This window comes from Pseudotamlana agarivorans (assembly GCF_018860245.1).
Classification (GTDB): domain Bacteria; phylum Bacteroidota; class Bacteroidia; order Flavobacteriales; family Flavobacteriaceae; genus Pseudotamlana; species Pseudotamlana agarivorans_A.
In genome coordinates this window covers 1-57,671 of sequence record NZ_JAHKPD010000008.1, presented here as the reverse complement: position 1 = coordinate 57,671, position 57,671 = coordinate 1, and the positions used below count along the sequence as shown (strand labels likewise).

55 protein-coding genes and 1 pseudogene (1 of these 56 running past the window's edge) are annotated in these 57,671 nt (G+C 34.0%); 39 read left to right on the top strand and 17 right to left on the bottom strand.

The features are described from left to right. From KO493_RS02970 to KO493_RS02945, 6 genes are all read right to left on the bottom strand, one after another. Positions 1-2,349: the 5' portion of a glycoside hydrolase family 31 protein gene (locus tag KO493_RS02970; protein ID WP_216066461.1), read on the bottom strand. The gene continues 57 nt to the left of window position 1, outside the view; 2,349 of the gene's 2,406 nt are visible here — the first part of the coding sequence; its start codon is at positions 2,347-2,349; the stop codon falls past the left edge of the window. A 195-nt stretch (positions 2,350-2,544) separates the two neighbouring features. Beyond that, positions 2,545-3,510: a tRNA dihydrouridine synthase gene (locus KO493_RS02965; protein ID WP_216066801.1), complete on the bottom strand. Its 966-nt coding sequence runs from the start codon at positions 3,508-3,510 to the stop codon at positions 2,545-2,547. Between the two features lie 100 nt (positions 3,511-3,610). Next, a complete protein-coding gene (locus tag KO493_RS02960; RefSeq protein WP_216066460.1) occupies positions 3,611-4,027 on the bottom strand; it encodes a DUF3995 domain-containing protein in 417 nt (138 codons plus the stop codon). Positions 4,028-4,030: 3 nt separating this feature from the next. Then, positions 4,031-4,342 (bottom strand): helix-turn-helix domain-containing protein, encoded by a 312-nt coding sequence (locus tag KO493_RS02955; protein WP_216066800.1) that lies wholly within the window; start codon positions 4,340-4,342, stop codon positions 4,031-4,033. 59 nt (positions 4,343-4,401) lie between these two features. Further along, positions 4,402-4,782, bottom strand: coding sequence for a DUF2200 domain-containing protein (locus tag KO493_RS02950; protein ID WP_216066459.1), 381 nt, complete (start codon positions 4,780-4,782; stop codon positions 4,402-4,404). Positions 4,783-4,917: 135 nt separating this feature from the next. Beyond that, entirely contained in the window at positions 4,918-5,823 is a 906-nt protein-coding gene (locus KO493_RS02945; protein WP_216066458.1) for a polysaccharide lyase family 7 protein, read from the bottom strand. A 271-nt stretch (positions 5,824-6,094) separates the two neighbouring features. On the opposite strand from KO493_RS02945, the gene KO493_RS02940 reads away from it, so the two are divergent. After that, entirely contained in the window at positions 6,095-6,484 is a 390-nt protein-coding gene (locus tag KO493_RS02940; RefSeq protein WP_216066457.1) for a hypothetical protein, read from the top strand. Positions 6,485-6,531: 47 nt separating this feature from the next. On the opposite strand, the gene KO493_RS02935 is transcribed toward KO493_RS02940, so the two are convergent. The 6 genes from KO493_RS02935 to lepA all read right to left on the bottom strand — a co-directional run bounded on the left by KO493_RS02935 (position 6,532) and on the right by lepA (position 14,571). Beyond that, positions 6,532-7,047 carry a GNAT family N-acetyltransferase gene (locus KO493_RS02935; RefSeq protein WP_216066456.1) on the bottom strand — a complete coding sequence of 172 codons (516 nt, stop codon included), beginning with the start codon at positions 7,045-7,047 and terminating at the stop codon, positions 6,532-6,534. A 24-nt stretch (positions 7,048-7,071) separates the two neighbouring features. Beyond that, entirely contained in the window at positions 7,072-7,527 is a 456-nt protein-coding gene (locus KO493_RS02930) for a GNAT family N-acetyltransferase (protein ID WP_216066455.1), read from the bottom strand. Positions 7,528-7,574: 47 nt separating this feature from the next. Beyond that, entirely contained in the window at positions 7,575-9,482 is a 1,908-nt protein-coding gene (gene glgB / locus KO493_RS02925) for a 1,4-alpha-glucan branching protein GlgB (RefSeq protein ID WP_216066454.1), read from the bottom strand. Positions 9,483-9,485: 3 nt separating this feature from the next. Continuing rightward, a complete protein-coding gene (locus tag KO493_RS02920) occupies positions 9,486-10,751 on the bottom strand; it encodes a glucose-1-phosphate adenylyltransferase (protein WP_216066453.1) in 1,266 nt (421 codons plus the stop codon). Positions 10,752-10,753: 2 nt separating this feature from the next. After that, on the bottom strand, positions 10,754-12,166 hold the full coding sequence (locus KO493_RS02915) for a glycogen synthase (RefSeq protein WP_216066452.1): 1,413 nt from the start codon (positions 12,164-12,166) through the stop codon (positions 10,754-10,756). A gap of 608 nt (positions 12,167-12,774) precedes the next feature. Further along, positions 12,775-14,571: a translation elongation factor 4 gene (gene lepA / locus KO493_RS02910; RefSeq protein ID WP_216066451.1), complete on the bottom strand. Its 1,797-nt coding sequence runs from the start codon at positions 14,569-14,571 to the stop codon at positions 12,775-12,777. 57 nt (positions 14,572-14,628) lie between these two features. On the opposite strand from lepA, the gene KO493_RS15990 reads away from it, so the two are divergent. The 7 genes from KO493_RS15990 (at position 14,629) to KO493_RS02880 (ending at position 23,198) form a co-directional block, all read left to right on the top strand. Beyond that, entirely contained in the window at positions 14,629-14,754 is a 126-nt protein-coding gene (locus KO493_RS15990) for a hypothetical protein (RefSeq protein ID WP_289846505.1), read from the top strand. A 139-nt stretch (positions 14,755-14,893) separates the two neighbouring features. Then, positions 14,894-17,332, top strand: a complete 2,439-nt coding sequence (locus KO493_RS02905; RefSeq protein ID WP_216066450.1) for a TonB-dependent receptor — start codon at positions 14,894-14,896, stop codon at positions 17,330-17,332. Between the two features lie 84 nt (positions 17,333-17,416). Next, positions 17,417-17,656, top strand: coding sequence for a PLD nuclease N-terminal domain-containing protein (locus tag KO493_RS02900; RefSeq protein WP_216066449.1), 240 nt, complete (start codon positions 17,417-17,419; stop codon positions 17,654-17,656). 243 nt (positions 17,657-17,899) lie between these two features. Further along, positions 17,900-18,895 (top strand): tRNA dihydrouridine synthase DusB, encoded by a 996-nt coding sequence (gene dusB / locus KO493_RS02895; RefSeq protein WP_216066448.1) that lies wholly within the window; start codon positions 17,900-17,902, stop codon positions 18,893-18,895. A gap of 290 nt (positions 18,896-19,185) precedes the next feature. Continuing rightward, on the top strand, positions 19,186-20,373 hold the full coding sequence (locus tag KO493_RS02890; protein ID WP_216066447.1) for a phosphoglycerate kinase: 1,188 nt from the start codon (positions 19,186-19,188) through the stop codon (positions 20,371-20,373). A 79-nt stretch (positions 20,374-20,452) separates the two neighbouring features. Further along, positions 20,453-22,033 (top strand): lytic transglycosylase domain-containing protein, encoded by a 1,581-nt coding sequence (locus KO493_RS02885; RefSeq protein WP_216066446.1) that lies wholly within the window; start codon positions 20,453-20,455, stop codon positions 22,031-22,033. Between the two features lie 184 nt (positions 22,034-22,217). After that, positions 22,218-23,198: a DUF4837 family protein gene (locus tag KO493_RS02880; RefSeq protein WP_216066445.1), complete on the top strand. Its 981-nt coding sequence runs from the start codon at positions 22,218-22,220 to the stop codon at positions 23,196-23,198. Positions 23,199-23,453: 255 nt separating this feature from the next. On the opposite strand, the gene tatA is transcribed toward KO493_RS02880, so the two are convergent. Next, positions 23,454-23,639 (bottom strand): twin-arginine translocase TatA/TatE family subunit, encoded by a 186-nt coding sequence (gene tatA, locus KO493_RS02875; RefSeq protein WP_216066444.1) that lies wholly within the window; start codon positions 23,637-23,639, stop codon positions 23,454-23,456. 168 nt (positions 23,640-23,807) lie between these two features. On the opposite strand from tatA, the gene KO493_RS02870 reads away from it, so the two are divergent. From KO493_RS02870 to KO493_RS02755, 24 genes are all read left to right on the top strand, one after another. Further along, on the top strand, positions 23,808-24,677 hold the full coding sequence (locus KO493_RS02870; RefSeq protein ID WP_216066443.1) for a M23 family metallopeptidase: 870 nt from the start codon (positions 23,808-23,810) through the stop codon (positions 24,675-24,677). Next, positions 24,678-26,165, top strand: a complete 1,488-nt coding sequence (locus tag KO493_RS02865) for a GH3 auxin-responsive promoter family protein (protein WP_216066442.1) — start codon at positions 24,678-24,680, stop codon at positions 26,163-26,165. A 45-nt stretch (positions 26,166-26,210) separates the two neighbouring features. Beyond that, positions 26,211-27,899: a DUF6909 family protein gene (locus tag KO493_RS02860; protein ID WP_216066441.1), complete on the top strand. Its 1,689-nt coding sequence runs from the start codon at positions 26,211-26,213 to the stop codon at positions 27,897-27,899. Between the two features lie 5 nt (positions 27,900-27,904). After that, the gene (locus KO493_RS02855) at positions 27,905-28,975 is read left to right on the top strand and encodes a hypothetical protein (protein ID WP_216066440.1); all 1,071 of its coding nucleotides are present in this window, start codon (positions 27,905-27,907) and stop codon (positions 28,973-28,975) included. Between the two features lie 77 nt (positions 28,976-29,052). Continuing rightward, positions 29,053-30,096 carry a dTDP-glucose 4,6-dehydratase gene (gene rfbB / locus KO493_RS02850; protein ID WP_216066439.1) on the top strand — a complete coding sequence of 348 codons (1,044 nt, stop codon included), beginning with the start codon at positions 29,053-29,055 and terminating at the stop codon, positions 30,094-30,096. Positions 30,097-30,143: 47 nt separating this feature from the next. Beyond that, positions 30,144-30,506 (top strand): four helix bundle protein, encoded by a 363-nt coding sequence (locus tag KO493_RS02845; protein ID WP_216066438.1) that lies wholly within the window; start codon positions 30,144-30,146, stop codon positions 30,504-30,506. 89 nt (positions 30,507-30,595) lie between these two features. Next, positions 30,596-31,462, top strand: coding sequence for a glucose-1-phosphate thymidylyltransferase RfbA (gene rfbA / locus KO493_RS02840; RefSeq protein WP_216066437.1), 867 nt, complete (start codon positions 30,596-30,598; stop codon positions 31,460-31,462). Beyond that, positions 31,463-32,008 carry a dTDP-4-dehydrorhamnose 3,5-epimerase gene (gene rfbC / locus KO493_RS02835; protein WP_216066436.1) on the top strand — a complete coding sequence of 182 codons (546 nt, stop codon included), beginning with the start codon at positions 31,463-31,465 and terminating at the stop codon, positions 32,006-32,008. Beyond that, entirely contained in the window at positions 32,005-32,862 is an 858-nt protein-coding gene (gene rfbD, locus KO493_RS02830; protein WP_216066435.1) for a dTDP-4-dehydrorhamnose reductase, read from the top strand. The genes rfbC and rfbD overlap by 4 nt, the downstream gene beginning before the upstream one ends. 201 nt (positions 32,863-33,063) lie before the next feature. Further along, positions 33,064-34,182, top strand: coding sequence for a GDP-mannose 4,6-dehydratase (gene gmd / locus KO493_RS02825; RefSeq protein WP_216066434.1), 1,119 nt, complete (start codon positions 33,064-33,066; stop codon positions 34,180-34,182). Between the two features lie 6 nt (positions 34,183-34,188). Beyond that, positions 34,189-35,235, top strand: coding sequence for a GDP-L-fucose synthase family protein (locus tag KO493_RS02820; protein ID WP_216066433.1), 1,047 nt, complete (start codon positions 34,189-34,191; stop codon positions 35,233-35,235). Between the two features lie 109 nt (positions 35,236-35,344). After that, positions 35,345-35,992 carry a hypothetical protein gene (locus KO493_RS02815; RefSeq protein WP_216066432.1) on the top strand — a complete coding sequence of 216 codons (648 nt, stop codon included), beginning with the start codon at positions 35,345-35,347 and terminating at the stop codon, positions 35,990-35,992. Continuing rightward, a complete protein-coding gene (locus KO493_RS02810; protein ID WP_216066431.1) occupies positions 35,992-36,879 on the top strand; it encodes an NAD-dependent epimerase/dehydratase family protein in 888 nt (295 codons plus the stop codon). The genes KO493_RS02815 and KO493_RS02810 overlap by 1 nt, the downstream gene beginning before the upstream one ends. Next, positions 36,876-37,538, top strand: coding sequence for a cytidylyltransferase domain-containing protein (locus tag KO493_RS02805; RefSeq protein ID WP_216066430.1), 663 nt, complete (start codon positions 36,876-36,878; stop codon positions 37,536-37,538). The genes KO493_RS02810 and KO493_RS02805 overlap by 4 nt, the downstream gene beginning before the upstream one ends. A 29-nt stretch (positions 37,539-37,567) precedes the next feature. Then, a complete protein-coding gene (locus tag KO493_RS02800; protein WP_216066429.1) occupies positions 37,568-38,812 on the top strand; it encodes a hypothetical protein in 1,245 nt (414 codons plus the stop codon). Continuing rightward, entirely contained in the window at positions 38,805-40,043 is a 1,239-nt protein-coding gene (locus tag KO493_RS02795) for a hypothetical protein (RefSeq protein WP_216066428.1), read from the top strand. The genes KO493_RS02800 and KO493_RS02795 overlap by 8 nt, the downstream gene beginning before the upstream one ends. Positions 40,044-40,714: 671 nt before the next feature. Continuing rightward, positions 40,715-41,311, top strand: coding sequence for a hypothetical protein (locus KO493_RS02790; protein ID WP_216066427.1), 597 nt, complete (start codon positions 40,715-40,717; stop codon positions 41,309-41,311). Between the two features lies 1 nt (position 41,312). Beyond that, positions 41,313-42,551 carry an O-antigen ligase family protein gene (locus KO493_RS02785; RefSeq protein WP_216066426.1) on the top strand — a complete coding sequence of 413 codons (1,239 nt, stop codon included), beginning with the start codon at positions 41,313-41,315 and terminating at the stop codon, positions 42,549-42,551. Beyond that, positions 42,544-43,632, top strand: coding sequence for a glycosyltransferase family 4 protein (locus KO493_RS02780; RefSeq protein WP_216066425.1), 1,089 nt, complete (start codon positions 42,544-42,546; stop codon positions 43,630-43,632). Before KO493_RS02785 ends, KO493_RS02780 begins: the two co-directional genes overlap by 8 nt. Beyond that, the gene (locus KO493_RS02775; RefSeq protein WP_216066424.1) at positions 43,629-44,192 is read left to right on the top strand and encodes a putative colanic acid biosynthesis acetyltransferase; all 564 of its coding nucleotides are present in this window, start codon (positions 43,629-43,631) and stop codon (positions 44,190-44,192) included. The genes KO493_RS02780 and KO493_RS02775 overlap by 4 nt, the downstream gene beginning before the upstream one ends. Next, positions 44,185-45,396, top strand: coding sequence for a WcaI family glycosyltransferase (locus KO493_RS02770; RefSeq protein ID WP_252723144.1), 1,212 nt, complete (start codon positions 44,185-44,187; stop codon positions 45,394-45,396). The genes KO493_RS02775 and KO493_RS02770 overlap by 8 nt, the downstream gene beginning before the upstream one ends. Positions 45,397-45,426: 30 nt before the next feature. Further along, complete coding sequence (locus tag KO493_RS02765) at positions 45,427-46,413, top strand: UDP-glucuronic acid decarboxylase family protein (protein WP_216066422.1); 987 nt, start codon at positions 45,427-45,429, stop codon at positions 46,411-46,413. Beyond that, a complete protein-coding gene (locus tag KO493_RS02760; protein ID WP_216066421.1) occupies positions 46,414-47,766 on the top strand; it encodes an undecaprenyl-phosphate glucose phosphotransferase in 1,353 nt (450 codons plus the stop codon). A gap of 13 nt (positions 47,767-47,779) precedes the next feature. Further along, complete coding sequence (locus KO493_RS02755) at positions 47,780-48,559, top strand: glycosyltransferase family 2 protein (protein ID WP_216066420.1); 780 nt, start codon at positions 47,780-47,782, stop codon at positions 48,557-48,559. On the opposite strand, the gene KO493_RS02750 is transcribed toward KO493_RS02755, so the two are convergent. Further along, positions 48,543-49,850: a phenylacetate--CoA ligase family protein gene (locus KO493_RS02750; RefSeq protein WP_216066419.1), complete on the bottom strand. Its 1,308-nt coding sequence runs from the start codon at positions 49,848-49,850 to the stop codon at positions 48,543-48,545. The genes KO493_RS02755 and KO493_RS02750 overlap by 17 nt on opposite strands. A 173-nt stretch (positions 49,851-50,023) precedes the next feature. Here KO493_RS02750 and purD point away from each other — a divergent pair, with 173 nt between their 5' ends. Next, a complete protein-coding gene (gene purD / locus KO493_RS02745) occupies positions 50,024-51,298 on the top strand; it encodes a phosphoribosylamine--glycine ligase (RefSeq protein ID WP_216066418.1) in 1,275 nt (424 codons plus the stop codon). Positions 51,299-51,313: 15 nt separating this feature from the next. On the opposite strand, the gene KO493_RS02740 is transcribed toward purD, so the two are convergent. Then, positions 51,314-51,541 carry a DUF6341 family protein gene (locus KO493_RS02740; protein WP_216066417.1) on the bottom strand — a complete coding sequence of 76 codons (228 nt, stop codon included), beginning with the start codon at positions 51,539-51,541 and terminating at the stop codon, positions 51,314-51,316. Between the two features lie 72 nt (positions 51,542-51,613). Between KO493_RS02740 and KO493_RS02735 the strand changes: the two genes are divergently transcribed. Further along, positions 51,614-52,540 carry a DUF6427 family protein gene (locus KO493_RS02735; RefSeq protein WP_216066416.1) on the top strand — a complete coding sequence of 309 codons (927 nt, stop codon included), beginning with the start codon at positions 51,614-51,616 and terminating at the stop codon, positions 52,538-52,540. Here KO493_RS02735 and upp read toward each other — a convergent pair. Beyond that, positions 52,529-53,188 (bottom strand): uracil phosphoribosyltransferase, encoded by a 660-nt coding sequence (upp, locus tag KO493_RS02730; protein WP_216066415.1) that lies wholly within the window; start codon positions 53,186-53,188, stop codon positions 52,529-52,531. The two genes, KO493_RS02735 and upp, sit on opposite strands and share 12 nt — an antisense overlap. A gap of 71 nt (positions 53,189-53,259) precedes the next feature. On the opposite strand from upp, the gene KO493_RS02725 reads away from it, so the two are divergent. Both KO493_RS02725 and KO493_RS02720 read left to right on the top strand, forming a co-directional pair. Then, a complete protein-coding gene (locus KO493_RS02725; protein ID WP_216066414.1) occupies positions 53,260-53,865 on the top strand; it encodes a DUF4254 domain-containing protein in 606 nt (201 codons plus the stop codon). A gap of 67 nt (positions 53,866-53,932) precedes the next feature. Continuing rightward, a complete protein-coding gene (locus KO493_RS02720) occupies positions 53,933-54,943 on the top strand; it encodes a glycosyltransferase family 9 protein (RefSeq protein WP_252723143.1) in 1,011 nt (336 codons plus the stop codon). Positions 54,944-55,122: 179 nt separating this feature from the next. Here KO493_RS02720 and KO493_RS02715 read toward each other — a convergent pair whose 3' ends face one another. Continuing rightward, positions 55,123-56,178 (bottom strand): ferredoxin--NADP reductase, encoded by a 1,056-nt coding sequence (locus KO493_RS02715; RefSeq protein ID WP_216066413.1) that lies wholly within the window; start codon positions 56,176-56,178, stop codon positions 55,123-55,125. Between the two features lie 115 nt (positions 56,179-56,293). Between KO493_RS02715 and KO493_RS02710 the strand changes: the two genes are divergently transcribed. The 3 genes and pseudogenes from KO493_RS02710 to KO493_RS02700 all read left to right on the top strand — a co-directional run. After that, positions 56,294-56,632, top strand: coding sequence for a PadR family transcriptional regulator (locus KO493_RS02710; protein ID WP_216066798.1), 339 nt, complete (start codon positions 56,294-56,296; stop codon positions 56,630-56,632). Beyond that, positions 56,633-57,289 (top strand): hypothetical protein, encoded by a 657-nt coding sequence (locus KO493_RS02705; RefSeq protein WP_216066412.1) that lies wholly within the window; start codon positions 56,633-56,635, stop codon positions 57,287-57,289. Beyond that, positions 57,286-57,671: pseudogene (locus KO493_RS02700) on the top strand (hypothetical protein); the annotation flags it as partial. The gene KO493_RS02705 and the pseudogene KO493_RS02700, both read left to right, overlap by 4 nt.

Below are 57,671 nucleotides of genomic sequence, written 5' to 3'. Positions count from 1 at the left end.
GCCTTTAAATCTCAATTCTTCGAAAGGAATAATGACATTATCAATTTCTATTTCCTTTATGGTAAATGGTAATCCGTGGAAATGAATTCTAAATGTTTTATAAGTGGTAATGAATTTTCCAGACTTATGTTGCTGAATGATAACTTCATTTTTCTTTCCTTGAAACTTAAAGTTTCTTAAGCTGTAACGGCCCTTAATATAATCGTAACCATCGGTAGCATCTTCATAAACTTCAGAGATTTCATTACCTTCTTTGTAATACACATCAAGGGTTAATTCTTCAACGGTTTTTTCGCCAACATACTGCTGGATCGGGTATTTAGGAATAATAGCACCTTCTTTTACAAAAATTGGCATACTATCTAAATCGGCATCCACCCAAATTTCTTGTCCGCCACTTACAACCTCATCCGTCCAAAAGTTAAACCACTTCCCAATCGGGATGTACATGCGTCTTCCTTTTAAATTTGGCCCTGTAATTGGGCAGGCTAATATTTGTTCACCAAAAACAAACTCATCGTTTCTATAGTGTGTTTGCGGATCTTTTTGATCGTAAAGCACTAATGACTTTAAGATTGGAATGCCTTCTTCAGCATACTTCCAAAAAGCGGTGTATAAGTAAGGAAGTAATTGATAACGTAGTTCAATAAATTTTCTAACCACATCGGTAATGGTTGTTCCAAAAGCCCATGGTTCTTGATCGCCGTGGTCTCCAGAAGAGTGCGTTCTACAAAACGGGTGGAAAATACCTAATTGTATCCAACGGGCGTATAGTTCGCCGTTAGGCTGTTCGGCAAAACCACCAATATCAGACCCTATAAAGGAGAAACCAGACATACACATGCGTTGTGCTTGTAAATTAGCAATGTTGAGGTGATCCCAAGTGGCTACGTTATCACCAGTCCAACTTGAGGTATAGCGTTGTGTTCCAGAATAAGCCGCTCTTGTAATTACAAAAGGTCTGTTCGGGTACGAGAATTTCTTTAAACCTTGGTAGGTTGCACGCGCCATTTGCATGCCGTAAACGTTATGTGCTTTTCTATGACTACAGTGGTTTCCGTCGTAATTATGACGTACATCATTAGGGAATGTTTTTCCTGGCACATCCATTACTGCTGGTTCGTTCATATCGTTCCAAACGCCGCGAACACCAATATCTTCTACAAGTTCTTTAAATAAATCTGCCCACCATTCTCTTACTTCTGGATTTGTGAAATCTGGGAAGTAACACTCGCCAGGCCAAACTTTACCTTTCATATAAGGCCCATCGGCACGTTTACAGAAGTAATCTTTTTCAAGGCCCTCTCTAAACACCGAATAATCCATGTCTATTTTAATACCAGGATCTATAATCACAATGGTTTTAAAGCCATCGTCTGCGAGTTCTTTCACCATACGTTTCGGATCTGGGAAATAGGCTTCACTCCATGTAAAGCATCGAAAGCCTTCCATGTAATCAATATCTAAATAAATCGCATCACAAGGTATTTGTAATTCTCTAAATTTTGCTGTGATTTCTTTGACGTTCGATTCCGGATAATAACTCCATTTACATTGGTGGTAACCTAATGCCCAAAGTGCTGGCATGGCGTGTGGTTTTCCTGTTAAATCGGTGTAGTTCACTACAACATCACCCATATCTGGCCCGTAAATGAAATAATAATTCATTTCACCACCATGTGCCCAAAAGCTGGTAATGTTTCTACGTTCGTTACAAAAATCGAAGTACGATCTAAAGGTATTATCGAAAAATATACCGTAAGATTTTTTATTGTGTAAAGCCGTGTAAAACGGAATGGTTTTATAAATAGGATCGGTATCGCGGCCGTAAGCATACGAATCGGTTACCCAGTTCTCAAAACGTTTTCCTTTTAGGTTATTATCTACAGGTTTATCGCCTAAACCATAATAACTTTCTCCTGGCTGCGCGGTTTTCGACATCTTTACAACATCGCCACCAAACTCATAACTCTCTTCCCAGTGGAAACCAAGCTCATCTTCACAAATTAAAGATTTATCTACGGCATCGTAAATAGAGGTACGTAAATCTAATTTTGAAATGTTACAAATAAGTTTTGAAGTGGTAATTATATAATTGTGGTCGTCTTCGGTAACTTCAAGGTGATTATAGCCTCTACTGGCGTATTTTGTAATGGCATAAGAGAAATCGTTGTCAAAAATGCCTGTAGTTGTAAATCTGAACCGGAGAATACTATCTCTTCTAACGGTGACTTCTAAAATCACACCGTTTGCAGTAGTAAAAGATAAAACGTTGAGATTCTTTTCGTATTTAACTATTTTGGAAGGAAAAAGATTTCCTTTATATTCTAATTCGGTATTTAAAATCATATGTGGTAGTTATTAGAATTCATTAACGAATTTAATAAAATTAAGTCTGTATTCATATCGGTTATCATTAAAAAACAAATGTAAATGTTATGTAATGAACAAATAATGAAGGGCTTAATTCACTAATTCCTAAAAGAAGATAAAATGAGAGAATTAGGCTACCGTAATTGTTTCAAAAACAGAATAATTAAATTTTTAATAAGTCTGCTGCATCTTCATCTCTGTATTTATAATTTGCTTAACCGCTTGTTTGTATTTAATTGGGTTAGAGGCTTTTTTTATGGCTTTATATGTTTTTTGCGGATTTGAAGTGGTTTGTGCGAAGTATTCCCAAAAGCCAAGCATTTTCATTTTAATAGGTGTTGGTCCAGATAAATAAGCATCGTATTGCTCGTAAATAGTATCGTGAAATTCTGAAAAAATAGCCCAACGGTTTTCGGGATAAACAGTGGTATTATTTTTTATCATGCTAGGCAAAAAGGGATCGGCAATTAAGCCACGGCCAATCATAAAGTGATCGATTTGTGGAAAGCGGTCTTCAATAGCATTAAATGCTGAAACACTAGTGATATCACCGTTATAATACAGTTTGTGCTTGGTGCTACTAATGCATTTTTCAAAAGCATCTAAATCAACAGCACCTTTGTAAAGTTGTTTCCCAATTCTGGCGTGAATGGCCACATTTTTAAGAGGATAAGCATCTAAAATAGGGAAGGTGTCTAGAATTTCTTGAGCATTTTCATAGCCCATACGCATTTTCATAGAAACCAAAATATCAGTGTCGTTATGGGCTTTGTGAAGGACTTCGTTTATTCTATTGGGCTGACAAATAAGTCCAGAACCCATACCCGATTTGGTGACCATAGGGTAGGGACAACCCAAATTCCAGTTGAGTTCTTTGTAGCCTAAACTTTGCACGTACTTCGCAACATAAACAAACTCGTCGGGATCGTTAGTGATGACCTGAGGAATCACCTCCAAGGTGGTATTGTTTTCAGGCAACAAATCGTTTTGATAAGACTGCTTAATTTTTAACTTACCGTTTAGCCTAATGTAAGGCGCGTAAAAGGTATCAATGCCACCAAAATAATGGTTAAACGCATTACGAAATCTGAAATCGGTAAAACCTTGTAAAGGTGATGAAAGTAGGGTTGCAGCCATGTTGTTAATTCGAGCTGCAAAAATAAAGCTAATCTGTAGAAATACCATTTCACCAGTACAGCGTTTTTTGTTTTTTATTTAAATGTTTACGTGGTTGAGGTTACGAGAGCTGAATAATAATTCCTGAAATGGCAATAAACAAACATAAAGGGGAAAAGATTTTGGTGTCTGCTTTAGCGAATTGTGTTTGCTTTACTTTTTTAAAGAAGCCTACATATTTAAATTCACCAATAGCACGAATGATGAATATTATTGGAATAATCCACCCGCCATAGGTGAATACCCATTCCGGTAAAACAAAATCTAGCAACCCTGCTTTGAGGCTATAAAAAAGCGCAAAAGCTGTTAAGCCCAAACCTACAATGGCGCTATCGTATTTTTTAGGCTTTAACATGAGTTCACCGTTTTCGTTGGTTGGTAAGGAAGCATGTAACCCGAATTGGCCTCCAATGACCCAGTTGAAGTGAATTAATCCTAGTGTTATAAAGATAAGGCTTAGTATTGTTGGTAAAAACATGGTTTATGCAATATTAAATTCTGATTCATCCATTTCTACGCTAAATCGTACGTTCGTTTTTAATGCACTAAATACTTTTAAAATCGTTTCAATAGTGACGTTTTTAGTGTTTCTTTCTAATTTAGAGATTTGAGATTTTTGCACTCCAACTAAATCTCCGAGTTGTTCTTGGGTTAGTTTTCGTTCCTTGCGAACAGTCTTTATCATATCACCAAGCACTTCCATTCTTAATTCAAATTCATATTTGTCTCTTTCAGGCGTACCAACTAATCCAATATCCTTGTCCTTCATTTGGTCAAGTGTCATTCTTTTCATTTTCATAGTATTTCAATTAAGAGTTTTAGATAGAAAGAATTAAAATAGTACATTATACTTTACTTTTCAGTAGCAGAGCCCCTCAAAATTTTTTCCATTTTTCGGCCTTTAGCCAGTTCATCAACTAGTTTGTCTAAATATCGGGCTTGTTGTGTTAAAGGGGTGGTAATATCTTCAATGCGATAGCCACAAATCACGCCCGTTATGAGGTGAGCATTTTTGTTTAAGGTCGCTTGTTCAAAAAAGGTTTTAAAGCTGACTTTCTCTTGAATAAGGTTTTCAAGTTGTTCTGGGGTAAAACCCGTTAGCCATGTTATAACTTGGTTTAATTCGGCTTTTGTTCGCCCTTTTTTCTCAACTTTCGTGATGTAATCCGGATAAACAGAAGCAAAAGTAAGTTTGGCTACGCGTGCGTCGTGTTCTGGAGTAGTTGTTGACATGATATAAATTTACAAAAAAATCCAATTTTAAACTTTTCTAGAAAGTGTAAAATTGGATTTGTGTTGTTTCCTGATGAAAACCTGAATCAAGTGCAGCTTGACGAGATATTTTCTTCCAAAGTTGTTTAAAGCGACTTAATCGGTGTGATCTGTTACCACTTCGTGCAATACCACTTGCGCGGCTTTTTCATAATCATCATGCCACCCAAAATAATTACCAGTTTTGAAATAGTTTTCATGCACATAGCCATTCCCTACATAATTGTAAATTTCTGTATAGTCTATGTTTAAACCTTTGGCTTCGCAAACTAGGGCGCAATACATTTTGCCGTTTTCAATTTTAATTTTGAAGGTGAATTTTTCATGATCTACACGTCCGAAATCTAATTTAGCATCATATTTACTAGTCCACGGATCGTTATTTTCTGGTTTTGTATAATAATCAATTTGAATCATACCACTGTTCCATCTAATTTTTACCGTAGCAGGATTACCGGTAATTCCTGTCGATTCTTTTCCGTGAATTTGTGCAACGATGGTGCGTCCGTTTCCTTCCACATAATCCACGTGAATGGTAGACTCTAAAATATGCGTACCAGTGCTCATAGACCAATTATCGCCGGTATCTTGATTGCCTCTCCAGTATTCTCTAAGCTCGGTACGGCAGTACTTATCGCCTAGAGCAGATTCACCAGAGGTGGTAAACCCAGTAAATTTTGTATACAATGTGTAGCTTCCATCGTTATTTTTGTAGAAGTATTTCGCTTGATCTGTAGTTAAATTATCATTAACAATAGTTTCATAACCGATAGAGGTTGCACTACCGTTTCCTCGGTTTATCGGAACAGAGAGGTACCAGTTTTTCCAAGTAATGTTTGGGGTTTCCTCGGCAACAGGTGGTTTTACTTCTTCCTCAACTTCTTTTTCAGGTTCTTTTTCTACATCAGGTGTTTCAGGATGGTCACTAGAACTACAAGCGGTAATAAAAACAATGGATAACAATACGATAGTCGTATGTTTTAAAAATGCTTTAATCTTCATAAAAATAAATAGTTAAATGTATTTTTTGGGGCCTATTTTTTATTTGGTAGCTAAAAAAAGTAGACGCTGTTGCTATGAAGTAGTTGTTTGTTTTATTGGGCAAAGATAAGATATTTGAAACTACCTTATACTAACATTAATTCTGGTATAATCAGGTTTTGTTTTTATAGCTTTTGAAATTTCCAATTAGGAAGGTGGGATAACGACATTAGTATTGAAAATAGTGTTATTTTTGAAGTCTCTACAATTAAATTGGTATAAAGCTTCAGTTATGACTTATCAAGAAGATTTTGTTCTTTTTTGGGAACAAGTAAAAGAAAGTATTCAAGAAGGACGTTTTGCTAAGTTAACGATGGCAAAAACCATTGGGAAGCCTAATTTGAAAAATATATTTTTGAGACCGCTTGCTTCTGAAGGTGATTTTAAAGTATTACTAAAGCTTCGTTATCGGTTGAAAGAAACTGAGGATGTGGAAGAAGAACTTACTTTAGAGCAGGCTTTGGAAGTTTTAAAACCACATCTTAAAAAGTCTTTTTTAACCGTTTTGTTATTTACTACCACTAAAGATGTTACGTTTAAGATAAATAAAAAAGGTATTGGTAGCATTACCGAAGGTGCACCTACTTTTCAAGATGTGCGTTTAGCTGATAGGGATTGGTAAGTTTTTTATTGTGTAGTTTTAGTTTTTAGTGCGGCTACGCGCTTACACTAATTATTATCACTAATCTCATATTCGTAAAATTCGACATCATTTTTAGGTGATTTGCTTTCTACTAATTTCATGCCGCAATACTCAGATAATTTAATTGATGCTAAATTTTCTTTAAACATTCTAGCGGTTAATTTGTCTAGTTTTAATTGTTGAAACCCGTAATTAATTAAGGCTTTACAAATTTCGGATCCATAGCCGTTTCTCCAGAATTTATGGTCAACAATATAACCTAGCTCCAAATGTTTAGTATTTTCAAACGAATTGAAAAGACCGGCTTCTCCAATAACCGTGTCACTATCTTTAAGCTGAACAAGGAAAACACCAAAACCATTAATGTAGTCTTGGTTTATTTTATGGTATTTCTCCTTGAGACTGGTTTCAGTCCATTTGAAATTAGAATTCGGAATAAAAACCATGTTCTCAGGATGGTTATAAATTTGTAGTAAACAATCTATATCTTCAGGCTCTATTTCTCTAATCCAAAGCCTTTTTGTTTCAATGATGCTATGCATTTAATAAATAATGAGAGCTTGTAATTATTTTGAAAAATTCGATTTAATTGGCATTTTCATCTCATAAAGATCAAAATTTTCAGCCCAGTAATCCTTTTCGATACTCATGAGCATAAAGCCCATTTTTTCATAAAACTGAAAGGCTAACTGCGTGGTTCGAACCACGATGAATTCAATGTTTTGATTTTCAAGTAGATAATTGATGCGGTATTGCGTTAATGCTTTCCCGATGCCTTTTCCTTGGTGTTTTGGGTGAATCATATCCCAAGAAAGTCGTGCCGTTTTTTCAGTTGGAAAGTAGTTGATGCCTCCAGTACCAATAATTATAGAATTTTGTTCGTAAACAAAGTAATCTTCTACTTCATTTTTTAGATAATTTTCAAAGTCTGTTTCCTCAGAAGAGGCAAAATACTTTGGTGTATTTTGCCTCAATAATGTAATAACTTGATGTCTGTCCTTTTTTGTGTATTTTCTAATCACTCCACTAGTTTCAATGATTTTTTTAATACGGCGAACTAGGAATTAAATTATTTAAATTTAAAAACAGTAACAGCTAAAGGCGCTAAAGTGACATCTGCAGAAAAAGCCTTTCCATCCCAAGGATCTTTTTTAATGCTAATTGCTTTTTTATTTCCTATACCACTACCACCAAAAGCTTTGGCATCACTATTAAAAATTTCTTCCAGTTTACCCTTAGTATTTACGCCAATTTTATAGTTTTCTAACACCGCTGGGGTCATATTACAAACTACAACGACGTTTTCTTTTTCCTTATAGCCTTTTCTAAGGTACGAAATCACAGAGTTTTCATGGTCGCCATAGCTAATCCATTCAAAACCATCCTGGCTAAAGCCTTGCTCGTATAATGCAGGCGTTGTTTTATAGAGTTTATTAAGGGCTTTGTAATAGTTAAGCGTGTCTTGATGCGGTTTAAATTCTAGCAAGTCCCATTCAATGCTTTCTTGAAAATTCCACTCGTTATATTGGCCGAATTCACCGCCCATAAATAAAAGTTTTGTTCCAGGGTGGGTGAACATGTAACCATATAATAAACGTAGGTTGGCAAAACGTTGCCACTCGTCGCCAGGCATTCTTCCTAAAATGGAGTTTTTACCATAAACGACTTCGTCATGCGATAAGGGAAGCATAAAGTTTTCTGTAAAAACGTAAGCCAAGCTAAAGGTGATATCGTTTTGATGGTACTTTCTATAAATAGGATCTTTTCCAAAATATTCCAGTGTATCGTGCATCCAACCCATCATCCATTTCATACCAAATCCTAAGCCACCAAGCGATGTTGGTTTAGAAACCATTGGGAATGCGGTGGACTCTTCGGCGATGGTTTGCACATCAGGAAATGAGGCGTACACTTCTTCATTTAATTCTTTAAGGAAGCTTATTACGGCTAGATTTTCTCTACCGCCATAAATATTAGGTTCCCATTCGCCATCTTCTCTAGAATAGTCTAAAAACAACATGGAAGCTACGGCATCTACGCGAAGCCCATCGGCGTGGTATTGGTCTAACCAAAAAAGGGCATTACTTATTAAAAAGGAACGTACTTCATTACGTTCATAATTGAATATTAAACTTTTCCAATCTTGGTGATAGCCCTTTTTAGGATCAGGGTGTTCGTATAGGTTTGAACCATCGAAAAAACCTAAACCATGAGCATCTTCGGGGAAATGTGATGGTACCCAGTCTAAAATGATACCTATATCGTTTTGGTGTAATTTGTCTACGAGGTATTTAAATTCTTCGGGATAACCAAAACGTGATGTTGGCGCGAAATACCCAGTAATTTGATAGCCCCAAGAAGGGTCGTATGGAAATTCCATGATAGGCATGAGCTCGACATGAGTAAAATTCATGTCTTTTACATACGTGACTAAGTCGTCTGCCAACTCGTAATAGGATAAAAAGCGGTTTTCTTCTAGATTCTTTTTCCAGGAACCTAAATGCACTTCGTAAACGGAGTATGGCGCATCCAAGGCATTGTGTTTTTTACGCTTTTTTAACCAGCTTTTATCCTTCCATTTATAAGAATCGTCCCAAACAATGGAGGCCGTTTTTGGCGGGTGTTCATAACGTCTGGCATAGGGATCGGCTTTTTCTGTTTTTATACCGTCGTTGTTACTTTCAATTTTGTATTTGTAAGTGGTCCCCTTTCCTACAAGCGGAATAAAACCTTCCCAAATACCACTGGAATCCCAACGCACATTAAGTTGATGCTCGCCTTCCTTCCAGAAATTAAAGTCACCAATAACAGAAACGTGTTTTGCTGATGGTGCCCAAACGGCAAAGTAAACACCTTCAATACCATCGACGGTAACAATGTGTGAACCAAATTTTTCGTAAAGCCTAAAGTGTTTTCCTGCTTTGAAAAGGTTAATATCAAATTCTGTAAATAAACTGTAAACTTTTACCTGTGCCATATATTATATTACATATCCGTGAGGAATAGTTGCTCCGCTTTTAATTACTACAATACCATCTTTAACCGCGTATGTGTCGGTTTCGGTATCTTTTAGGTGTGAACCACCGTTAATACGAACGTCGTCACCAATACGGCAATTTTTGTCTATGATGGCATTCTTTATAAAGCATCGCTGCCCAATGCCCATTAAAATATTAATGCGTTTTTCATCGATTTCTTGTAGGGACTCGTAGTAATCGCTACCCATCATGTATGTTTTAATAATGGTAGATTCTGCGCCTATTCTAGAACGAATTCCGATAACCGATTTTTCAATTTTAGCAGCACCAATAATACAACCTTCAGCAATTACTGCTTTATCCAGTGTGGTTCCAGCAACTTTTGTAGTTGGAAGCATTCTGGCGTGGGTGTAAATACGTTTAGATTTGTCGTATAAATCGAATTTTGGAATGTCGTCGGTTAAACCAATATTGGCTTCAAAGAAAGAATCGATATTTCCAATATCTGTCCAATAGCCTTCGTATTGGAAACTTAGTGTTTTATGTTTGTCGATGGATTGTGGAATAATTTCCTTACCAAAATCAATAGTAGAATCGTCGTTCATTAGTTTAATCAACAAATCTCTATTGAAGATATAAATACCCATGGAAGCTAAATAATTTCTTCCTTGGGCTTTCATGTCATCACTAACATCTGAAGTCCAATCAGGCAATAAACTCGCGTCTGGTTTTTCAATAAAAGAGGTAATAACACTTTCGTCATTGGATTTTAAAATACCAAATTCGGTAGCTTCTTTTTCATTTACTGGAATGGTTGCGATAGAAATTTCGGCACCACTAGCTTCATGAGCTTCTACCATTTTAGCGTAATCCATTTGATAGAGTTGATCACCCGAAAGGATTAATGCATATTCAAAATCGTGTCTTAAAAAATGATGCATACTTTGTCTTACTGCATCGGCAGTACCTTGAAACCACCCCTTATGATCGGGAGTTTGTTCAGCTGCTAATACGTCTACAAAGGCACTACTAAAAAAACTAAAATGGTAAGTGTCTTTTATATGACGGTTTAAAGATGCTGAGTTAAATTGTGTTAATACAAACATGCGCTTAATATCTGCATTGATGCAATTGGAAATAGGAATATCAACCAATCTGTACTTCCCTGCAATTGGCACTGCGGGTTTCGATCTTTCTTCAGTTAATGGGTGTAACCTAGAACCTTGTCCTCCTCCTAAGATTATGGATAAAACCTTACTGTTAATCATATTTATTTAGTTTTAATAGAATTATATAAGTTTATATAGTCGTTAGCGGAAACATCCCAAGAATGGTCTATTTCCATGATTTGCTTTTGAATGGCTTTGTATTTGGGTTGACTTTTATAAAGCACAACACCTCTTTTTATAGCTTCGGTAATTTCTGTAACAGTAACGTTTTGGTGGCAAATACCAAAGCCTTTTTCTTGTTCAATATCTGTTACGGTATCTTTTAGTCCGCCAATGCTCCTTACAATAGGAATGGTGCCGTAACGAAGTGCGTACATTTGATTTAACCCACAAGGCTCAACTCTAGAAGGCATGAGTAAAAAATCGGCTCCAGCATAAACAACATGCGAAAGTTGCTCGTCGTAACCAATATGCGCATTAAATTTTCCTTCAAAAAGCGGTTTTAAGGCTTCTAATTGTGCTTCGGTATCTGGGTTTCCTGAACCTAGTAAAAGTATGGAAATATCATTTTCTTCTAGGGCTTGTTTAAAAACTTCAGGGAATATATCCGATCCTTTCTCGTACACTAAGCGTCCAATAAAGGCGAAAAGTGGTTTTTTAGGATCTAGATTAAAGGATTTACATAAGTGCTTTTTATTGGCCTTTGCCCCAGAGGCCACCGTTTTTAAGCTATAGTTTTTTAAAAGATAATGGTCGGTTTCTGGATTCCATACAGCATTGTCAATACCGTTTAATATTCCTGTACACTTCTCATGTTCTGTACTTAATAGGTGTTCTAAGCCATTAGCAGCTTGTTTAAGCTCTTCCATATAACTTGGCGAAACGGTTGTTACGCTCCATGCACATTTTATGGCTGCGGCTAAAGGGTTAATATTACCTCCCCAATCTAATAAACCAACGTGGTCGAAATTAAAAGGCGGAATTAAACCCACTTTATCATGTGAAAACCAACCTTGGTATTGGGCATTATGTATGGTTAGGATATTAGGAATTTTTCTAAAAGCTTCGTATTTGTAGCTTTCTTGAAGCATAAAAGGAATTAATCCGGTGTGGTGATCGTGACAATGAATAATATCTGGATAGGTTTCCCAGGTAAGAAGCCAGTCTAAAGTTGCGATTTGAAAGGCTAAAAAGCGCTCCGTATCCGATGCTGAATAGACATAGTCTTTAAAAAGTAAATCTGGAATATCTATAAAAAACACATCAAAATCCAATGGTTTTTCATCTAAAACTAAAATCCGAAATGGATATGTTTTATCACCTAAAATAACACTAGAGTGCTGTAAAGGGGAAAATGAATTTGCTTTTGTAAACGCATTGTCGTAAAACGGCATAATAACCTGAGACCTGATGCTTGAGCTGTTTTGGTATTTTGGTAAAGCGCCAACAACATCGGCAAGACCGCCAACTTTGGCAATGGGATAACATTCTGCACTGATATGAATAATGTTCATTTTGAATAATTATCATTAATACTAAGAATCGTTTATAAAACTACGAAAATATCATCTATTTATTCGCGCTTATTTTCGTTTAGTGTTAAAAATTGCATTATTAGGACTATTACATTATTCTAATAATAATATGTAGTAAAAAACAGATTCTTATTGTTGTATTTTATGTATAGGTTTATAAAACCTTTAATGCGTTGCTGTTATGTGTTTTTTTAGGATGACAAAAAAGCTTAATGTAAAATTACTCCTATTTGTTAAAATTATCAACCTACATGTTAAAGTGAATTTTCTTTCATAAGCCCTGTGGTATATTTGATATTCATTAATCAAAAAACGTATAATTATGAGAAAATTTATGTTGGTTGGTACAGTTATTTCATCAATTTACTGTTAACCATGATGCTTGTGTAGATTCTTTGGAAAAAGTTACCTAGTACAATTGGGGGCTTTTGGCTATCATTGACAAAAAATCACAATGAAAAAACCATTTATCAAATTAGTTCTATACTAAAATGATAAATGGTTTTTGAGTTTTTAAGCTTTCGCTGAAATATTTTATCTTAAATAAAGGCTTCAGATGATGTTATCTTTCTTCTGAAGTAAAAAAATTAATCATTCAATTTAAGAACCGCCATAAACGCCTGCTGTGGAATTTCTACATTACCTACTTGGCGCATACGTTTTTTACCTTTTTTCTGCTTTTCAAGAAGTTTACGCTTACGTGAAATATCACCACCGTAACATTTTGCGGTAACGTCTTTACGTAAGGCTTTAATAGTTTCACGTGATATAATTTTAGCACCAATAGCCGCTTGAATAGGAATATCAAATTGCTGACGCGGAATTAGTTCTCTTAATTTCTCACACATTTTACGTCCGATGTTTTGAGCGTTATCGGCGTGAATTAAAGCAGAAAGCGCATCCACGGGTTGTGCATTTAATAAAATGTCTAAACGCACTAATTTAGAGGTTTTCATACCAATTGGCGAATAATCGAAAGAAGCATAACCTTTAGAAACTGTTTTTAATCTGTCGTAAAAGTCGAATACAATTTCGGCAAGCGGCATTTCAAAAATAAGCTCAACACGTTCTGGTGTTAAATACGTTTGATTGATAACGATACCACGTTTTTCAATACAAAGGGACATCACGTTACCAACAAAATCGGCTTTTGTGATTATAGTGGCTTTAATATATGGTTCTTCAACACGGTTTACGGTAGAAGGATCTGGTAAATCGGATGGGTTGTTTACAATAAACGCTTCATCCGGATTTTTGTTGGTAAAAGCGTGGTAAGATACATTGGGAACCGTTGTGATTACCGTCATATCAAATTCACGTTCTAAACGTTCTTGAATAATTTCCATGTGAAGCATCCCTAAGAATCCACAACGGAAACCAAAACCTAAAGCGGCAGAACTTTCTGGAGCAAAAACTAGAGAAGCATCGTTTAATTGAAGCTTTTCCATAGAATTACGAAGCTCTTCGTAATCTTCAGTATCAACGGGGTAAATTCCAGCGAAAACCATTGGTTTTACATCCTCGAAACCTTCAACAATATTGGTTGTTGGATTCGCAAAATCGGTAATGGTATCGCCAACTTTTACTTCTTTAGCTGTTTTAATACCTGTAATGAGGTAACCTACGTCACCTGCTTTGACACTTTTTTTAGCCACTTGAGTGAGTTTTAAAGTACCAACTTCATCTGCAAAGTATTCTTTATCAGTAGCAACGAATTTAATTTTTTGTCCTTTTTTAATTTCACCATTAAAAACCCTAAAATAGGTTTCAATACCTCTAAAGGTGTTGTAAACAGAATCGAAAATTAAAGCTTGTAAGGGGGCTTCAGGATCTCCTTTTGGCGCAGGAATACGGTCTATAATAGCCGCTAAGATATTATCAACACCAAAACCTGTTTTTCCACTAGCATGAATCACTTCCTCTGGGTCGCAACCTAATAAATCTACAATATCATCAGTAACTTCCTCTGGATTGGCACTAGGTAAATCTACTTTGTTTAAAACAGGAATGATTTCAAGATCGTTCTCTAGAGCTAAATATAGGTTAGAAATGGTTTGTGCTTGTATACTTTGTGCGGCATCTACAATAAGTAAAGCGCCTTCGCAGGCAGCGATAGAACGAGAAACTTCATATGAAAAATCTACGTGACCAGGCGTGTCAATTAGGTTTAAAACATACTTTTCGCCGTCCAATTCGTAATCCATTTGGATGGCGTGCGACTTGATGGTAATACCACGTTCGCGCTCTAAATCCATACTATCGAGCAACTGGGCTTGTTGTTCTCTGGCGGTAACTGAGCCTGTGAAATCTAACAAACGGTCTGCAAGTGTACTTTTACCGTGATCTATATGTGCAATAATGCAAAAGTTTCTAATGTTCTTCATAGTCCTATAAATACCTGTTTAAAACAGGTTTGCAAAGATAACCAAATATGTTTGTGAATGGCAATAGCTAAAGAATCAATTCATGCAGTTCATGCTTCAAATGTGCAGTTTGTAAGAAAACCATTTAAAAAAGGTTTTATTCCGGTTTCTTTTGTGGTATATTCATTATTAGATTTTATGTAATTCAAAACAAGAAATTGTATTAACACGAGATGCCAGTAAAATAATTTTGTAGGAAATTAAACTATTATCCAGCTTTCGAGTCCTAGTTATTGATGCACTTTATTTAAAGCCAACAATTATTAAACTACCACCTAAAAGTATGAAGAAAATAGTATCCTGTATTTTTCTATTAATTTTAACGACTAACTTTTCGTTTTCTCAACAAAAATCTTCAACCACAACCGATAAGCATGTCATCACAGACGTAGAAAAAATATACCTTCATACAGATCGTCCTTACTATGTTAAAGGCGAATCTATATGGTATAAAGCGTATACAGTATACGCTTATAATAATTTGCTTTTTGACCATAGTAATGTTTTGTATGTCGAATTAATTTCTCCTGAATCTAAAATTCTAATGCGTAATAAAATAAGGTTAGAAGAAGGTTTGGGTTATGGTGATATCGCATTAACCGATTCCATTGGTGTAAAAAAATCAGGGGTGTATCAGTTGCGCGCCTATACGAATTGGAATCGCAATTTTGGCGACGATTTTGTATTCAAAAAGGAGATTGAAATTTTGGATGTATTTGAAAAAAATAAAGCGAGTAAGTCAGAGGGTGCAAGTCAAGCCACTGAAACTAAAAATTTACACCAAGTTAATAAAGAAAAACCTAATCTTCAGTTTTTTCCTGAAGGCGGCTCTCTTTTAGAAAATGTTATTAGCGTGGTGGCTTTTAAAGCTGTTTCAGCAAATGGAGAGCCAATTAATGTAAGAGGTAAGGTTTTTAACTCCAAAAATGAGTTGGTTACCTTACTAGGGAGTGTGCATGATGGTATGGGGAAATTTCATATTAAGCCAGAAAAAGGTGAAAAATATTATGCTAAAATTACAAATTTGGATCACGAAGAAATATTAAAATTAGCACTCCCAGAGGCTAAAAAACAAGGGTATTTGTTAAGTTTTAGAAATGTTCAGGGCAAGGATATGGTAACTATTAAAACCAATAATGCAACTTTATTAAATAATCCAAACGCGCCCGTTAAAATTATTGGCACTACAAGGGCAATTGGATATTTTGAAACAGCTCAGTCTATAAACGAAACGAATGTTTCTTTTGAATTGCCAAAAAAAGACTTTCCAAATGGTATTGCACAAATTACTTTATACGATAAAGCCTCACGTCCTCAAAGCGAACGCTTGGTATATGTCGAAAAAACTCCTGAAGTCAATATAGCTTTAAGCACAGAAAAAAATGTATATAAACCAAAGGAAGAAGTTACGGTAAATATTTCATCTAAAACAAAAGCAGGTGAAGTGGTACCTGCTAGTTTTTCTATAAGTAGTATAGATATGAATGGGTTGGAGGATACAAAAGATATGAGCTCTAATATTTGTTCATATTTTTTAATGGAATCAGATATTAGAGGGCAGGTGATCAATCCTGGTTATTATTTCGATGGTTCCAACCCAAGACGATTAGCTAATTTGGATTTATTACTTTTAACGCAAGGATGGAGAGATTTTTTATGGAAAGAAATACCTGAAGTTAAGGGATATAGGTTGCCTTTTAAGGCAGAAAAAGGAATTACTATTTCGGGTAGAGTAAAGGAGCAAAATGGAAATATAGCCAAGCCAAATAACAAAGTACTACTTAGTTTGTTTAACAATAAGCAAGTGAACACACTTTATAATATGACCGATTCAATTGGTCGGTTTAAATTTGAAAATTTGGTGTTTATGGGGCAATCTACCATGATGTTAAATACGCAAAGTGAGAGTAGAAAAAACAGGGGCATGTTTGTGCTAGATTCGCTTTTTCCAGAACCAATGGCGGTTAAGTTTAAAAAAGATAGCACGGTGTATTTGGCTAAAAACAAGGATGTAAAAGAGCATATCTTTAAAAAGAATATCGCCTTTGGTATTACAGGGTCAACATTATTGGATGAGGTAGAAATCGTTGCAAAAAAGAAAAGTAACGTTCCAGAAAGTATCTATGGTGAAGCCGACCACAGTTATATTGTTGATGAAAGAACACAACGTTTTTCAAGTATTTATCAGCTCATTCAATTTTCCATTCCTGGCGTGATGGTTAGTGGCACTACTATTAAATTTACTAGGAATACTGGAGCGGCCCAGATTCTTGTTGATGGTGCCCCATGGGAATCAGATGCTTTAGGGACTCTTCTGCCGGATGATGTGGCAAAAATAGAATCTATGAATGGTGCAAGTGCTGCAGTATTTGGTTCAAGTGGCGCAAATGGTGCAATTTTAATTTATACTAAAGAAGGGGCGCTTAATAGAAGAAAAAATAAACATACCCCACATTCTATAACCAAAAAAATAGATGGTTTTTATAAAGCACGTGTTTTTTATTCCCCAAATCCTAATGAGCCTACCTTTGAAATGGATAATAGTGCTGCCGTAAGGAATACCTTATATTGGAATCCATTTATTCATCCAGATGGCTCCGGAAATGCTAAGGTGTCTTACTTTAATAGTGAGGTTGAAACCACAGTTAAAGTGACCTTAGAAGGAATTACCGCTACAGGCATTCCTGTTGTTGTAAAAACAGATTATGTTATTGGAAAATAGTATGCTATCTGGGTTGCGCTTTAAAATACAGCGTGTGAATATTAGTTTTATAAAAAAATTTCGATAAAAATTAAAACATAAACTATGAACTATTTTTTAATGATTGGACCTTGGCAAATAATTATAATATTAATTAGCGTATTTCTTGGAATTATTCCAACGGTTGTGGCGCTTATTGATATTGTAAGAAATGAATTTACTGGAAATAATAAAATAGTATGGCTTTTAGTAGTCTTACTCGGAAACTTATTTGGGGCGCTTTTATATTTTATAATGGGAAGAAAACAGAAATTATCAGTATCGAATATAACAAGGTCGTCTTAAAAATATTGTACTAGATTTTTTAGTTGGTTTATGGAATCGATATCTAAATTTTACATTATCGGAATTTAGCAAATTGCCGAATTTTAGCAAGTGGATAAGGCTTAGGGGTATTCATTATTTAGATCGAATCGACAGGGTTAAACCAGAAGATTAGAGACGAGGAGTAGCAACAGAAGTTAAACTTGATTTTAAAAACTTCATGTTTAACTAAAAAGCTGTAATTTTGCCGACAATTATTATATTTTGGTAAAAATAGACAACATAGAACTTCCAGATTTTCCATTGCTTTTAGCGCCAATGGAAGATGTTAGCGACCCGCCATTTCGTGCTTTGTGTAAAGAACAAGGTGCCGATGTGGTGTACACCGAATTTGTATCTAGCGAAGGTTTAATTCGCAACGCCGCAAAAAGTGTTATGAAATTAGATATTTACGAAAAAGAACGCCCAGTGGGTATTCAAATATTCGGTGCTAATTTGGATAGTATGTTGCAAACCATTGATATCGTAGCGGAATCTAAACCCGATATTATCGATATTAATTTTGGATGCCCCGTAAAAAAAGTGGTGAGTAAAGGTGCCGGAGCAGGTATTTTAAAAGATGTGTGCTTAATGGAACAGCTTACCGCCGAAATGGTAAAACGCACCAACATTCCTATTACTGTAAAAACCCGGTTGGGTTGGGACCATGATTCCATTCGTATTGTTGAGGTTGCCGAACGTTTGCAAGATGTTGGTTGTAAGGCAATTTCTATTCACGGTCGTACACGCGCACAGATGTACAAGGGTGAAGCCGATTGGAAACCTATAATGGATGTGAAAAATAATCCGCGTATGCACATTCCAGTTTTTGGAAATGGCGATGTAGATACTCCAGAAAAAGCCATGCTTATGCGCGATGAGTTCGGTTTAGATGGTTGTATGATTGGTCGTGCCAGTATTGGGAATCCATGGTTTTTCAAACAGGTGAAACACTTTTTTGAAACCGGTGAACATTTAGCGCCTATTTCTTTAGAAGAACGCGTTGAAGCGGCGCGTCGTCATTTGCAAATGTCTATTGATTGGAAAGGTGAGATTCTTGGCGTTTTTGAAACCCGTAGACATTATACCAATTACTTTAAAGGCATTCCACATTTTAAAGAATACCGCATGAAAATGGTGACTTCAGACCGCGCTAAAGATGTGTTTGCAGCTTTTGATGAGGTTCTTGATAAATTTGCAGGTTACCAGTTTTTTGAGTAATCTATAGGCTATAGGCTATAGGCTATAGGCTATAGGCTGTAGCCATGTCTCTGATATTTGTTGTCTTTAGACTTTTTACTTTGGTTTTGCCGTAGAAATATGGGGAGGACAATAAAGGCAAGCTTATCGCTTACTACTTATTGCCTAAAGCCTACTGCCTACAGCACTATTTCCGCAATAATGTTAATTTCTTTAAAATTTCAAACGTTTTCGTGAAAAAACACATTTTTTAACACTCTTTAATTGGTTACATTTGTATGTAAAATATTTAAAAGATAAAAAATAGAGCTATGAAAACCTTAAATGATTTTGATTTCAAAGATAAAAAAGCCTTAATAAGAGTAGATTTTAATGTGCCTTTAAATGAAAATTTTGAAGTGACTGATGCAACAAGAATTGTGTCTGCAAAACCTACCATTATCAAAATCTTAGAAGATGGCGGAAGCTGTATTTTAATGTCTCACTTAGGGCGTCCAAAAGGATTTCAAGATGAGTTTTCTTTAAAACATATTGCCGATACTGTAGAAGAGATTTTAGGGGTAGAAGTTCAGTTTGTTCCTGATTGTATTGGTGAGCAAGCCGAAGCAGCAGCAGCAAACCTAGAGTCAGGTAAGGTTTTACTTTTAGAAAACTTGCGTTTTTATAAGGAGGAAACCGCTGGAGATGTCGCTTTCGCGGAAAAATTATCGAAATTAGGTGATATTTATGTGAATGATGCTTTTGGTACAGCGCATAGAGCGCATGCATCAACCACTATTGTAGCTCAGTTTTTTGAAGGTAGAAAGTGTTTCGGAAACCTATTAGCTCAAGAAATAGAAAGTATTCAAAAAGTAATGGAAACCGGTGAAAAGCCAGTTTTGGCCATTCTTGGTGGTGCAAAAGTATCTTCTAAAATTACGATTATAGAAAATATTCTTGATAAAGTAGATCACCTTATTATTGGTGGTGGTATGGCCTTTACTTTTGTAAAAGCGCAAGGCGGAAAAATAGGAAACTCTATTTGTGAAGATGATAAAATGCCATTAGCATTAGAGATTTTAGAGCAAGCCAAAGCTAAAAATGTACAGATTCATATTCCTGTTGATACGATTGCTGCCGATGCATTTAGTAACGATGCCAACAAGCAAACAGTCGATATAAACGCCATTCCTGATGGTTGGGAAGGTGTAGATGCTGGACCAAAATCTATCGCCGCTTTTGATAAAGTGGTTAATGCGTGTAAAACCATTCTTTGGAATGGTCCATTAGGCGTTTTTGAAATGGAATCTTTTGCAAACGGAACTATCGAATTAGGTAATTCTATCGCTGAAGCTACTAAAAACGGCGCTTTCTCTCTTGTGGGAGGTGGAGATTCTGTAGCGGCTGTGAAGCAATTCGGATTTGAAAACAAGGTGAGTTATGTAAGTACTGGTGGTGGTGCCATGCTTGAAAGTTTAGAGGGTAAAACCTTACCAGGAATAGCTGCCATATTAGAATAATAGCGCTTAAGTTTTTAGTTTAGCGTAAAATACACGAATTTTGCCATAATATCGTTCAATAATTATTGATAAAGATTTTATGGCAATTCGTTTTTTTATACTTCTCGTAGTACTTAATATAAGCACTGGTTTCTCTCAAGTGCAAGATTCAATTTCTCTTCAAAATAATGCACTCAAGGATTCCTTACTTGTTGAGAATACACAAATAAAAGATACCTTATTAGATATTAGGCAATCTGACGTGAAAACCATCGCTGTTGATAGTTTTTCAATAGATAACTTAAAAGACCACGAGTTAGCGGCAAAGTTTGATGCTAAATGGCGGGATGAGTTATATCATAGTAATAACCTCTATGACACGATTTCTAAAAGTGTTGCTGAATTAGATTACAAACCAGTTATATTCACAGAATTACCTACCGATACACTTAAAGCGCGTTTAAAAGAATTAAATGCCAGAACTCCATTTAATGTAGAATACAATCCGGCATTAGAAAGTGTTATTAAATCCTATTTAAAGAATAGACCAAAAACATTACAAAGGCTCATTAATTTGAGTGCGTTTTACTTCCCGATGTTTGAAACTGAATTGGATAAGCATAACATTCCGTTGGAAATAAAATATTTAGCCGTAGTAGAATCGGCATTAAAACCAAGAGCTAAATCTAGAGTTGGAGCAACTGGTTTATGGCAGTTTATGTATACTACAGGTAAAAACTATGGTTTGCATGTAAGTAGTTATGTTGATGAACGTAGCGACCCGATCATGTCTACCGAGGCCGCAGCAAAATATTTATCGAGGCTCTATGATATTTTCGACGATTGGGACTTAGCCTTGGCAGCTTATAATTCGGGGCCAGGAAATGTAAATAAAGCGATTAGACGCTCGGGTGGTTATAAAAACTACTGGAATATTCGTCATAATTTACCACGTGAAACCGCAGGGTATTTGCCAGCATTTTTAGCAAATATGTATATTTTTGAATATGCTGAAGCGCATGGTTTTACCAAACCAAACCCGGAAATAGCCTATTTCCAAACCGACACGGTTAAAGTGAAGCACATGATTACGCTAGATCATGTATCAAAAGTTACGGGTACACCTATCGAGGAATTGAAGTTTTTAAATCCGTCTTATAAATTAGATATTATCCCATATGTTAAGAATGAGGATTATGTATTGCGATTGCCTATAGAAGTGGTTGGTAAGTTTGTGAACAATGAAGTGGAAGTTTATCATTATGCCAAAACAGAGTTTAACAAACGTGAGAAACCTTTACCGCAGTACTCTAAAGCGAGCAGTAAAATTACTTATCGTGTAAAATCTGGCGATTATTTAGGAAAGATTGCTCGGCGATATAGTGTTCGGATAAGCGATATAAAACGTTGGAACGGATTAAGAAGTAATAATATTGATATTGGGCAGCGCCTTTCCATTTATCCTAAACACCCGCAAGGGGCAAGTTCTGCAAGCTCAACTAAGACCAATATCAAAGACATTACGGGAAAGACATTGCTGTATACGGTGAAGAATGGTGATTCACTTTGGAGCATCTCTCAAAAATTTTCTGGTGTTTCTGTTCAAAATATTATAGATTGGAACGGTATTAGTGGGAGTAAATTAAAACCTGGAATGAAATTAAAAATTTCCAAAGGATAATACCATATTAAGCATATAATATCGCATATAACTTGTTTCTTTTTCGCCCATATTTCAATATAAAATAAAACCGTAGCTCATGCTATGCTTGAATTTTATAGGTCATCTGAACAAAAAATATTTCAAATTAAAAATCCGACATTATACAATTAAATTGGTGTAATTTAAAAACTATACTTTTATTATGAAAAACTTGATTTGTTCGGCTATCGCTTTATTGCTGCTTATTTCTTGCGGGGAAACAAAAAAAAAATCTAACGAAGATTTTCTTCCAGATGCTTCTGGTGCCATTAATAATGTATCGGTAGTTACCGAAAATGATTTTTGGGAGGGTCGCGTTGGTGATGCGATCCGTTCGGTATTAACAAAACCCATTTATGGCTTGCCTCAGGACGAACCTATGTTTAGTATCAGTCAGATTCCATCATCTGTATTTTCTGGGTTTGTAACTAAAAACAGAACGGTTTTAATTATAAAACCAAATCAGGCCAAAGGTTTTGAGGTTTCAAGTAATGTATACGCTAAACCTCAAAAAGTAATCACCGTTTCTGGGGGTACCAAGGAGGAGATCATTGAAGTGCTTTCTGAAAACGAATCGAAAATTATAGCTGTTTTTAGAAATGAAGAGTTAGCGGAGCGCCAACGTCAAATGATGAAATCGCCACATACTTTTAAAACCATTCAAGAAAAGTTAGGTTTAACCATTCAGTTTGCATCCATTTATAGAAAAGCTATCGAGACTGAAGATTTTTTCTGGTTTAGAAAAGACATCACAACAGGAACGAATAATTTAATGATTTATGAACTGCCTTTAAATGCTATAAAAAGAAATGATAGCTTAGTAGGTCAGATTATCAAAATAAGAGATTCAGTCGGAAAAACTTATATTGAAGGCCCTGTAGAAGGTTCTTATATGGTTACAGAAGATGCTTATGCACCGTTTATTACAGAAACCACTATAGATCATAAACCAGCAATAGAAACAAGAGGTATTTGGGATGTTAAAAATGCCTTTATGGCCGGTCCATTTATTAATTATGCGATTGAAGATAAGGACAATAAACGTTGGGTAATTATTGAAGGGTTTTCATTTGCACCTTCGGTTGAAAAAAGAAATTACATGTTAGAATTGGAATCTATAATAAAATCGGTAAAAATTGATTAGTAACACATGCTTTTAATGAATTTTTAGAATAATGTCAAATCGAGCGCAAGCGCAGTCGATATTGGCTTACTTTTCATTTCGAAACGTTCTTGCAAGTGCTCGAACTGACCGCTGTGCAGAACTTAACGTGTTCATTTTAGAATTATAATGAGTTTATGTTTACACATTTTACTCTTGAATTAAATTGTTTAAAACCAAAAAGACCAACAAACAGAGTTTGTTGGTCTTTTTTATGCCAATTGAAAACGTATTATTCTAGTCTTTTTTATCAATGCTAGTTTCTTCGTCCTCTTTGCTTGCATCCTTAAATTCTTTAATGCCACTACCTAAACCACGCATTAGTTCAGGAATTTTTTTACCTCCAAATAAAAGTAAAACAACCACGACAATTAGGGCGATTTGCCAAGGTCCAATGGCTAATGGTAACATATATAAGTTCATAATATTTAATTTAAAAAACAAAGTTAATAATTAAAGTTAAATAATATCGTTTTAAGCATAACTTTAGCATTTTGGTATGTATTCTAACGGATTTTCTCTGTTGGAATAATGCCAGTCTTTGCTTGAAGAACTCCACTATTTCATAAATTCTATCTATTTTTGCAGCAGATGGCAGATAAAGAAAAGAAACCTAAAAAAAGAATAAGAAAACTACTGGATAAATACCGGTTAGTAATTCTTAATGAAAATACTTTTGAGGAGCGCCTTTCATTTAAGCTAACACGTTTAAACGTATTCGTTATGGGATCGTTAATGGCTGTTTTTTTTATTTCTATTACTTATTTAATTATTGCTTTAACACCATTAAGGGAATATATTCCGGGTTATTCTTCTACAGCTTTGAAAAAAAAAGCTACCGAATTAAGTTATAAAACAGATTCATTACAACAGGTTATTGTTTTAAATGATCGTTATTATAATTCCATAAAAAAGGTGTTAACAGGCGATGTAAGTACTGTAGAGTTTAACAGAGATTCCATTATTAATGCAGTGAAAACTGAAGCTAGAGAAGTAGATTTAGCGCCAATTGCAGAAGATTCGTTACTTCGAGAGAAAGTCGATAAAGAAGATAAATATAATTTATTTGAATCGGCCACATCGGCTACAAACTTTGTTTTGTTTCCACCGGTTAACGGAGCAATAAGTGAAACTTATAAGCCAAAAGAAAAACATTATGCGGTAGATGTTACCGTTGCTAAAGATACGCCTATAAAAGCGACTGCCGATGGTGTCGTTATTTTTGCCGAATGGACTGCCAGTACAGGGTATGTGATTATTTTAGAACATAGCCACGGTTTAATATCTATTTATAAACATTGTTCTGCTTTAACAAAAGTTCAGGGCGATTTAGTGAAATCGGGCGAAGTGATTGCCACCGCTGGAAATACAGGAGAATTATCAACAGGACCACATTTACATTTTGAGCTCTGGAACGACGGGTATCCAATTAATCCCACAAACTTTATCGATTTTAAATAAATGATATCAATAAAATCTGCTTTAGCAATACCATTTGCAAAAATTATAAATAAAAAGGTTCAGAAATGGGCCAATAATCCTGTGGAAACGCAACAAAAGGTGTTTCAAGAACTTATATCTCAGGCTACAAGTACGGCTTTTGGTCAAGATCATGATTTTGTAAGCATCAATAATCACCGTGATTTTGTAAAGCGCGTTCCTGTTCGTGACTATGAGGCGCTTAAACCTTATGTGGAACGCGTGGTTGCAGGCGAGTCTAATGTACTTTGGAAAGGCAAGCCCATGTATTTTGCAAAAACATCTGGAACCACATCGGGGGCAAAATATATTCCTTTAACCAAGGAGAGTATGCCTAATCACGTGGAAGCAGCAAGAAACGCTATTTTATTATACATTAATGAAACGGGCAGCGCTAAGTTTGTTGATGGTAAAATGATCTTTTTACAGGGTAGTCCAGAATTGAAAGAGCAAAACGGCGTACAATTAGGGCGATTGTCTGGTATTGTAGCACATTATGTTCCGAAATATTTGCAGAAAAACCGATTGCCTTCATGGGAAACAAATTGTATAGACGATTGGGAAACTAAAGTAGATGCCATTGTTGAGGAAACACTTCCTGAAGACATGACTATTATTTCAGGTATTCCTTCGTGGGTCCAAATGTATTTTGAAAAAATTCAACAGAAAACAGGTAAGCCGGTTGGCGATGTTTTTAAGAATTTTAATTTATTCATTTTTGGTGGTGTAAACTACGAACCTTACCGTGCAAAATTTGAAAACCTTATTGGTAGGAAGGTGGATAGTATTGAGTTGTACCCCGCAAGTGAAGGTTTCTTTGCTTACCAAGATAAACAGAATGAAAAAGGCATGTTGCTCTTGTTGAATTCGGGTATTTTTTATGAGTTTATTAAAGCTGATGCATTTTTTAGTGAAAATCCAGAGCGACTTACTATTAAAGATGTTGAGGTTGGTGTAAATTATGTGATGATTATTTCATCGAATGCTGGGCTTTGGGGGTATAACTTAGGAGATACCATTCAGTTTACTTCAACAAAACCCTATCGTGTGATTGTTTCAGGACGTATCAAGCATTTTATTTCAGCCTTTGGTGAACATGTCATTGGTAAAGAAGTGGAGCAGGCGATGCAGGAAGCTACAGCGGATTCAGATATTCGTGTTTCAGAATTTACGGTGGCACCACAAATTACACCAGAAGAAGGCTTGCCTTATCATGAATGGTTTATTGAGTTTGAAAATGAACCAGAGGATCTTTCCGCATTAGCGAAAAAAATAGACGTCTCGCTTCAAAAACAAAACAGTTATTATTTCGATTTAATTGAAGGTAAAGTTTTGCAACCCTTAAAAATCACGAAAGTGAAAAAAGGCGGATTTCAAGCGTATATGAAATCGCAAGGTAAGTTGGGGGGGCAAAATAAAATACCAAGACTGTCAAATGATAGAAAAATTGTTCAAAATTTTCCACAATAAGATTCGTTCAATAATGTTATCTTTGGCGAGCATTTAAAAGTATTCATGGCAAATAGTAAACTACATACAAGAACCAGAGCTCAAGAGAGTTCGAACGCGATCGAGCGCCTGTATATTACTATGCGTCACTTGTTTAATCGCGGGTTTTATAAGCCTATGGGTATTTCGGGTGAAACTTTAAGAGAAGCACTTTTACTTTTAAGACCCGAAATTTATGGTTCTGTAGGTGAAGAAAAAGCGGAACTCGAAGGTCTACTCTATGTCATCGATCGCTTACCTCAAGGCATTGAAGAATGCACCTTTATCAATTTAACGAGTGATGAAGGCTATTCAAATTCTCATTTTGAAACTATAGTTCCAAAGAAACGTCGTCGTAATTGTTATCGCATTGATGATGAACAGATGAATATAGAGATCACACGAGGGCGATCGGAGATTTATGATATTTTAACCCACCTGACATTTGTTTTTATTGAATCTCATAAAATTGGGGAGCGTGTTTTAATTGATGAAGATGGCGCCACGACAAGAGATTGGATTAAGCTTGAAAAGGCCGTATTGTCTAAAAAGAAACTTTCTAAGGAAACACGTGAAGTCGCTATAACTCATGCTGCAAATATCTTAGGACGTACTTTTAATGAAATAAAAACAATATATGCTTCTTTTGCTTTAGATACACAACCTGAACGCTTTTTACATATTGTATACTGGTTGGGTAAATTAGCAATAGAAGAACTTATTAATAAAGATAAAAGAACTATAACTTTTAGTCCGGTATTGAGAGAACGCATTGGTCATCATATTCATGGTGAAGTTTGGGCAGACACCATTAAGGAAACACTTTTTAAAGAAGGTTTAATAAGGCGTCCAATTCATATTATAAGCGCTAATATGCATAGTGTTATGAATACCTTTTTTGCAGCCAATGCCTTAAAATTAAAAAACGCTAAAAAGGATGTTTTTGAAGTCTATGAGTCTCTAAGTCAGTCGGAAAATGGAGCTTCACGTGATAAAGTATCTAAGGAAGCCATGCAAAATGGCATGATTTACATTGAGGATACTTCTGGTGCAAATATAGATGTTCAGCTTTTTGATTCGTCAAAATTTGATACTTCCAAACTCGGTATAAAAGTTACTGAAACGGTAATAAAAGAAGAAAAGCCTGTTATTTTGGTCATGGATTATGCTTTTGGAGAGCAGGCCTATGAAACTATAGATGAGTTGTTGAAACCCTACAATGTTGAGGATGAGGAAGTTCATTTGAATGTGGATTCCGTTTCTATTATGGGTAAAGCAGGAATTTTAGAAGGGGGTAAAGGTGATATTATGATACCTTCGGCTCATATTTTTGAAGGTACTGCCGATAATTATCCCTTTAATAATGAGCTTAAAAAGGAAGATTTAGAAGGTCAGGGCGTTTCGGTTTATGAAGGTTCTATGATTACGGTATTGGGAACTTCATTACAAAACAAAGACATTTTAAAATTCTTTTATAATTCCACTTGGCGGGTTATAGGATTAGAAATGGAAGGTGCGCACTACCAGAAAGCCATTCAAGCCGCTTCAAAAGTAAGAGGGAGCATTAGTGAAAACGTAAAAGTAAGATATGCTTACTATGCCAGTGATAACCCCTTAGAAACAGGAGCAACATTAGCATCAGGAGGATTAGGAACATCGGGCGTAAAACCTACATATTTAATAACAAAAACCATATTAGAACAAATACTTAATTAATTATTATGAGTAAAGAGTCACATGCGTCGCAACCATCAGAAGAAGTTGATTTAGGGCAATTATTTAAATTAATAGGTAAAGCTTTCGATCGTTTTTTTAAGTTTATTGCCAGTATTTTTATTGGTATTTATAAGTTGTTGATTGCCTTATTAGCACATTTGTACAGATGTAAAATATGGTATGCAGTAGCAATAATTATTGGTTTTGTAGCGGGCTTTATTGTAGACTCTAAAACTGATAAAATGTATGGAGCTAATATGTTTATTGAAACCAATTTTAATTCGGCGCGTCAGGTTTATGAGAATGTAAGGCAGTTACATCAGCTAACGATTGATGCTGATTCTTTGCGATTGGCTAAAGTGCTTAATATAGAGCCTTCAGAAGCATCAAAGTTAAAAGGTTTTTATATTACAGCTTCAGTAGATGAAAATCAAGTGGCAGAAATGTATTCAGAGTTTTACACAAATTTAGATTCTTTATCTCGTACTGAGATGACTTATGATCGCTATATCGCTTCATTGACCTCTATAAATTACCCAGTTCACCAAATAGGTGTTGCATCTACTAATAAATCTTTATTTAGAGATATAGAATTAGGTTTTACGAAAAAAATAGTAAATAACTCGTATTTAGAAAATTTAGTTGTTGCGAACAAGAAAAATTTAGATTTAGAAGAGCAGGCTTTAAAAAGTCAAATTCAAAAAACGGATTCCTTAGCGAATCAATATTTACAAATTAGAGTTACCGAATCTCTAAAAGAGCCAGTTCAAGGTTCTGGAACCAACCTTTATATGGGTAGTAGTGATGGCGAATCTCAAGGATTATTGATGGATGAATCTAAGGTGATTGAAAAACGATTAAGGTTAGAGGAGCTGCGAAGAGAAGTAAATGTTAGAAAAGCCGAAGAACATGGTGTTATTAATGTGTTGGCTGGTTTTCCAGAAACAGGATACGATATTCGAGAATGGTCTGATAAAAAGAAATTTGTTTTGCCTTTACTTTTATTTGGGGTAACCTTGTTAATTTTTGCGTTTTTAGGTTTAGGTAAGTTTTTAGAGAAGGAGAGTAAGAAGTAGTAATATTATCGAAGTGTCATTGTGAATGCTTAAACGGTCAGATTCATTAAGAATTCATGTAATTAATATAAAATGAAATGAATATTTTAATAACAGGAGGAGCAGGGTTTATAGGTTCACATGTCGTTAGGCTTTTTGTTGAAAAATACCCAGATTACCATATTTTTAATTTAGATGCCCTTACTTACGCGGGGAACCTCGAAAACTTAAAAGATGTAGAAAAAAAGTCAAATTATACTTTTTTGAAAGGCGATATTACTGATGAAAATTTTATAGGCACACTTTTTAGAGAACAGGAGTTTGACGGTGTCATTCATTTAGCGGCAGAGTCACATGTCGATCGTTCGATTACAGATCCTTTAGCCTTTGTGAAAACAAATGTTATCGGGACAATGAATCTTTTAAATGCTTGTAAAGAAGCGTGGAAATCTGATTTCACCAATAAACGCTTTTATCATGTGAGTACCGATGAGGTTTATGGAACATTAGGTCAAACAGGCTTGTTTACAGAAACGACAGCCTATGATCCAAATTCTCCATATTCAGCGTCAAAAGCCAGCTCAGATCATTTTGTTCGTGCTTATGGTGAAACTTATAATTTGCCCTATGTGATTACAAATTGCTCCAATAATTATGGGCAAAACCAGTTTCCTGAAAAGTTAATTCCTTTATTTATAAATAATATCCTTGAAAATAAGCCACTTCCGGTATATGGAGATGGTAATTACACGAGAGATTGGCTGTATGTTATAGACCACGCTGTAGCCATAGATTTGGTATTTCATAAAGGTATTAATGGAGAAACGTATAATATTGGTGGGTTTAATGAGTGGAAAAATATTGATTTAGTGAAGTTACTATGCGCTCAAATGGATAAGAAGTTGGGAAGAGTTCAAGGGACTTCAGAGAAATTAATTACCTATGTGAAAGATCGACCTGGTCATGATTTAAGATATGCTATCGATGCTTCAAAAATTAAAAACGAATTAGGCTGGGAGCCATCGGTAACTTTTGAACAAGGCCTTGAAAAAACAATCGATTGGTATCTGAGTAATGAAGACTGGCTTAAAAATGTAACCAGTGGGGCTTATAAGGAGTACTATGAAAAGCAATATGCTTAGTAGGTGATATAGTTAAACAGCTAAGAGGTTATAAAGTAAGTACATAAATGAACCAAATTCAGTCGCATAAGGATTTACGGGTATGGCAAGAGGCCATGGATTTAGTTGTTGCGATTTATGATGTTACTAAAAGCTTCCCTAAGCAAGAAAATTTTGGTCTTTCTTCACAACTCCAAAGAGCTGTTGTTTCTATACCTTCTAATATTGCTGAAGGGGCTGGACGAAAAGGAAGTAAAGAATTTTCAAGGTTTTTGTATATTGCATTGGGGTCGCTTTCAGAGGTAGAAACACAAATAGAAATTGCTTTACGACTACAATATTTAAATAACTCAGAAGAAATAAATAAGCGCGTGTATTTCATTAGAAATATGCTTTCTAAATTGATAAAAAGTTTAGAAAATAAAAGTTGAAAAGTTATTTGGTTACAAAGTGAAAAGACCAATCTTCATAACCACATAACCACATAACCACATAACCACATAACCGTATAACTATATAAATGAAAGGAATAATACTAGCAGGAGGTTCGGGAACACGATTACATCCATTGACTTTATCGGTAAGTAAGCAACTCATGCCTATTTACGATAAACCCATGATATACTACCCGATATCCACTTTAATGTATGCCGGGATTAATGAAATTTTAATTATTTCAACGCCTAAAGATCTTCCTTTATTTAAAGACCTATTGGGAGATGGTGAAAAGTACGGTTGCCATTTTGAGTATGCGGTACAAGACGAACCTAATGGTTTAGCAGAAGCTTTTATTATTGGTGAGGAATTTGTTGGAACCGATAAGGTGGCCCTAATTTTGGGAGACAATATCTTTTATGGTACGGGACTTTCAGACTTGCTTCAAGCCAATAATAATCCAGAAGGCGGTATCATTTACGCCTATCGTGTACATGATCCCGAACGTTATGGCGTTGTTGAGTTTGATGAAGCGGGTCAAGCGATCTCTATAGAAGAGAAACCGGAATCACCAAAATCGAGTTATGCGGTACCTGGTATTTATTTCTATGACAATAGTGTTATCGAAATTGCTAAAAATATAAAGCCGAGTCATCGTGGTGAATTGGAAATCACAGATGTTAATAGAGTTTACCTAGAACAAGGTCATTTAAAAGTGAGTATTTTAGACCGAGGGACAGCCTGGCTAGACACAGGAACGTTTCAGTCCTTAATGCAGGCCTCTCAGTTTGTAGAAGTCATTGAGGAACGACAAGGTTTGAAAATTGGAGCCATTGAAGCTGCCGCTTATGAAATGGGATATATTAGTGAGACAGCCTTTAAAGCTCTCGCCGAACCCTTGCTTAAAAGTGGTTATGGTAAGAATCTACTAGCGCTATTGAAAAATAAATAAATGCAACTTACAGAAACAAAACTAAAAGGATGCTTCCTTATCGAGCCTACGGTATTTGAAGATAAAAGAGGTTATTTTTTAGAGTCTTATAATCAAAAAACCTTTAATGATTTAATTGGTTGTGAGGTTGATTTTGTACAAGACAACGAATCATATTCTTCAAAAGGGGTATTACGCGGACTTCATTTTCAAAAAGGGGAATTTGCGCAAGCCAAGTTGGTTCGTGTCATAAAAGGGAAAGTTTTAGATGTGGCTTTAGATTTGAGAAAAGACTCTCCTACTTTTGGCGAACACTATTCTGTAGAATTGTCTGAAGAAAATAAAAAACAATTGTTCGTGCCACGTGGATTTGCTCATGGTTTTGTGGTGTTAAGTGAAACGGCTTTGTTTGCTTATAAATGCGATAACTTTTATAATAAAAATTCAGAAGGAGGGGTTATTTATAATGATAAAATCCTAAATATCAATTGGCAATTAAATCCCGATGAATTAATTATATCAGAAAAGGATTTAAAACTTCCTACCTTAGAAAATCTAGATTTATGATACAAGTTTTAGTTACCGGAGCAAATGGGCAACTAGCTCGTTGTATTAAAGATTTAGAATTACAACATCAAAATCTCAACTTCATTTACGCAGAAGCTTCCGAGTTGGATATCTGTGATTTAAGTCAAGTAGAACGTTTTTTTAAAACTTATAATTTTCAGTATTGTATAAACTGCGCAGCTTATACCGCTGTTGATAAAGCTGAAACTGAAATTGAACAAGCTTATCAAGTGAATGCTGAAGGTCCAGAAAATCTTGCAAAATCCTGTAAAGCTCACGGTGTAACTTTAATTCATATTTCAACAGATTTTGTGTTTGATGGAAGTCATGATGTGCCTTACAGAGAGGAAGATACCCCTAATCCTTTAAGTGTTTATGGGGCTTCTAAGTTGAAAGGCGAAGAGATTATAAAAACTACTCTAGATCATTATTTTATTTTTAGAACATCCTGGCTGTACTCCGAACATGGCAATAACTTCATGAAAACCATGTTGCGATTGGCAGAAACGCATGATGAATTAAGTGTGGTAAGTGATCAAATAGGTACGCCTACTTACGCAGGGGATTTGGCTGAGGTTATTTTAAAAGTGATCGATTCCAATAATCAAAACTTTGGATTGTATCATTATAGCAACGAGGGTGTAGCCAGTTGGTATGATTTTGCAAAAGTAATTTTTGAGTTATCTCAAGTGGATTTAAAATTAAACTCCATTGGGACACTTGAATACCCTACACCGGCTAGACGTCCGCTTTATAGTGTTTTAAACAAGGAAAAAATAAACAAGCTATTGGGAGTTGTAGTGCCAGGTTGGAAAGATAGCCTAGGTGTCGCATTGACGAGGTTGAAATTATAGTGAATCCGATTAATCCCTAAGTGTTCCTAACAAAATGGTTTGGTAAGCATCACGTTATTTTGTAGTTCAAATTTCATAATTTAATTCGTGTTTTGGTGACTAATTATACTAATTGTTAATTAGTATGAATACTCTTGCTAAGCGAAACAATTGTATTACTTTTGCAATTCATGTAAAATTAGTAGGGTTAAAAAAAAGCAAATGAAAAATAAAGTAGCTTTAATTACAGGTGTAACTGGCCAAGATGGAGCCTATTTAAGTGAGTTTTTATTAAAAAAAGGATATGAAGTACACGGCGTAAAAAGAAGGTCTTCCTTATTTAATACGGACAGAATAGATCATCTATATCAAGATCCTCATGTAGAAGACAGAAACTTCTTTTTACATTATGGAGATTTAACCGATAGTACTAATTTAACAAGACTAATTCAGGAAGTTCAACCAGATGAAATCTATAATCTGGCTGCTATGAGTCATGTACATGTGTCTTTTGAGATGCCAGAGTATACTGCAAATGCTGATGGGATAGGAACGTTAAGACTTTTAGAAGCCATTCGTTTATTAGGGTTAGAAAAGAAAATAAGAATTTATCAAGCCTCGACTTCAGAATTGTATGGAAAAGTACAGGAGGTACCCCAAACAGAAACAACGCCATTTTACCCTAGGAGCCCTTATGCAGTAGCGAAAATGTACGCTTACTGGATTACGGTTAATTATAGAGAAGCTTATGGTATTTATGCTTGTAATGGAATTCTATTTAACCATGAATCGCCAATACGAGGAGAAACTTTTGTGACTAGAAAAATTACTAGAGCAACGTCGCGAATTGCACTAGGACTTCAAGATAAATTTTATTTAGGAAATTTAGATGCACAACGTGATTGGGGGCATGCTAAAGATTATGTGCGAATGATGTGGATGATTCTTCAGGCCGATGAAGCTGAAGATTGGGTAATAGCAACAAATAAAACAACTACGGTACGTGATTTTGTGAAAATGTGTTTTGCAGAAGTTGGAATTGAATTGGAGTTTAAAGGTGAAGGTGTTGAAGAAAAAGCTTTTGTTAAAGGGTGTAATAATTCAGAATATCAATTACCTATAGGAAAAGAAGTGTTATCGGTAGATCCGAAATACTTTAGACCAACTGAAGTTGAATTATTGATTGGAGATGCCACTAAAGCAAAAGAAAAGCTTGGTTGGGTACCAGAATATGATTTACCGGCTTTAGTCAATGACATGATGAAAAGTGATGTGAAGTTGATGAAGAAAGAGCAATATCTTAAAGATGGAGGCTATAAAATCATGAATTATTTCGAGTAATATTTTATGAAAAAAAATGCTAAAATTTATATAGCTGGTCATAGAGGACTTGTAGGAAGTGCTATTTTAAATAATTTAAGTGATAAAGGGTATTCTAATATTATTACCCGAACACATAGCGAGCTAGATTTATCAAGTCAAATAGCTGTTTCATCTTTTTTTGAGAATGAAAAACCTGAATACGTTTTTTTAGCCGCAGCAAAAGTTGGAGGAATTGTTGCAAACAATACCTATAGAGCAGATTTTATTTATGAAAACATGATGATTCAAAATAATGTGATTCATCAAAGCTATCTTCATGATGTCAAGAAGTTATTGTTCCTTGGGAGCACGTGTATTTACCCTAAAAATGCACCGCAACCCATGAGTGAAGATTGCTTGTTAACAGATACATTAGAATATACTAACGAGCCGTATGCCATTGCTAAAATAGCAGGGATAAAAATGTGCGAAAGTTATAACCTTCAGTATGGTACAAACTTTATTTCAGTTATGCCAACAAACTTGTATGGTCCTAACGATAATTTTGATTTAGAAAAGTCTCATGTCTTACCTGCACTTATTCGAAAAATACATTTAGCTAAGCTTTTGTCTGAAGCTAAGTATGACGATGTAGTTAAGGATTTAGGATTAGAGCATATTGAAGAAGCTAAGGCTTATTTAGAAACATTTGGCGTCTCAGCAAATAGTGTTGAGATTTGGGGGTCAGGAAAGCCTAAAAGGGAGTTTCTTTGGAGTGAAGATATGGCCGATGCTTGTGTGTTCATTATGGAAAACAGAAATTTTTCAGATACATATGAGGCAGATCAAAAGGAAATTAGAAATACACATATAAACATAGGTACGGGTAAAGATATTTCGATTAAGGAATTAGCAGAAACTATAAAGGCAACCGTTGGTTTTAAAGGCGATTTAGTTTTTAATACAGATAAACCAGATGGTACAATGAAAAAATTGACTGATGTTTCTAAGTTAAATGGTTTAGGGTGGACACATAATATAGAACTTAAAGAAGGTATACATCATTTGTTTAATTGGTATTTAAATAAGTAAACTATTTATGTAATGCATAAATATAATAGTAATAGTTTTTGGTTGCTTCTTATTGTTTTATATTTTGTGATTTTTTAATCTAGTAAATGTATAATTTAAAGAGTTTTTAATGAATCGATTTTTTTTATGTTTTTTTCTGTTGGTGCTTTTTTCATGTAAAAATGAGAATAATGCAAAGGAAGAAATTTCTGGAATAGAAGAATTAAAAGTAAATAATAAAGATATCCAAAATGATTTGGACTATTCAATTTGGCGAAAAGTTTGGATTGAATTGAATGAAACACGTTTAAACTATAAAAATAATACCGTATATACTTTAGCTAGAGCCACAACTTCTAAGCCTTCCTATGTAAATATTAAAGTAAAAAATAAAGGTAAGATTAAAACCAAATTTTATTATAAAGCAAGTATAATCATCAAAAGTAACACTACAGATTTTTTCGGATTTAGGTTATCCGAATCTTATAATAATAGAATTGATGCGATTTTTGATTTAAAAGGTGGGCAGATTAAAGGAGTTCAAAAAGTTGGTCAGGCCTTTGTAAAGGAACATGCATCAATCGAGGCAATGAATAGGGATGGCTGGTATAAGTGTACAGTTTATGGTGAAATAGAGGAGCGAAATATTAATATTTATTTTGGACCTACAGCAAGTAATAAAGGTATAGTTAATTGGGAAGGTAAATCAGAAACATTGAATAGTGTTTACATTGACCCTAATAGTTTAGATGTAGAAATCGTTAAAAATATAGAATAATGAGAATATTAGTTACTGGAGGAAGTGGTTTTATCGGAGGTAGATTAATACAAATACTTAAGTCTATTGGCCATGACGTTATTAGTTTAGATAAAAGAAAACCCAACCAAGACATACCGTATATTGTTTGTGATATAAGTAGTAAAGATGTATTGGATAAGGATTATGGTGAAGTTGATTTTATTTTTCATATCGCAGCGCAATCAGGAGGCTATTTCAGTTTAGCTAACCCTTATGACGATGCTTTATGGAACTCTGTTGGCACAATGAACATGGTTAAATTAGCCCAAAAACTTCAAGTAAAAAAGTTTGTTTATACCAGTAGTATGGCTGTATATGGGAATCAAGAAAATGCTCTTGAAGACGGGCTCCCTAATCCAATATCTTTTTATGGCGCAAGTAAATTAAGTGCTGAGTATTATACAAAATTGGTATTTGAGCATAGTAAAATTCCTTATACAATATTTAGATTATTTGCAACCTATGGAGCAGGTCAGGATTTATCAAATAAGCACCAAGGCATATTAAGCATTTATTTAGACATGGCTTTAAACGGTGATGTTATCTCTATAACTGGTGCAAAAGACAGGGTTAGAGAGTTAGTTCATGTAAATGATGTGTTAAGTGCAATAATGCTTTCTTTTAAAAATGATACGGATAATGAAATTTATAATGTTACATGTAATGAAAGACTCACGCCTGAAATTATAATCAATGAAATTGGGAAAAGACTAAATAAAAAGTTAGAAATTAAAGAAATCGATGGTTATGTAGGAGATCAGGTATTAATAACAGGCTCGAATAAAAAGTTAAGGGACATTGGATGGAAAACAGAATATGATTTAGAAATGGGAATTAATGAATTTATAAATGCTTTAGAAAAATGAAAAAGTTAGTTGCAGTAATACCAATGCGTGCTGGTTCTCAAAGAGTGAGAAATAAAAATTTTAAACCATTTGCTTCAAAGTCTTTATTTGAGCATAAAATAGAATTGGTAAAACAATTACCTGTTGATGATATCATTGTAAATACAGATAGTGACTATGCTATTGATATTGCAAAAAAATTAGGTGTTAATTATCATAAAAGAGAACCTTACTTTGCGAGCTCAGAATGTTCCAATAGTGAGTATCACGAATATTTGGCAGAAGTAACACCAGGAGAAAATATTTTAATTGCGCAGGTTACGGCTCCTCTAATAACAAAAGAATCATATATTAACGCTATAGATGAATTTTTTTACCACGATTGTAATAGCTTAATGTCGGTAAAAGTAGTTAAAGAATTTTTATGGCATCATGGAAAGGCTGTTAATTATGATCCAGAAAACGCACCCAATTCGCAAAATTTACCTGAATATGTAGCACCAACATTTGGACTTGTAATTGTTAATAGAAAAGCGATGTTAGAATCTAGAAACTTTATTTGTTCAAAACCACATTTCATGAAGGTAAATCAACAAGAGGCTATAGATATTGATACTCAAGTTGATTTTGATTTCGCTGAGTTTATGTTTAAAAAACAGGCGTTAAAAACAGATGTTTAGTTAAGTTTTGAGTGGGATAGGATAATTTTATGAAAAAAATATTATACTTAGATAATTGGGATAATGGTTATCGTCATTTTTTAAGATTGGATAAAAGTTTTAAAAACAAGGGATTTGAAACACTTTTAGTCCACACAGGCTCATGGGTGGGCGAAACATCTGAAATTTGGGTTGATAAACAAATAGAGGTTGAGAAGAGCATTGAGGGTATGGTTATAAGAGATATCGGATATTATCGAACAAACCGAATAAGAAAGGTTATAGAGACAGAAAAACCCTATGCTATAGTTCTTATAAATTTATCCTTTATTATAGATAGGGCTATTGTAAAAATCTGTAAAGATTTAAATATTAAAATATTCTATTTAGCTCATGGTAAGTTAATAACGGCAGAAGGGCAAGCCGTTGTTAAGCAAAATATGAGGGATTACGGGAAAAGTAAATTACAGTCTAAATTTACTCGAAAAAACATGTATGCTTTGTATAATTACTTTGTTGAGATGAAAAGCTTTTCAAAGTTTTTTGGTTTCTTTTACAAGGCTATGCAGGATTATACTCAATTTACGGCATTTCCGAAATATTCCGAAGAGTTGGAAGCTACAAAGTCATTTGTTTATTACCCGATGGATTACGATGTCATGGTTAATGAATTTGGTTTCCCAAAAGACAGTGTTCAAATAGTAGGAAACCCTGAATTAGATGCTTTTTATAACGCCAAAATTAAAGATAAAGACATTTATATTCAAGATGAGTTAAAAATTGAAAACCCAAATTATGTGGCTTATATGGATGATGGACTTTCATCAATGCGAAATTGGGATTCATCAAAATGGATGGTCTTCTTAGATGACTTAAATCAGATTTTAGTAGATAAAAAATTACAATTGGTAATTAAACTTCATCCAAGAAGAAAAATAGATGACTGTTTATCATTTTTTGAAGAAAAAGGTATAAAATATTTTTATGATCTCGATTTTAAAAATTATGTTTATCATTCGGTATTTACTTTAAGCCATTTTTCATCTGTTATAATTTACCCATTGTTATTAGGGAAAAGTGTAAAGTCTCCTAGATGGGGTTTGTCTAATGGAATAGAAGAAAATTTCCCACCTAATATTATTAATTACTATTACAATCGAGAAGATTTCGAAAAAAATATTTTTAATTTCGAAATTAATAAAAATGACATTGAAGAATATCTTTCAGAATCTTTGGCAAACTATGACGGAAAATCAATAAGTCGTATTGTAAACGAAGTAATAAAAGATGCCTAAAAAAGTTTTTTTTGTAAACTCACTCAAGTACATCATAGTTTCAGGAGCCTCTAAAGGGTTTAATTATGTGGTGCTTTTGTACCTAGCAATTGGAGCCTTCTCTGAGCAGTATGTGGCTATCTTGTTGCTTTTGTCTTTAGAACAGTTATTAAGTCTTTTACTTCCATTAAACAACTCTCATATAATTTATTCTAAAACGATAACTACCTATGAGTTTATTACAAACAAATTAATTTCTAGTTCGTTAATTGTTCTCATAATTTATGTTTTATTGTTTTTCCTTACGAAACAAATAGCATATGCATATTTCGAAGTGAAGACACTGATAGTTTATCTGTGTTTGTTTACTAGCATGATTATAAATGCCTACATGGCATATCTAACAAACTATTACAAATTGATAGAAGAGCATGATAAGGCTCTACTTATACAAGCCTTATTGTTTATTTCATTTGTTTCAATTATAATTTCAATTATTTTCATTGATAACAAAATAATTGCTTTTTTTGTTGGAAAAGCTGGAGGTTTATTAATAGCCTTATTGCTGGTTAAAATTTTAAAACTAAATAAATTTAAATTTAAATTTGTTGTTTTGACCCTGGATGAGTTTAAAAAAATGATAAATTTATTCTCCATAAGTGTTTTAGGTTGGGTTTCTGGTTTAGGATTTATGAACCTAGCTAAAATTTATTCAACTAGTGAAGAATTGGTTAAGGTTGGCTATATAATAAACCTGTGTAATGTCTTTTTGTTAATTAGCATTGGTATTAATTCAATATATAACCCTTTAATAAAAAAATATTTTTTAGCTGGCGATTATAAAAATACAATAGGCACGAGAATAAAAACCTTGTTTATCTATTTGTCTATTGCTGGTATGGCTTTCCTGGTTTTTTTATTGTTGAATAATGTATTCCCTTTTGACTGGAATTTAAAAGCGAAAGATATATTACTTGTATTTCCATTTACAATTGTAATATTTATTTTTAATAGTTTTCAATCTGTTGCTCAACCATTTTATATGATAAACGAGAAGTTTAAAACTTACAATATTATCAATCTAGCTGCTTATTTCGCATGGGGGTTAATTATGGTCGTTTGTTTATATCTGGGGTATAATAATTTTGTGCTTTTCCTGTTATTACTTCACTTTTTTAAAGGCTTATTTTCTTATTCATATGTTATTAAGTTTCTAAATAGTAATGACTACTCTAAAATTAACAGGGAATGATTATAATTTTAATAATTTTATTTATTCTACAATTCATTTTCTTAAGGAAGATGTTTAAATATTTTTATTTAAGTCCAGTTTATCTATATATAATTTTTGCAGTAGTTTCTATCTTTTCTTCAATTTTGTATTTCTATTTTTACGATGATAAGTACTCCTTATATAATCTAGACTTTGTTCCAGAATCTCAGTTTTTAAATAGCATTTCTTGGTATTTGATAGCACTAAATTCATTTGTTTTTGGTTGTATGAATTATCATTATTTCTCTTTAAGAAAAGCAAGAGATTTATTTCAATTAAGTTTAAATGATAATTTATTTATCACATATACAGTTTCTAAAAAATTAATTTATATTGTCGGAGGTTTTTTATTATTTATTTTGATACTTTTTACTATTGCCTATGGTAAAGAAATATTTTTTCGAGATTATTACCTTTCCGAAAATACTATAGGCGCATTAGTGATTTTAATCAAGTTATTATCCTTTATTGAAGTTATTCTCTTAGGTGTAACCTATAAGAAGTACAAGCTTATTAGTGTTTTGTTTTTTTCAATTCTTTTTTTGTTTTCTGTAGGCACAGGCTCTAGGGCAGTTATTTTATTTTTACTTATATTTTTCGTATTGATCTTTCTTTCCAACGGGAATACGTTAAGGAACAAACTTAGTTTTATGTTTAATTTGTTTTTAACTTTCTTATTTCTTGGAGTTTTAATGGGATTTAGGGGCTTAGAAAAGCATGGTATTATTCCATATGTGGCGAGCTTGTTTTCTGAACAAGCCGGAGTTCGAGATTCATTTTTTAATTTTTATTATTCTTTTATTTTTGGTGTTTTTGCTACCATTGGCACCCTTAAAAAAGCCGTTCCAGACTGGGAAGTTATTTTTATAAGTTTGAATCCCCTACCAGGGTCTATGGTAGGATGGTATGATATATCTGAAAAAATGCGACTTAATATATATGCGCCTTTTACGTTACATGGGAGAGTATTCGTTATGGGGTATTTTTTCACATTTATGTATTTCTTTATTACAGGCCTTATATTTTCGTTCTTTGATAAATGTATTAGAAAATCACTAAAGGACAAGAAAAGAGGGCTTCCTTTTGTACTTACAATTCTTGCAGTGTTACATATTATCTATGCGTTTGAGTATAACATGAGGTCATCAGTGAGATACATATATTATGCCTTGTTTATTCTTTTTGTTACGTTTATTGGAAAACAATGTTTTAAATTACTATTAAAGAAATCGAATGATGGTGCATAGCATGAAATTTAAAGAATCATCAATGATGTTTTTTGTTTGTTTTTTATTTGGTTTATTTCCAATTTTACCATTTAATCTAAAACCAATGACAGTAGTTATTCCTTTGCTTATTGGGGTTTGGGTTTTTATAAAGCATAAAAAAGCATGTATTAAAAAAGCTTTTGTTTACAACAGTATTGTGTTTATTCTTTATTTATTAAGTATTCTGTATTCTGATGATGTTGATTATGCTATTCAAAGAACTATAACCGTTAGTTCGATGATTTTATTACCGCTATTTTACATATTTATTTCATCATTAAAAGTGGATTTGGGCGTGGTTGAAAAAATAGAAAGGCTATTATTTTATGTTTTTTATTGTTCAACGATAATTTTAAGCATTGTCATCTATCTTTACATATATAAACTAGGTTATTTTGAAAATAGTGTAAGTTATGGTTATTCCATTTCGTATATCGAACATCATTTATGGGTTTTCAATGATCACCCAATTTATTTGTCTATATACATTGGATTATCATTAATATTTTCCTTGAGTTTGATTAAATCTAACACAAGTAAGAAGTTAAATGTGCTTATTATCCTTGGTAATTTAATTCTTTTAAGTGTACTTGTGTTTTTATTTAGGAAAGGTGTTTTATTAGCAACTATTGTTTCATTTTTCTTTTTTTTATTCAAAAATTTTAAATCAGGAAAGCGTTTATTTGTCACAACAATTGGAGTTTTAATGCTTGTTTTTGTTTGTTTTATATTATTTTCTAATAGTTCGCGTAGAATAATTGAGGTTATAAACTCAACGACTTATACTAAAGTTTTAAATGATGAACCGAGATCGTCTACAAGTATAAGATTGGGAGTATATCAATGTGCTACTAAAAATTTAACAAAAGCTGGCTTATTTGGTTTTGGCGTTGGAGATACAAAAAATGTTTTGATGCATTGTTATGAAAACACATCAGAGGTATTAGTTCAAGGAAAATACAATACCCATAACCAATACTTAAATTTCTGGTTATCTTTTGGTTTTATTGGGTTGATAGTTTTTATATGGTTTTTATTTCAACTTTTTAGATTATCCCTATTGAGCAAAGATTTTATATTTATGAGTGTACTAATTTTTTATTGTATAATTATGCTCGTTGAAAATTTACTTGATAGGCAGAATGGCTTAGTTTTATTTGCTATTTTAATTAATTTCTTTACCTATAAATCTATTTCAAGACAAAACAAATATGAATAAAATTTTAGTAATTGGTCCCTTTCCTAATCCCACAACAGGTGTATCTTTAGCTAATAAAGTAGTTTTTGAAGGTTTAAATGATATGAAGCAATTTTCAATTGATTCAATAAATACATCATTTAATAAATTTGAAGAAAATATTGGAGTATTTTCAGTTTCAAAAGCACTATTTTACTTAAAATTAAATTTCAGAGCCTATAAAATATTTGGTGCTGATATGGTCTATATAACCCCGGGACAAACTTTTTTTGGGGTTATGAAATATGCTGTTTTTATTATACTTGCTAGCCTTTTTAAGAGAGATATTGTAATTCACGTACATGGCAATTATTTAGGAAAAGAATACAGGTTAATAAAAGGACTAAAGAAAACTGTTTTCAAATGGATTCTTGATAAAACAAATAAAGGGATAGTGTTATCAGAATCATTACGAGGGAATATGAGCCCTTTTGTAGATGGAGATCACATATTTGTATTATATAACTTCGTTGAAGATTATTTGTTTTTAAATGAAGAAGATATTTTTAAGGATGAAAATAATATTAAGCCTAAAATATTCTTCCTTAGTAATTTAATGGAAGAAAAAGGAATATTAGACCTTTTAGAAGCATTAAAAATTTTAGAGAAAAAAGGTGTTGAGTTCGAGGCTAAAATAGCCGGTAATATCGATGCTCAAAATAAATCTAAAATTGAGACTTATTTCAATGAGTTAAATCAGGTTTCATATTGTGGAGTAGTTTCAGGCCAAGCAAAAAAGGAATTGTTGATTTGGGGCAATGTGTTTGTATTGCCAACATATTATGAAATGGAAGGGCAGCCTATATCAATATTGGAGGCTATGGCTACAGGGAACTTAGTTCTAACTACGAATCATTCTGGAATCCCCGATATTTTTAAAGATGAAGTAAATGGTTTTTATGTTGAAAAAAAGAATCCAGGTAGTATTGTGTCGAAAATAGAAATGATTGCTAATCATCCAGATAATTTCCTTGGTATTAGAAAGTATAATTTTTCAATTGCTCTAAAAAACTATAGAGTTGATAATTTCATCTCTAACTTAGTTAATATCATAAAAATATGAGTGACATCCGAAAATTTCAGGATTTAAATCTTTACCATAATCCAAAAGATTTCAGAGGAAAATCAAAACTTATAGTACAGCTGTGGTGGATATGTTACGCATTATTTTTCAAGACTTCTCCACAAGTATTATATGGCTGGAGACGCTTTTTATTGAGGGCTTTTGGAGCAGAGATAGGTAAAAATGTTATCGTTAGACCGTCTGCAGAAATAACATACCCTTGGAAGGTAAAAATTGGTGATAATAGTTGGATTGGAGATCAGGTTGTACTTTATTCTTTAGGAGAAATTATTATAGGTAGTAATACTGTTATTTCACAAAGAAGTTATATTTGCACAGGAACCCATAATTATAAAAAAATGGAGTTTCCAATTTTAGCCAAAAAAATTATTATTGAAGATGAATGTTGGTTGGCTACAGATGTTTTCGTAGCTCCAGGTACTAAAATAAATAAAGGGGTGGTCGTTGGAGCAAGAAGCTCTGTTTTTAAAGATTTAGAGCCCTATTCTGTTTTTGCCGGTTCACCTGTGAAACTAATTAAGAAACGTGAAATTGAATAATAAAATATCAATTATAGGTATCAATTACTATCCAGAAGATAGTGCCATTGGCTTATATACTACGCAAAAGGCAGAGTACCTAGTTTCAAAGGGATTTGAAGTTTCAGTTATAACGGGTTTTCCATATTACCCTCAATGGGAAATAAGAGAAGATTATAAATCAAAGCCTTATTTAGTAAAAGAAACTATCAATGGGGTAAAGGTTTTTAGAAGTAAACAATACGTGCCTAAAGACCCAACTTTTGTAAAAAGAATAATTCATTTATCTAGTTTTACTTTTGGTAATTTTATTAATTTATTTAGAATTAGTAAACCAGATATTGTGATATCAATTATTCCATTCACAACATCTGGATTGTTAGGTTGGTTTTTAAAAAAGCGATATGGCTGTAAGCACCTTGTTCATATACAGGATTTTGAATTTGATGCGGCTATAGATTCTGGTCTACTAGATGGAGGTAAAAAATCAGTTATAAAATTATTACAAAAAATTGAAGGGTTTGTTTTAGATAAGGCTGATATTGTTTCAACTATTAGTTATGGAATGATAAATAAATTAAAACAGAAAACGAAAACTAGTACTTATTATTTAACAAATTGGATTGATGTAGAGGCTTTTAGTAATATAAATTTAGGCACTCATAGGTATTTAAAGTCGAGTTGTTTTAAAATTTTGTATTCGGGAAACATAGGAGCAAAACAAGATTGGGATTTGTTTTTAAAAATTTTAGTGCAATTAGAAAAAGTTGAAAATGTAGAAGTAGTTGTGGTTGGTGAAGGTGCAGAGAAAGTTAATTTATTGAGAGCGTTAAAACAATATAGTTTTGTGAAGCATTTTAACTTAGTCCCTTACGAAGAATTGCCTCAATTACTTTCGAGTGCTGATTTACATATTTTATTTCAAAAAACAGATGTTATCGATACCGTTATGCCTTCAAAGATATTAGGTATGATGGCTAGTGAGAAACCGTCAATTGTAACAGGTAACATGGAAAGTGAGGTTTCAAAAGTATTTGAGGAGTCCCAAGGAGGTTTTTATTTTAATGGAAATTCAGTTGATGAAATAATAAATCAAATTAATATATTGAAAGCGGACAAAATGCTTTGTTCAAAATTGGGGACTGGAGCGAAGCAATATGTTTTGGAAAAATATTCTAAAAATAAAGTATTAGATATGTTTATTGATAAAATACAAAATCTTTAATATTGTTTATGAATCGTTAAACTTATGTGCTTGAAAAAAGTTCTAATAACAGGAGCCGCCGGATTCTTAGGTTCACATTTATGCGATCGCTTTATTAAAGAAGGTTACCATGTTATTGGCATGGATAATTTTATTACTGGTGACAGAAAAAACCTCTCACACTTAGAAAGCCATTCTAATTTCGAAATTATTGAGCATGACGTCACTGAGTTTATAAATATCGAAGGAGAATTAGATTATATTCTTCATTTTGCTTCGCCTGCAAGTCCGATTGATTATTTAAAAATTCCTATTCAAACCCTAAAAGTAGGCGCTTTAGGAACACATAATTTATTAGGTTTAGCGAAAGCAAAAAATGCTAGAATGCTGATTGCTTCAACGTCTGAAGTCTATGGCGATCCTCTAGTGCACCCACAAACCGAAGCTTATTACGGTAATGTGAATACCATAGGGCCACGAGGGGTTTACGATGAAGCCAAACGTTTCCAAGAGTCTATCACCATGGCTTACCATCGTTTTCATGGTTTAGAAACCCGTATTGTGCGTATATTTAACACCTATGGCCCAAGAATGCGACTTAACGACGGACGCGTAATTCCGGCATTTATGGGACAAGCCTTGCGAGGTGAAGATTTAACGGTGTTTGGTGATGGTTCTCAAACTAGATCATTTTGTTATGTTGATGACCAGGTAGAAGGGATTTATAGATTATTGTTAAGTGATTATTCAGATCCTGTAAATATTGGAAACCCCCACGAAATTACTATTAGTGATTTTGCTGAAGAAATCATAAAACTAACAGGAACGACTCAAAAAGTGATTTATAAAGATTTACCAGTTGATGATCCTATGCAAAGGCAGCCCGATATTACTTTAGCAAAAAAAATATTAGAATGGGAGCCTAAAGTTGGTCGTGAAGAAGGTATGAAAAAAACGTTTGAGTATTTTAAAGGTTTATCCCAAGACGATTTGCATAAAAGTGAACACAAAGATTTTAAAAAACATATAAAAAAATAAGTGGATTATAAAAAAAGTAGATATTCTGGTTTAATAAAGCCTCTTTTTGGTTTTATAGATTTAGTCATCATAAATATTGCGGTATTTTATTTTCAAATAAACTTAAGCAATGTGTATGTTTTCTGTGTCTATATATCCTTAGTCTGGGTTATTATTGCCGTAAGAAATCACTTTTATGAAATTCAAAGGCATACACGCCTTATCCAAATAATCCCGCTGCTGTTTAGGCAAATAATCTTTTTTGCGATTGTGCTCTATGCTTTTATAGGTTTTTTCAAACAGCCTAATATGAGTCGCTTAGAGTTAGGGGAGTATTTAATCGCCGTATTTGTATTAACCTCCTTATTTAAGCTGTTTTCTACTTTTTTACTAAAAAAATATAGAGCGGTTTTAGGTGGAAATACTAGAAATGTTATTGTTATTGGTAATAATGATAAAACCAGACAATTAATAAAAACCTTTAAAAGGCGAGCCGATTACGGTTATAACTTTATAGCGAAGTTTAGTGTAAATGATAAATCATTTTCTTTAGAAAAATGTTACGATTATGTGATTGAGAACAATATTGATGAGATTTATTTTTCTGTCGCAGAATTATCTAATAAGCAAATTAATAATTTAAGAGATTTTGCAGATAATAATCTTAGAGAACTAAAGTTCATTCCCGACAATAAGGATATTTACTCTAAGCGCCTTAAATATGAATATTACGACTACATTCCGGTTTTATCTATAAGGGATATTCCTTTACAGGAACCCGTAAATAAATTTATAAAACGTGTGTATGATATTTTATTCTCATCTGTTATTATTATTGGTGTACTCTCGTGGTTAACGCCTATTCTAGCTATTTTAATTCGATTAGAATCAAAAGGCCCCATCTTTTTTAAACAATCTAGAAACGGATTTAATTATAAAGAATTCGATTGTTATAAGTTCCGTTCGATGACGCCAAATGACAATGCACATTTGCACCAAGCCACCAAAAATGACATGAGAGTAACTAAAGTTGGCGCTTTTATTAGAAAAACTAGTATTGATGAGTTGCCTCAGTTTTTTAATGTGTTGTTTGGAGAAATGTCGGTTGTAGGGCCACGTCCGCACATGGTGAGTCATACCAATATGTATGCGCAACGTGTTGATAAATTTATGGTACGTCATTTTGTTAAGCCTGGAATTACTGGATTAGCACAAACAAGCGGGTTTAGAGGTGAAATAGAAACGGATAAAGACATCATTAATCGCGTAAAATATGATATTTTCTATATTGAAAACTGGTCTTTATTACTGGATATTAAAATTTCGATTCAAACGTTTTTAAACGCCGTAAAAGGAGAAGATAAAGCCTATTAATAACACTTTACTAATGGAGTCTTTGGTTACGGTAATTACCCCCATGCATGATTCTGAAGCTTATATTTCAGAATCTATAAACAGCGTCCTTAATCAAAGTTATAAAAATTGGGAGCTTATTCTTATTGATGATTATTCTCAAGACAAAACACTAAAAATCATTCAGCCTTTTTTAGAAACGTATTCTAATATTAAACTGCTTAAGAATACTGTAAACTCAGGTGCTGCCATTTCTAGAAATAAAGGAATTGAAGCCGCCCAGGGGGATTATATTTCTTTTTTGGATGCCGATGATTTATGGAAGCCCAATAAGTTGGAAGTTCAAATCCATTTCATGAAAACCGAAAATTGTGCCGTTAGTTTTTCCAGTTATGAATTTATAGATGAAAACGGGAAACCGCTTGATAAAATAGCCCAGGCTTTAAATTCTTTATCGTATTCAAAACTTCTAAAAAGCAATTATATTGGTAATCTTACTGGGGTTTATGACGTTAAGCGTTTAGGTAAAGTAACATCGCCAAACTTAAGAAAACGCCAAGATTGGTTGCTATGGTTAGCGGTTATCAAAAAATCAGGAAAACCTGCCTTAGGCATGTCAGAGTCTTTGGCTTTTTACCGGGTTCGAAAAGGTTCTATGTCTTCGAATAAAATGACTTTAATCAAACATAATTATTGGGTGTATCAAAAAGGATTAGGTTTTTCAAAAGGAAAGGCATTTTACAGTATGCTGGTGTTTTTGAAAGAACATTTTTTTGTGAAATCAAAATTGATTCAGCCTACAAATAAGAGCTAAATTGCTTCAGTTTACCACGGTTTGAACGTTCTAACTGCGTGGTGTGTTCAAAAATGATGTTGAGGTTCGGTTCTAGATAGTTGCTAATGGCTTTTTTTACTGCCTTTATTTTTTCTTCCGAAAGTGTTTCATCACTAACATATCGAATTTTAAAAGTATCTAGTTTGAGTTGTTCAATGACAAATTCCTTGACCGTACTCTTATCTTCAATAATGGTTTTAGTCACATAGTAAAACGTTAATCCGGCAGCTGTTTTTCCACTTGGCAGTTGTACTAAATCGCTCGTTCTTCCTTGAAGGCTTTTTAAAATGGGTTTTTCTGGTGTGCTATCTTCCGATAAGGCTCCTAAATCGCCCAAATCATAACGAATAAACGGATGAGCTTTGTTGTAAAGCGAGGTAATGACAATGCGCCCAATTTCGCCAAGAGGCAAAATACGGTCGTTATCATCAAGTATTTCTACATATAAATCTTCATTATTGACAAGCCATTCCTTCTTTTTATTCTGAAAGGCAATAAGGCCTAGTTCGGCATTACCGTATTCATTGATAATCGGAATACCAAATTGGGATTCTAAAAGGGTTTTATCCGATTCGAAAAGCATTTCCGAAGTCACAATACAAGCTTTAAGTGAAGGACAAATTGTTTTTAAAACTATATTTTTCTTTTTAAGATATTTAGCAAATTGTACAATGGCGCTGGTGTAGCCGTTGATATAATCAAAAGCAGACGATTGAAAAATCCCAATATTTTTTTCAAGCTGATCATCACTCAAGTCAAATACCGAAAATCGAAATCGATTGCTTAGTTTATCCTTCAAGCGTTCTTTGTAATACCCCTTTTTATCTAACGGAATACCATAAAATCGGGCTTGTTTTGAGCTGTGAAGATCTAAGTCAAACCATTTATAGCGGTCAACAAAATTGGCCCAGATAAGCGCATGGCAAAATTTGTCTTTGGCAAAAAGAAATGGTGTTCCAGACGAACCAGAGGTTTTGTTGAGGTAAATGTTCTTTTTAGAAAACCCTTCCGAAAGTCTATCGTTTAAAGGTTGTTGTAAATCAGCCTTAGTCATTACGGGAAGCGTATTCCAGTTGGTGTAGGCTTCAGCATTTACAAAGCCTTTATAAAAAGCATTGTTTTTTAGATGATAGTTTACAATGTCTTGTTTTTTGGTTTCTAGATAAGAATTATAATCAGTAGCTATACTTTTTTGGATGGTTTTAAGGGTCCGCGTAGCCTTTTCTATCGGGAAGCCTTGAAATTGTAAAGAAAGTTTAAAGAAATTCATTTGTATAAAGCCAAAAAACAAAGCTAAAGATAAATCCGATTTTTTAAGTTTTTAAAGTAAAAAATAAGAAAAAAAGGGAGGGCATTTCGTTGCTAATTCTAAAAAGCCCTTATTTTTGCATTCATAATAATTAAAGTTATTCTCATACATTTGAGAATCTAAAAAACAACACAATGAATATCTTAATTCTTGGTTCTGGCGGAAGAGAACATACTTTTGCTTGGAAAATTGCTCAAAGTCCGAAATGTGAAAATTTATTTGTCGCCCCTGGGAATTCAGGAACTGCAGAAATAGCCACAAATATGAATATTGGTGTAACCGATTTTTCGGCGATTAAAACTTTGGTTTTAGAGCACAAAATTGATATGGTTGTGGTGGGGCCTGAAGATCCTTTAGTACAAGGCGTTCACGATTTTTTCTTAAACGATGAGGCCATCAAACATGTTTCGGTAATCGGACCACAAAAAGTGGCTGCAGAGTTAGAAGGTAGTAAAGAATTTGCAAAAGAATTTTTATACCGTCATAATATTCCAACAGCGGCCTATGAAAGCTTCACTGCTGAAACTGTTGAAAAAGGCTATGCTTTTTTAGAAACTTTAAATGCACCTTACGTTTTAAAAGCAGATGGTCTAGCCGCTGGAAAAGGTGTGGTTATTCTGAATGATTTAGAAGAGGCCAAAACCGAGCTTAAAAGCATGTTAGTGGATGCCAAATTCGGTGAAGCTAGCACGAAAGTGGTTATTGAAGAGTTTTTAGACGGTATCGAATTAAGTTGTTTTGTACTAACCGATGGTGAAAACTACAAAATTTTACCTACTGCTAAAGATTACAAACGTATTGGTGAAGGTGATACAGGCTTAAATACAGGTGGTATGGGAGCCGTTTCTCCGGTACCATTTGCTACAGATGACTTTTTAAATAAAATTGAAGAGCGCATCGTGAAGCCAACAATTAGTGGTTTCAAAAAAGACAATTTACCTTACGTAGGGTTTGTTTTTATCGGATTAATAAAAGTGGGCGACGACCCTAAAGTGATTGAATATAACGTGCGTATGGGCGACCCAGAAACTGAGGTTGTTTTACCAAGATTAAAGAATGATTTTGTTGAAATTCTTCAAGCTATGGCTAATGGCACTTTAGATAAAATTAATATTGAAATTGACGAGCGTGCAGCAACTACCATCATGTTAGTGTCTGGAGGTTACCCTGAAGCTTACGAAAAAGGCAAGGAAATTACAGGTGTAAATACTATTGAAGGTTCTATTCCATTTCACGCAGGAGCTGTACTTAAAGATGGAAAAATAGTAACCTCTGGCGGACGTGTAATGGCGATTACCTCATACGGTGATACCTACCAAGAGGCCATAAAAAAATCTTACCAAAATATAGAAAAACTACATTTTGATAAGATGAATTATCGTAAGGATATAGGTTTCGATTTAAATTAATCGAAACTTATATTTTTATAAGTACGAGTGTGAAGAAACGCTTTTGTCTTCCTCGTTATTATCATTAAATCCTTTTAATTGGATCATCCAATATACCATGGCAACAAAACCAATGATAATAAAGATCCAAGACATAAGGTTCGCTAAAAACCAGTTTTCAAGTTCTAAAGCTCTAATAGCGTCTAAAGGTTTTAAAAGAACGTTAACAAATAAATCTTGTATAGCGTAAAAGAAATCTTTCATGTTGAGTTTGTTTATTGGGTTTAAACCCGATATAGTTAGTATATTTACGAAGCAAAAATACAAAAACAGTTAATGTTAACAAGCTTTTTTAATAAATCTAGACCAATAAATTTCATTATTGTATTTTTCATTACGCTTTTGGCTTTTGCTATCCCGCGGATAAACTTACAATTCGATACTTTAGAGGTTATGGAAATCGTGAAGCAAGTAGCTATGCTATTAACTATTTATGCTTCTATTCTACTTATTAATTTCATTGCAAATAAGAATAGTTTAACCGAGACGAACCATTTTGAAATTTTACTTTTTAGCCTCTTCTTGTTGTATTTACCGCAAACAACAAGCTATGGAAAAGTGATTTTTTCGAATTTTTTTGTACTTCTAGGTTTACGACGTATTATTAGTTTACGATCACAAAAGGAGGTTAAGAAGAAGCTTTTTGATGCTGGTTTTTGGATCGCCATTGCTGCATTATTTTATTTCTGGTCTATTTTGTTTTTTGTCTTAATCATTTTGTCATTAGCCTTATATACAGATAATAACATAAGACATTGGGTTATTCCATTCCTAGGTGTATTCGCTGTGTATTTAATTGGTTCGGCAACTTCGGTAGTTTTATATGATAGTTATTTTGAGATTTTTAATTTAAATACAATTAATATAAGCTACGATTTTAGTGCTTACAATTCGATAACGTATTTAATTGCCATTACGGTTTTGGTTTCTTTTGGGGTTTGGTCTTCATTTTACTATTTAAACAATATTAAAAAGAAGAAAAAAGTATTTCGAGTGTCTTTTAAAACCATTGTATTAGCTGCTGTGATAGGGTTTTTAGTTGTAATTTTGGCACCGGAAAAAAATGGAAGTGAATTTTTATTCGTCTTCATGCCATTGGCTATTATTTTTGCGAGCTATATCGAAATTATTCAGGAAAAATGGTTTAAAGAAGTCTTTTTAGTGGTGCTTATTCTTGTGCCTTTTATTTTGTTATTGTTGTAACTTATTGCCAAAAGCTAAATCACCCGCATCGCCTAAACCAGGAACGATGTAACCTTTCTCATTAAGGTGCTCGTCTATAGTACCTATCCATAAGTTAACGTGTTTGCCAAAGTGTTTTTTTATAAATGCAATGCCGGGTTTAGCGCCAATTACGCTTACAAGATGAATTTCTTTGGGTGTTCCAAAAGCTTTAAGGGCTTCAAAAGTTGCCACCATAGATTGTCCTGTAGCAAGCATGGGGTCGGCCAGAATAAGCGTTTTGTTTTCTAAGCTTGGGCAGGCTAAATACTCCACCACAATTTCAAAACTCTCTGGGTGTTCTTTGTGCTGTCTGTAGGCAGAAATAAAGGCGTTTTCTGCTTGGTCAAAATAGTTTAATAAGCCTTGGTGTAATGGTATACCGGCTCTTAAAATGGAACATAAAACCAAGTCGTTTTTGGGTAGCTTGGAAGTGTGAATGCCTAAAGGGGTTTGAATATCCTCAGATTGATACGTTAAACGTTTGCTCATCTCATAAGCGAGTATTTCACCAATACGTTCAATATTTCGCCTAAAACGCATAGCATCCTTTTGAATATCTACATGTCTTAGCTCTGATAAAAAGCAATTTAATACGGAATTTTCTTTTGATAGATTATGAATTTTCATGGCTTCAAATTAGGTATTCAATAGTAAAGTTAGTGAATTATAAGTATCTTTGTATCTCAAAATTTGAGACTATGTTTACAGATAAAGCAAATGCTATTTTTCAAGAAGTTATCGAGAAGTATCACGTTATAAATACGGTAGATCAACCTTTTGAAAATGCCTATGCAGAAGGCGATTTGTTAGAACATTTATTATATAGAAAATGCTGGATCGATACCGTGCAGTGGCACTATGAAGATATTATTCGTGATCCACAAATAGATCCCGTGGCGGCCTTGACTTTAAAGCGTCAAATTGATGCCTCAAACCAAGACAGAACCGATATGGTGGAGTATATTGATAGCTATTTTCTAGAAAAATATAAAGATGCCAATGTCAAGGACAATGCAACTATTAATACCGAAAGTCCAGCTTGGGGTGTCGATAGATTGTCAATTTTAGCCTTGAAAGTATACCATATGAATGAGGAAGCTACACGTACCGACGCTTCCGCGGAACACCAAGCTGCCTGTCAGAAAAAATTAGACGTTTTATTGGAGCAACGTGTAGATTTATCAACGGCTATCGATACGCTTTTAAATGATATTGAAAAAGGAGATAAATACATGAAAGTGTATAAGCAAATGAAAATGTATAATGACGACGAGCTAAATCCTGTACTTCGCTCACAAAAATAACACGTTCAAAATCTATTTCTTTGGCTGTCGATTTGAGTTTGTCGAAGACTTTTTCAGCTGAAATATCATGCCAAATTCAAAACATATATTAGTGATACGTCTCTCAGCAATGGGGGACGTTGCTATGTCTGCACCAGTGGTACGGGCGCTTATTGAACAATACCCGAAAGTAAATATTACCATTTTAACGCGTGGATTTTTCAAACCCTTCTTTAGAGATATTCCCCGTGTTACTGTTTTTTCAGCTGAAGTTAAAGGCAAGCATAAAGGCGTTCGTGGCCTTTACAAATTGGCTCAAGAGCTTAATAAAAGTCACTTTTTTGCAGTTGCCGATTTACACCATGTTTTAAGAAGTAAAATCTTGAAATTGTTTTTAAACTCCAAGCGTTTTATTGCTTTAGATAAAGGTCGTGAAGCCAAGCGGTTATTGGTTTCAGGAGAAAAATTTGAGCCTTTAAAGACCACGCTTCAGCGTTATGTTGATGTCTTTGATAAATTGGGTTTCCCTGTAGATTTATCAAAACCTACATTTCCAAAGCGTGTGGCCTTAAATGAAAAGTTACTGGAATTATTAGGAAGAGATTCTAAAAAGTGGATTGGTATTGCGCCTTTTGCAGCACATCAAGGCAAGGTTTATCCTTTAGATTTGATGAAGCAAGTGGTAGAAAAACTAACAGCCGATTATAAAGTCATTCTGTTTGGAGGAAAGGAAGATCGTGACCCATTAAGCAGGTTTGAAAACACGATTAACCTCGCTGGTAAATTGTCTTTTGATGAAGAGTTAGATATCATTTCAAATCTCGATATCATGCTTTCAATGGATTCAGGAAATGCGCATCTTGCAGCGATGTTGGGTGTAAAAGTCATTACCATTTGGGGGGTTACGCATCCGTTTGCAGGCTTCGCGCCTTTTAATCAACCAGGTGATTACGCTTTGTGTGCCGATAGAATCCAGTTTCCAAAGGTGCCAACTTCGGTTTATGGAAATAAATACCCAGAAGGTTATGAAAACGCAGCAGGAAGTATCGCTCCAGAAGTTGTAGTGACTAAAATAAATAGGGTGTTAGCTTCGATATAAGTTAATAAAAGAAAGAAGACAGGTTCTCGACTCCGCTCGAACACCGCTTAAAGTCACGTGCACTTAAAAACTAAGCTACTACTTAACTCCTTTCTAACTTCTTAACTCCTTAACTACTTCTAACTCCTCAAATACTTCTAACTCCTCAAATACTTAACTACTTCAAAGACCTCACGCGTCTAAACATCATCAAAATCAACCGTAATAGTTGGCGTCGTTGGATGCGCTTGGCAAGTAAGAATTAAACCTTCAGCCACTTCGCTTTCAGTTAGAATATTGTTTTGTCTCATAGTGGCTTCCCCTTCAGTAATACGGGCTAAACAGCTGCTACAAATACCACCTTGGCAAGAATACGGCGCGTCTAAATCTTCATCTAGAGCGGCTTCAAGAATGGTTTGTTTTTGTGACATATCAAAAGTGGTCGTTTCATCATCAACCGTGACTGTAATTTTAGAAGATCCTGTTTCAACAACTTCAGCTTTAACTTCCGCAGGTTTTGCCGCTTTAAAAAGTTCGTAGTGAATACGTTCAGCTTCCGTGTTATGGGTGGTTAAAACATCTTTAACCATGTGGATCATAGCTTCTGGTCCGCAAAGGTAATACGCATCAATAACCACATCTTTATGCTCGTTTTTAATCACGTAATTTACGGTGCTTTTTTCAATACGGCCAAAAATCGCGTCTTCCTCGTCTTGCTGACTAAAAACAAACTGAATCGTGAAACGCTCCTTATAGGCATGTTGAAGCTCTAAAAGCTCGTTTAAGAACATGGTGTCTTTAGTGGTTTTATTTCCGTAAACTAGAATAATCTTACTGTTTACTTCTTCTTCTAAAGCACATTTTATAATACTCAAAATTGGAGTGATACCACTCCCAGCAGCAAAAGCCGCAATGTTTTTAGTTTTAGAGTCGTTAGGCTCAAAGACAAAACGCCCTTTTGGTGGAGCCACTTCTAAGGAGTCACCAACTTTTAAAGTTGTATTCGCGTAAGCCGAAAACGTACCGTCTTGAACTTCTTTAATCGCAACTTTTAATTCGCCACTTTTAGGAGAAACACAAAGTGAATAATCGCGACGTACCTCATGGCCATCAATTTCGGTTTTTAAAGTGATGTATTGTCCCGCTTGAAAAGCGAAAGTATCTTTAAGGTTTTCAGGAACATTAAAAGAGATGCTTATTGCTTTTGAAGTTTCTCTATTGATATTCTTTACTGGAAGTTTATGAAATGATGCCATGCGAATTAGTTTTTAGCAAAAATAGTGAAGCCAATAATAAAGTAAGATACTTTTTAAGAAAAAAGTAACACCTAAAATACGAATGCATAAGAAATTTATGTATGTTTGTCTTGTCATGAAAAACTCACAATTATATAAAGGCAGTTTAACCACGATCATTTTAAAGTTATTAAATGAAAATGATAAGATGTATGGTTATGAAATTACGCAAAAAGTTAAAGAGATTACTAAAGGGGAACTGAAATTAACTGAAGGGGCCTTATATCCGTCATTACACAAGTTAGAAGCTGAAGGTTTGCTAGATGTTGAGGTGTTGAAAGTTGACAATAGACTGCGTAAATACTATAAATTAACCGAGCAAGGCACAAAAGAGACGGTTAATAAACTCGCTGAACTGGAAGACTACATTAAAACCATGCGCGCGTTGGTGAATCCTAAATTTAGAATGGGCTAGATGAAAACACTTAGCAAGGAAAACATAAAGTTTATAGATACTTATTTAGAAAACTCTGGAATAGACTTCATAGATATTAGGTATGAGATGATTGACCATGTGGCTTCAGAAATTGAAGCTAGAATTGAAAATGGCGATGACAGAACATTCTATTACATTTTCAAAGACTATATGGCAGAGAATAAATCGAAGTTATTAAAATACAATAGCAAATACCATTGGATTGGCGATAGGTTAATATGGAATCGCCTTTTGAAAAAATCGTTTTCATTGAGGGGTTTAATCATTTTTGCAGCCATTTTTATGAGTTTTAATTTAATTGAGTTGTATGTAAGCAAAGTATATTTGATTCGTATACTAAAGGATGCGCCACTTGTAATTATGGTGATAATTGGTGTTTTTTATTCTACATTTATGAGAACGAAGAACGAAAAATATTCGTTGATAGAAAGAATGGGTTTATTTTTCTTTATCGTTTTTTATGGGATTAATCTTTTTTTTAACCGTTTTACTGCTCCAATGGGATATGTTACCCACGATTTGATTTTAATGAAAATAAAAACAACTTTTTTAATATTCATTTTAGTACTTCTTACGCTTTGTACATTAGAGTTTAAAAAAGACTATCATTTAAAATATGGAATTGACAATTCATGAAAATTTCAGAAAACCAAATAAAAGAACTCCATAACTTCACGAGAAAACATTTCGTAGAATGTTACGATGTGCAAACTGAACTGGTTGATCATCTAACAAATGGTATTGAAAGTCAATGGGAAGAAAACCCTAAATTGTTTTTTAAAGATGCTTTAAATATCGAGTTTAAAAAATTTGGAATTTTCGGTTTTCAAGAGGTTTTAGAATCTCGTGTTCGGGCGTTGAACATATACTATTGGAAATCTATTTGGAACATATTTAAAACCTATTTCAGTTTACCTAAGCTTCTTTTAACGATAGCCTTATTTTGTGTTACTTATACTGTTTTTAGCTTAGCTTGGCATGTTGGACATACTTTATCGGCAATTTTAATACTATTTTT

What these genes read in the sequence shown, in the direction of transcription:
- KO493_RS02965 (WP_216066801.1), bottom strand. Translation starts at nt 3,510, where the DNA reads ATGGCTGCAACCCTACTTTCATCACCTTTACAAGGTTTTACCGATTTC.
- KO493_RS02960 (WP_216066460.1), bottom strand. Translation starts at nt 4,027, where the DNA reads ATGTTTTTACCAACAATACTAAGCCTTATCTTTATAACACTAGGATTA.
- KO493_RS02955 (WP_216066800.1), bottom strand. Translation starts at nt 4,342, where the DNA reads ATGAAAAGAATGACACTTGACCAAATGAAGGACAAGGATATTGGATTA.
- KO493_RS02950 (WP_216066459.1), bottom strand. Translation starts at nt 4,782, where the DNA reads ATGTCAACAACTACTCCAGAACACGACGCACGCGTAGCCAAACTTACT.
- KO493_RS02945 (WP_216066458.1), bottom strand. Translation starts at nt 5,823, where the DNA reads ATGAAGATTAAAGCATTTTTAAAACATACGACTATCGTATTGTTATCC.
- KO493_RS02940 (WP_216066457.1), top strand. Translation starts at nt 6,095, where the DNA reads ATGACTTATCAAGAAGATTTTGTTCTTTTTTGGGAACAAGTAAAAGAA.
- KO493_RS02935 (WP_216066456.1), bottom strand. Translation starts at nt 7,047, where the DNA reads ATGCATAGCATCATTGAAACAAAAAGGCTTTGGATTAGAGAAATAGAG.
- glgB (WP_216066454.1), bottom strand. Translation starts at nt 9,482, where the DNA reads ATGGCACAGGTAAAAGTTTACAGTTTATTTACAGAATTTGATATTAAC.
- KO493_RS02920 (WP_216066453.1), bottom strand. Translation starts at nt 10,751, where the DNA reads ATGATTAACAGTAAGGTTTTATCCATAATCTTAGGAGGAGGACAAGGT.
- KO493_RS02915 (WP_216066452.1), bottom strand. Translation starts at nt 12,166, where the DNA reads ATGAACATTATTCATATCAGTGCAGAATGTTATCCCATTGCCAAAGTT.
- lepA (WP_216066451.1), bottom strand. Translation starts at nt 14,571, where the DNA reads ATGAAGAACATTAGAAACTTTTGCATTATTGCACATATAGATCACGGT.
- KO493_RS15990 (WP_289846505.1), top strand. Translation starts at nt 14,629, where the DNA reads ATGGCAATAGCTAAAGAATCAATTCATGCAGTTCATGCTTCAAATGTG.
- KO493_RS02905 (WP_216066450.1), top strand. Translation starts at nt 14,894, where the DNA reads ATGAAGAAAATAGTATCCTGTATTTTTCTATTAATTTTAACGACTAAC.
- KO493_RS02900 (WP_216066449.1), top strand. Translation starts at nt 17,417, where the DNA reads ATGAACTATTTTTTAATGATTGGACCTTGGCAAATAATTATAATATTA.
- KO493_RS02890 (WP_216066447.1), top strand. Translation starts at nt 19,186, where the DNA reads ATGAAAACCTTAAATGATTTTGATTTCAAAGATAAAAAAGCCTTAATA.
- KO493_RS02885 (WP_216066446.1), top strand. Translation starts at nt 20,453, where the DNA reads ATGGCAATTCGTTTTTTTATACTTCTCGTAGTACTTAATATAAGCACT.
- KO493_RS02880 (WP_216066445.1), top strand. Translation starts at nt 22,218, where the DNA reads ATGAAAAACTTGATTTGTTCGGCTATCGCTTTATTGCTGCTTATTTCT.
- tatA (WP_216066444.1), bottom strand. Translation starts at nt 23,639, where the DNA reads ATGAACTTATATATGTTACCATTAGCCATTGGACCTTGGCAAATCGCC.
- KO493_RS02870 (WP_216066443.1), top strand. Translation starts at nt 23,808, where the DNA reads ATGGCAGATAAAGAAAAGAAACCTAAAAAAAGAATAAGAAAACTACTG.
- KO493_RS02865 (WP_216066442.1), top strand. Translation starts at nt 24,678, where the DNA reads ATGATATCAATAAAATCTGCTTTAGCAATACCATTTGCAAAAATTATA.
- KO493_RS02860 (WP_216066441.1), top strand. Translation starts at nt 26,211, where the DNA reads ATGGCAAATAGTAAACTACATACAAGAACCAGAGCTCAAGAGAGTTCG.
- KO493_RS02855 (WP_216066440.1), top strand. Translation starts at nt 27,905, where the DNA reads ATGAGTAAAGAGTCACATGCGTCGCAACCATCAGAAGAAGTTGATTTA.
- rfbB (WP_216066439.1), top strand. Translation starts at nt 29,053, where the DNA reads ATGAATATTTTAATAACAGGAGGAGCAGGGTTTATAGGTTCACATGTC.
- KO493_RS02845 (WP_216066438.1), top strand. Translation starts at nt 30,144, where the DNA reads ATGAACCAAATTCAGTCGCATAAGGATTTACGGGTATGGCAAGAGGCC.
- rfbA (WP_216066437.1), top strand. Translation starts at nt 30,596, where the DNA reads ATGAAAGGAATAATACTAGCAGGAGGTTCGGGAACACGATTACATCCA.
- rfbC (WP_216066436.1), top strand. Translation starts at nt 31,463, where the DNA reads ATGCAACTTACAGAAACAAAACTAAAAGGATGCTTCCTTATCGAGCCT.
- rfbD (WP_216066435.1), top strand. Translation starts at nt 32,005, where the DNA reads ATGATACAAGTTTTAGTTACCGGAGCAAATGGGCAACTAGCTCGTTGT.
- gmd (WP_216066434.1), top strand. Translation starts at nt 33,064, where the DNA reads ATGAAAAATAAAGTAGCTTTAATTACAGGTGTAACTGGCCAAGATGGA.
- KO493_RS02820 (WP_216066433.1), top strand. Translation starts at nt 34,189, where the DNA reads ATGAAAAAAAATGCTAAAATTTATATAGCTGGTCATAGAGGACTTGTA.
- KO493_RS02815 (WP_216066432.1), top strand. Translation starts at nt 35,345, where the DNA reads ATGAATCGATTTTTTTTATGTTTTTTTCTGTTGGTGCTTTTTTCATGT.
- KO493_RS02810 (WP_216066431.1), top strand. Translation starts at nt 35,992, where the DNA reads ATGAGAATATTAGTTACTGGAGGAAGTGGTTTTATCGGAGGTAGATTA.
- KO493_RS02805 (WP_216066430.1), top strand. Translation starts at nt 36,876, where the DNA reads ATGAAAAAGTTAGTTGCAGTAATACCAATGCGTGCTGGTTCTCAAAGA.
- KO493_RS02800 (WP_216066429.1), top strand. Translation starts at nt 37,568, where the DNA reads ATGAAAAAAATATTATACTTAGATAATTGGGATAATGGTTATCGTCAT.
- KO493_RS02795 (WP_216066428.1), top strand. Translation starts at nt 38,805, where the DNA reads ATGCCTAAAAAAGTTTTTTTTGTAAACTCACTCAAGTACATCATAGTT.
- KO493_RS02790 (WP_216066427.1), top strand. Translation starts at nt 40,715, where the DNA reads ATGTTTAATTTGTTTTTAACTTTCTTATTTCTTGGAGTTTTAATGGGA.
- KO493_RS02785 (WP_216066426.1), top strand. Translation starts at nt 41,313, where the DNA reads ATGAAATTTAAAGAATCATCAATGATGTTTTTTGTTTGTTTTTTATTT.
- KO493_RS02780 (WP_216066425.1), top strand. Translation starts at nt 42,544, where the DNA reads ATGAATAAAATTTTAGTAATTGGTCCCTTTCCTAATCCCACAACAGGT.
- KO493_RS02775 (WP_216066424.1), top strand. Translation starts at nt 43,629, where the DNA reads ATGAGTGACATCCGAAAATTTCAGGATTTAAATCTTTACCATAATCCA.
- KO493_RS02755 (WP_216066420.1), top strand. Translation starts at nt 47,780, where the DNA reads ATGGAGTCTTTGGTTACGGTAATTACCCCCATGCATGATTCTGAAGCT.
- KO493_RS02750 (WP_216066419.1), bottom strand. Translation starts at nt 49,850, where the DNA reads ATGAATTTCTTTAAACTTTCTTTACAATTTCAAGGCTTCCCGATAGAA.
- purD (WP_216066418.1), top strand. Translation starts at nt 50,024, where the DNA reads ATGAATATCTTAATTCTTGGTTCTGGCGGAAGAGAACATACTTTTGCT.
- KO493_RS02740 (WP_216066417.1), bottom strand. Translation starts at nt 51,541, where the DNA reads ATGAAAGATTTCTTTTACGCTATACAAGATTTATTTGTTAACGTTCTT.
- KO493_RS02735 (WP_216066416.1), top strand. Translation starts at nt 51,614, where the DNA reads ATGTTAACAAGCTTTTTTAATAAATCTAGACCAATAAATTTCATTATT.
- upp (WP_216066415.1), bottom strand. Translation starts at nt 53,188, where the DNA reads ATGAAAATTCATAATCTATCAAAAGAAAATTCCGTATTAAATTGCTTT.
- KO493_RS02725 (WP_216066414.1), top strand. Translation starts at nt 53,260, where the DNA reads ATGTTTACAGATAAAGCAAATGCTATTTTTCAAGAAGTTATCGAGAAG.
- KO493_RS02720 (WP_252723143.1), top strand. Translation starts at nt 53,933, where the DNA reads ATGCCAAATTCAAAACATATATTAGTGATACGTCTCTCAGCAATGGGG.
- KO493_RS02715 (WP_216066413.1), bottom strand. Translation starts at nt 56,178, where the DNA reads ATGGCATCATTTCATAAACTTCCAGTAAAGAATATCAATAGAGAAACT.
- KO493_RS02710 (WP_216066798.1), top strand. Translation starts at nt 56,294, where the DNA reads ATGAAAAACTCACAATTATATAAAGGCAGTTTAACCACGATCATTTTA.
- KO493_RS02705 (WP_216066412.1), top strand. Translation starts at nt 56,633, where the DNA reads ATGAAAACACTTAGCAAGGAAAACATAAAGTTTATAGATACTTATTTA.